This window comes from Calditrichota bacterium (genome assembly GCA_013112635.1).
Lineage (GTDB): Bacteria > Calditrichota > Calditrichia > Calditrichales > J004 > JABFGF01.
The window spans coordinates 1153427-1211097 of sequence record JABFGF010000001.1 but is presented as its reverse complement, the minus strand read 5'-3'; the positions used below and the strand labels follow the sequence as shown (position 1 = coordinate 1211097).

The following is a 57671-nucleotide window of genomic DNA, read 5'->3' as shown; positions in this document are numbered from 1 at the left end:
TTTATATCATATATTTAGTCAATCACTAAATCCGGTAATATTAGTTGCATACGAGCGGGAAGCATACCATTATAAATTTAATCCGGATCTTAGGATAACATTTGACAAAGATATAAGAAGTATTCAAACGGATAAGTATTCAAATTTATTCGAAACAGACAATTTTATAAACACCTTTAGAAATAAATTTGTTCTTGAGATGAAATTTAATAAACAATTTCCGGGATGGCTTATTTCAATGATAAAGAGTATGCATTTACAAGCACGTTCTGTTTCCAAATACACCCTATCCATTGATAAACAACTGGAGATGGTTACCGGTGTAAAACAATTAATGACAATACCAAGAATTCAAAAATATTCGCTTAAGCGGGTACTCTCAAGGACTGAATCGGATGTTAGATAATTTTAGTGGCAATTTTTTTAATAGTATTACTCTGGAACAGGTTTTAGTAAATCTTACAATAGCATTAATATCCGGTTTAATTGTATCGCATAGCTATAGACTTAGTTTTACCGGGTTGAGTTATTCTCCTTCTTATGTGCGTGCCTTGGTTATTTTATCGGTAATTACTGCATTGGTAATAATGACTATTGGAAACAATTTAGCACGTGCGTTTGGGCTGGTTGGTGCTATGACAGTTATTCGATTTAGAACAGCTGTTAAAGATATTCAGGATATTGTTTTTATAATTTTTTCTTTAGCTGTTGGAATGGCTGCAGGAGTCAATCTAAAATTTATAGCAATATTCAGTTCATTTTTTATTGGTGCAATCACGATTGTTCTTGCCAAAATTAATTATGCTTTCCCCCAAAAAAGCCAATTTCTGATTCAGTTTATAAGTAGTGTTCCTGAAGATGAACCAGCTTATATCGCTTTGTTTAAAAAATACTGCAAAAAATATAGCTTAATAGACATGCTTACATTGGATGATAAAAATGAATTTGAAATATCATTTAATGTTGAGCTGAAAAATAAAAATACAATACATATTTTTATAAAAGAACTAAACGCTATTAAAGGTATTTCTAAAACCCGGTTTTATTTTGATGATGAAACTATATAAAAAATAGCAGTTTTTTTCTTAAATATACTCCAAATAATTTTCTTTGCGCGTTTTTCTACCTCTACAATAGTTTTTTCTTATTTGCCGCTTGTGACTACCGAATGTGTGTTATTGAACAAGGATGTCAGGACTTTTAAATATAGGATGTATAAAAAGTTTATGGGCAAATTAGACAATGCTATAAATCTAGATGATCTTTCAATTGAAGATTATCAAAAGTTGGTGGAGAATTTGCGGATCCGGATTAATGTTTTAAATGCCTCAATTTTTTTATTGGAAGATAAGTTAGATTCAATCGATAACAATACAGTCAGTTACCTGGAAAAAATTAATTCTGAACTGGAAAATATTCGACGGATGATTTTACCGTATCCCATTAAAATTAACAGTGAAAATTAAACCAGCCCAGCCTTTTTAAAATAATTATGGAAGCTAAAGACTTAAAATTGCTCGTTATTGAAGATGAACCTATTATTCGTGAAAGCTATATTGATATGTTTTCAGTATTAGGTTATCAAACTGATACAGCAGTAAATGGTAAAGACGGGCTGCATAAGCTTTCCCAAAAAGACTACCATCTTGTAATTACAGATCTCAATATGCCGGTCATGGATGGCCAGGAGACATTAAGGAGAATCAAGAAAAAATACCCTAATGTGGAGGTAATTGTTGTAACGGGGTTTGCTACAATCGAAACAGCGATCAATGCAATGAAGGAAGGGGCGTTCGATTATATAACTAAGCCTGTTAGCCTGGAACACGTTCGTATTGTTTTAAACCGTTGCAGAAAACATATTTCCGCATCTCATGAAAATGAGGAATTAAAAAACCTAAACCATCAGCTTAAACATGTTAATGAAATCAAAGATAAATTTATTACAATTACCAATCATGAATTAAGAACACCGTTGGCTGTTTTAAAAGGCTATTTTGAATTAATTGATTTAAGTATAGAAGATAAATCTGAAGAAATAACCGAATATTTAGGCATTGTTTCTTCAACGCTTTATGAAATGATTGAGCTGGTTGAAAGGATGCATAACCTTTCAGATGCTGAAAAAGCATTCTCCAGGAAAGAAAATACAACATTCAATTTAAACGATTCCATTTTGTCTGTAGCAAGTGAAATGAAAATCCTGTTTAAAAAGCGTGAAATTGAGTTTGGTGCTTATACTAATAGTAAAGTTATCTTGATTAGTGCAGACAAAAATAATCTGCATAGGGCCATTAGAGAGCTTTTGCAAAATGCTTTAAAATTTACAGAAAAGGGCGGAAAAGTATCGTTAAAAGTTAAGAAGGAAGCTGCCGACCGAAAAGTATATATTTCTGTGGAAGATAATGGAATTGGAATCCCACTCGATAAACAGAATTTTGTATTTGAACCATTTTATGAAGTTCAAGATGTTATGCACCATTCCACATCACAAACAGATTTTATGGGCGGAGGAATTGGTGTTGGCCTTTCTTTAGTTAAGGAAATTCTTCAAACCTGCGATGGAAAAATTGAAGTACATAGTGAGGAAGGAAAGGGGAGCGTGTTTACAATCATACTCCCGGAAGTTGAGAAAATGGAAGAAGCATTAGTTTCATAAATTATAAAACCATCATTTCTTTGAATTCATCAAATCTGCTTTCCAATTGTTCTTTTGATAAATTTTTTAAATTAAGCAATCCAAAATCTTCAACAGTAAATGATGCTGTTGTACATCCATAAACCAAAGCATGGCGCAATGTTTCATCGTTAATTTCATTCGTTGAAGCAAGATAACCTAAAAAACCACCCGCAAAGGTATCCCCTGCTCCTGTTGGATCAACTACATTCTCCAATGGATATGCCGGCGCAAAGAAAAATTTATTGTTTGAATATAAAAGCGCGCCATATTCTCCACGTTTTATAACCAGCTTTGAAGGCCCCATAGCAACAATCTTTTTAACTGCTTTTACTAAATTTTCTTCTTCGGTAAATTGCATTAATTCTTCATCGTTAATAATTACGATGTCACTTTTTCGTACAACCTGTTCAAGCGCATCGCGGCTTATATTAATCCACAAATTCATCGTATCTAAGACTACAAGTTTTGGGTTATTAACTTGTTCTAAAACCTGTAGCTGAAGTTCAGGAGCAATATTTGCCAGAAAGATATATTCACAATTTTTGTATTGTTCAGGAATCGTTGGATTAAAATATTCGAAAACATTTAAGTCTGTAAACAAAGTGTCACGCTGATTCATATTTTTGTGATAGCGTCCGCCCCAGCGAAATGTTTTTCCTTCTTCAACGTAGAGTCCATCAAAATTTACATCACGCTGTTCTAAAAACTTAAGCTCTTCTTTTTGAAAATCAGAGCCAATAACGCCCACAACATTTATCTGTGCAAACAAGCTGGCAGCAGCTGTAAAAAACAGTGTCGACCCACCTAATGCGTCATCCATTTTTCCATTTGGTGTTTCAATAGTATCATAGGCAATCGAACCTACAACCAAAATACTCATTTTATCTCCGTTTACATTTTGTTTGGTGCACTTATTCCCAAAATATGTAGCGCGTTGGCTATTACAATTCGCGTTCCATCGATTAAGGCAAGCCTGGCCATTGATAAATTCTCGTCTTCTGTTATTACTCTGCATTCGGTATAAAATCTGTGAAAAGTAGCTGCGAGGCCAAATAGGTAATTTACCATTCGTTGTGGTTCTAAAACCTGGGAACATATTTTAACAATCTCAGGAAATTGCAGTAATTCCTTTATAAGGTTTGTTTCTTCCTTTTTGACCAGGTTTTCTAAAATATCGCGTTTATGATTTTTTGTATTTATATTTTTGGATTCTGCTAATGCAATTATGCTGCAAATACGGGCATGAGCGTATTGAATATAAAAAACAGGGTTTTCATCAGATTGTGTTTTAGCCAGACTCAAATCAAAATTGAGATGTGTATTCATTCCTCGCATTAAAAAGAAATAACGGGTTACATCAACGCCAACATCTTCGATTAGCTCATCAAGAGTTACAAAATTTGCTTTTCTGGTTGACATTTTTACTTGCTCACCTTTGTTTGTCAATGTTACAAATTGGTGAATAAGCACTTTTACTTTTTCTTCGTCATACCCCAAAACCTTTAAAGCAGCCAAAACATCCGGATAAGTATCGATATGGTCTGCACCGAAAATATCGACAATTAACTCAAATTTTCGTTTAAACTTTTCTACATGGTAAGCCATATCTGGCAATCTATAGGTTGGTTCACCACTGCTTTTAATAATAACCCGGTCCTGGTCAAATCCAAGATCGGTTGTTTTAAACCAAGTCGCGCCTTCATTTTCGTAAACAAGGTTTTTGGTTTTAAGGTCTTTTATAACCTGATCAATTTTTCCTTGTTCGTAAAGTGATTTCTCGTTAAAAAACACATCAAACTTAAAGCCCAGCTTTTTTATTGTGCCTTTAATATTTTCAAAGATGGTGTCTTCAGCTGCCTTGGTAAATTTTTCAAGATCATTGTCATTTTTTAGTGCATCGCCATGATGCTGATGTAGATCTTTGGCAATGTCGATTATATATTCACCTTGATAATGATCATCTGATAATTCAATCTCCAGGCCACATAATTGTTGATAACGGATCTTTACTGATTCCCCTAAAACGCGCATTTGGCGCCCGGCGTCGTTAAAATAATACTCACGCGTAACATCATAGCCGGCAGCTTCCAGGATGTTGGCAACTGTATCCCCCAAAACAGCCTGCCTGCCATGGCCAATTGTTAGCGGCCCGGTTGGGTTAGCACTTACAAATTCAACTTGCGCTTTAATTGGATTGCTTTGTTTTATTCTGCCAAATTCAGACTGGAGTTTTGGAATTTGTAAAAATTGATCAAGTATATTGCCGGTTGCAGCATAAAAATTAATAAATCCCGGCCCGGCAATTTCTGCTTTTGAAATGTAGGAATCATTCAGGGAAATTGTTGAAATAATTTCTTCAGCGATCTGTCTGGGATTTTTTTTTAAGTGACGTGCAAGTTGCATGGCCAGGTTTGATGCAAAATCGCCATGGTTTTCATCTTTTGGGCGTTGTAAAATTACAGGTAGTTCTATTTCATGTTTTTTTAAAAATAAGCTTAGTTCGTTTTTTATAAAGTCTTCGGCGTTCATGCTTCTTCTTCCATTACAAGTTTCATTTCTGCATCTGCCCAAAGTCTTTCTAAACCAAAATGTTCACGAGTTTCTTTTCTAAAAATATGGACCACTACATCAACATAATCTAATAAAATCCAGTTTGGGGAGTTGATTCCTTCTTTGTGATACAAATGGACTTTTTCGTCCTTGCGTATTTTCCGTTCGATGTTATCTGCAATTGCCTTAAGTTGGGCTTGTGATTCTGCTGAAACTATTACAAAGTAATCTGTTACACTGCTTAACTCACGTACATTTAAAATGGCAATTTGATGGCCTTTCTTTTCCAAGGCATAATTTGAAATGGCCTCTGCCAGCTGGTTGGATGTCAAATAAAATCTCCGTTATTGAAAAATTGATAAAAGTTTATAGTCTTTCCCGATGACAACGGTCAGGTCAGCAATGGGTGAAGGGTTGTCAAAAATTTCCACATTGGCGTAAAGGATGCCCATATGATCTGCTAAATCCCTGGCATTTTCCTGATTATTAATCTGGTCGATTATCTTTGTTTCCTGAACCTGCCAGTTTATTTTCCCTTGCTCTATATAGTTACCGCTATTAACGATGTCATACTTGGATTTTTTTAATAGATCAGCCAACTTTTTAGCGACTCCTTTTTCACCACACCCATTCAATATTTCCAATTGAATTTTTTTCTCAATGGGTGAATAATATTGAACCTCTGGTTCTTGCGTTTCCTGAACGGGAATTGAAGTTTGTTCTTCACTTCTGGTTTCTATTTCACTCTGATTAGAAATAGCTTCGCTCTGAGTTGCAGGAATCAATTCTGATAATTCTGGCCAATACAAAAAGCCAATAATTACAACGGCAACCAATCCTAAAAATAAAAACGGCAGCTTAGATTTCTTTTTTTTGGAAGGGGAGAACCGTACGTTGGTATTAGAATGGGATTTTCTTTGTATTGTTTGGCTGTTACTTCTTCTTCGGTGTCTCAAGTTTGCCTGATGCTCCGCAAATAAATGCTCAAAAAAATACCGGATTCTTATTTAAAAGGAATCCGGTTAATAATTTTATTTAATAAAAATCTGGAAATATCATTTCTCGTTAATATGTCCTATTTCCACGGTCAAAATAATTTGATCTATAGAACGGATTATAGAATTGATTACGTTGATTAAAATAACTGGCTGGTACAGATTCAAATCTCAATTGCAAATGAGAATTTTCGGAAATTTTATAATCTAACTGTGCTCCTCCAAAAAACTGAGGATTATTTAAAGAGCTGTTTTGCCCGAAAGTATGATACGGTGTTTGCATAATACCGATATCTGTTGATAAAGTCAGATTATCCGAAAACTGAAAAAACATTGTGTTTATATAAGCATTTTGAAGCATCTGCTGCCCGCCGCCCATTCCAAAAGACATATTAAATGAATGGTTCATCTGAAACTTTGAAGGATCTAAAAAGCCTAATAAAAAACTATCTGCGGGTTTAGCCAGAATATTTGTAAAATCAGGCTTTTTTGTATCTTTCTTTAATTGTCCAAAAGCTAAAAATGGGATCAAAAAAAGTACAAAAAATAAACTTTTCGAATAATTGTTTTTCATTGGTATTTTCTCCTTCTGATGCCCTAAAAATATGAAACGAATTACTATAAATCAAATACTCTAAAAAACAATATACTAACTGCGTGTATTTAAAATAGTTTCGGCTTCTTTTAACTGATCTATGGTGTTAATACCACGAGTTTCATCAAAGCTCTCAGATTTTACGGCACGGACCGTAAGTCCCTCTTCTATAAACATTGGAACAACATCCGGCAAATAATACTCGCCTTGGGAATTATCATTCTTTACAGCTTTTAATGCATCAAAAAGTTTCTTCGAATCAAATAAATAAATTCCAACATTTATCTCATTAATTTTTAGCTGGGCTTCATTGGCATCTTTATGTTCAACAATGCTTTCAACGGAGCCATCTTTATCACGCACCACGCGTCCGTATCCAAACGGATCATCCAGGTCTGCGGTTAGCAAAGTGGCAGTTGCATCACTTTTATGATGTTCGGTTATCAGGGCACGTATTGATTTTTCGGTAAGTAAAGGTACATCACCAGATAGCACAAGTACATCACCATCGTAATTATTAAAAGCAGATTCTGTCATTTGTACTGCATGGCCAGTTCCCAATTGAGGAGATTGAACAGCAAACTCAACATTTCTTTTGCTGCATTCATCTTCCAGCAATTCTTTTTTATGTCCTACAATTAAAACGATTTTATCAGAATTTATTTTTTCGGCTAAGTCAATCACATAATGGACCATTGAACGATCATTTAATTTGTGCAATACTTTTGGTAAATCAGACTTCATTCGTGTGCCTTTACCGGCAGCCATTATCGCTGTAGAAATTTTCTTCATCTGGGTTCCTTAAATAGTTATGATAGCATTATCAATTAATCTTGTTGTTCCAACAAATACGGCAATTGCCAGCAAAACTTTATCACCCTTTGCAAACTTTTTATGAAGAGTGTCTGCATTTACAAATTCCACGTAATCCACTTTACATTCGGGCAGTGTATTCACGTTTTCTGTTATTTCTTTTTCAAGATTTGTAAAATTCCTGTTTCCGGATTTTACTTTTGAATATGCCAAGTTGATACTTTGTGACAGAATTAAAGCATTTTTGCGCTGCTGCGGATTTAAATATTTGTTTCGCGAACTCATTGCCAGGCCATCTTTTTCACGGATAATCGGTTCAACTAAAATTTGAGTTCTGTAACTCAGATCGCGCACCATGTTTTTAATTATGATTGATTGTTGAGCATCTTTTTGTCCAAACACTGCAAAATCAGGATCAATTAAATTGAAAAGTTTAGCTACTACTGTATTGACACCACGGAAATGTGTTGGCCGTGAAGCGCCACAAAGTAGCTGGCCTATTTCCTGGTTAATAACATATGTCTGATGCAGGTCCGAATACATTTCATTGTTGTCTGGGATAAAAACAGCATCAACTCCCTCGGTTTGGCATTTACTTAAATCACCCTGAATATCTATCGGATATTTGTCTAAATCTTCACCTTGCGCAAATTGTGTAGGATTTACAAAAATACTGACAATAACTTTATCAGAAACTGTTTTTGCTTTGCGGATTAAACTTAAGTGACCTTCATGCAGAAAGCCCATTGTAGGTACCAGCCCGATTGAACATCCTTTTTGTTGCTCGGATCGGGACCAATCGCGGACTTCGGAAGCGGTTTTAATAACTTTCATTTTCACTTGGGAAGCTGGAATTCTTAACATCTTTGATGTATGCGCGGCATGATTTTTCTATTTCATCACCAAGTTCTGCATATCGTCGAACAAACTTGGGTTTAAACTTACGGAATATTCCAAGCATATCCTGGGTAACCAAAACCTGGCCATCACATCCGGCACCGGCACCAATACCAATTGTTGGAATGGAAATTGAGTCCGATATTTCTTTTGCCAGCTTCGCCGGTATTTTTTCCAGCACGATGCTAAATGCGCCGGCTTCTTCAAGAATTTTTGCGTCTTTAAGGAGAGACTCAGCAGATTTACTTTTTGTACCTTGTATTTTAAATCCACCTAATTGATGCATGGATTGTGGTGTTAATCCTAAATGGCCCATAACCGGAATTCCCAGGGAAACTAATCTGGAAATAGTTTCCGCCATTATTTCACCACCTTCAATCTTAACAGCTTCAGCACAGGCTTCTTGCAGAAAACGGCCTGCATTTTCAATCGCTTTTTCAGTGCTGACCTGGTATGAGAGAAAGGGCATATCCGCAACCAACAGAGCGTTTTGAACACCCCTGCTAACAGATTTTGTATAAAAAACCATCTCATCCATGGTGACGGATAATGTGTTTTCTTTTCCGCCCATAACCATTCCGCCGGAGTCTCCAACCAAAATAATATCCGTTCCGGCAACGTCAATAATTTCGGCCATCAAAGCATCATAGGCGGTAAGCATTGTAACTTTCTCACCGTTTTGCTTCATTTTAATAATTTCAGGAACGGTAATTTTTGCTTTTTTATTTTCAGCAGACATTTAGTTTCCTAATAAAAATCACAAAAGGAGTATTAATTGTTAGTTAATTATTGAACCACCGATAATACAATCATTTTCATCATAAAAAACTGCTGATTGTCCGGGAGTTACAGATTTTTGTTGCTCATCAAATACAACTTTCACGGAATCAGCATCGAGCGGGAAAATTGTTCCTTGATATCCGGCTCCATTGTAGCGGATTTTAATTAAACAATGGATTCCTTCAGCAGGAAGATTTTCAAATTTGATGAGGTTCAATGAATTTGCAGTAAACTCTTTTGAATAAAGTTCGTTCTCTTGTCCAATTGTAACTTCGTTTGTTTTTGGATTAGTCCCCAAAACATACATCGGTTGCCCAAATCCTGTACCAATTCCGCGGCGTTGCCCGATAGTAAAAAATGGATAACCTTTGTGTTTTCCTATCTTTTCACCGCTGCTGTTAATCAAATCCCCGTCGGTAACTTTTTCTTCGAGACCGGGAACAACCTGTTTAAGCAGCCTGCCATAATTATTGTCCGGCACAAAACAAATTTCCTGGCTCTCTTTTTTCTCAGCAGTCCGCATTTCCATTTTGCGGGCCATTTCCCGGATTTGAGGTTTTGTGAATTCGCCAAGTGGATATAGCGTTTCAGCTAAATTGTTTTGCTTAGTTCCCCATAAAACATAGGATTGGTCTTTGCTACTGTCGAGACCTTTATAAAGCTCGTATCTTTTACTGGATTCATTGAACTTTACACGCGCATAATGGCCGGTGGCAATAAAATCTGCACCAAGCTCACGTGCTTTTTCATGGAGTGATTTCCATTTTATTTTGATATTGCACTGAACGCATGGATTGGGAGTTCGCCCTGCGATATATTCATCAACAAAATTATCGACAACACCATCATGGAAATCGCGGCTAAAATTTAAAACGTAGTGTGGCATATCGAGTTTTGCACATACCATTCGCGCATCATTTATGGAATCAAGAGAACAGCAGCCACTTTCGTGGTTGATATTCCCGCCAATGGCTTCATAATCCCATAATTTCATTGTAATGCCGATGCAATTATAGCCTTGATCTTTTAACAACGCTGCTGCTACAGAGCTATCAACACCGCCGCTCATTGCTACAACAACTGTTTTTTTTGAACTCATTTTGATTCTAAATTTTTTGTTATGATTGCTTCGGTTCCGGTTTTCGATATTTTATATTCAACGGAGTCCATTAAAGCTTCCACAAGGTATAGCCCACGGCCACTGTCAGACATCAAGTTGTCAGGATCAAGCGGGTTTCCAATGTTTGTTGGGCTAAACCCCTCGCCTTCATCTAAAATGGAAATTGTAAGTTTTTCATCATCGCTTTTAAAAGACACGGTAACCTTTTTATCAGGATTATCTTTATTGGCATGGTGAATGGCATTGTTAACTAATTCAGTAAGTGCAATAGAAATATCATCCACTGTTGATTCATCAAAACCAATATCCAAGGCAATTTTTGAGGACATCTGCTCGATTTTTTCAAGATTATCTATAATACTTGGAAAACTAATTGTCTTTGAAATGTTTGCCATTCATTGCTCCAAAAAAGAAGGGAATTTATCGTTTGAAAAAAATAATGTCAAATAACTGATTTTGCATCTATAAATGTTCTGATGTTAAATTATTTATTATTGATATGTCATATCGAACAAAAGGTCTCTAAAATTGAACAATAATTTCTCTAAATGGGCTTTTTATTTAAACGCTCATGTTCCTTGGTTGCTGATGATGCTGCTAATCACAATTCAATCTGGTCTATCATCAGAATTGCTGAGTGTAAAAATCCCAAAAGGTGTTGACAAGATAATTCATTTTGCAATTTTTGGGCTTTTAGGCTGGTTGATGACCAGAGGCTTTTTGATGTCAGAAAAAATATTTCTTAAAAAACATTATTTATGGTTAGTTCCTCTAATTGGAGCATTGTTTGCCGTTCTTGATGAATTCCATCAGGCTCTTGTGCCTGGTCGTTATCCCGATTTTTTTGATTGGACAGCTGATTTTTTAGGCATTGTTGTTTTTATGTTGCTTTACAAAAAAAGAAATCCGGTCCCAAATTAGTTTATTATTTTGTTGTTGATATTGTAAATCCTTTAAACCGCGCCATTACCGGTAAATGATCTGAAACATCCGATGAATAGTTTGAAAGTTCTTTACGCAGATCGAGCATTTCTGTTTCGCCATCTCCAAATTCTGCCTGGCTGTTGTTAGTAATCATTATATGATCAATTGCAGTTGTAAATTTATCAGTTACAAAAGAGTATTGGTTATTTTTGTCCAGAAAAGGTAAAAAGACATTATTGGAACCGGTATCGCTTACCCTGTCATTCCAATCCCCCAGCACAATAAAATCTGCATCTGCACCATTATTTATTTCTTGCGATACAAAATCTTCTAATTTAATAATTGCTTCTCTGCGTCTTTGCTCACTGGATTCATCGCTAAAAGCTTTTAAATGTAACACGATAATTGAAAAATCATATTGAGTGCCATTTATATCTTTAATCTCTACAAATGCTGATAAAGGCGGTCGAGGAAAAGGATAGCTGTCATTTTCAAAAATGTTGTGCACAGATGAGATGCTTATAAAATCAGATTTATATAAAATCCCTGTTTTTTGATAGGAGTTGCTGCTGTATTGATCGGTTGATAAAATTCCTTTCCAGCCATCCAAAGAATCACTAAGTGTATTAAAAGAAGCCACATCAGAAATTTCCTGAACAGCAATCATATCAAGATCAAGATCCCGAATTATATCTTTTACAAGGTTAATTGTTTTTGAATTACTTTTCGGAAACCATTCGATATTCCAGGTTGCAATTTCAAAATAATTCTTTTTTCCGATTGGGTTTACCACCGGCCCACTATCATCAGTATCGGAGCTGTTAACACGGTCGTTACAGGAATAGAAGGATACAGTAATAAATAGGACAGTTATAAAGATTATCCAGGGCGATGTTTTCTTTTCTAATGAATTTCTCATAAAAATTTTTCTTTTAATTTTTAAAACGCTTACTTAAATTGCATGTTTCCGATCCCAAAAGATACATAATTATTTTCAAATTAAAAATGGATTTATATTGAGTTTAGTTCTCCCTATAGCCTCAATTAGTATAGTCGGCATAATTCTCATTTATGTATTAATTAATACTATCTTGAGAAAAATAATTTACATCCCTCATATTCCTAATACTAAAACTCCTAATGACTTTAGTATCACATTTGATGAACATTTCCTAAAAACTGAGTCAACAAAAAAAATCCAGCTATGGGATTTGAACCCAAATAGTGAAAAAACGATTATCCTTGCTGTCCATGGATGGAGCCGCTCTGCAGATTCGTTATTACCGCTGCTGGCCGGCATAAATAATGAGGCACATGTATTTGTTTTGAATACCCGAAATCATGGAAAAAGTGATAGCGAAAAAGATTTGTCTATTGCGAAATATAAAGATGATATAAAAATTGCGATCGAGTTTATAAAAAATAAAAATAAAAATGAAGATATTATTCTTCTTGGTCACTCATTTGGTGCTGCCACTGTTTTAGAAATGGGCCATTTGGATAATTCCGTAAGTGGTTTAATTTTGCTTTCCCTTTTTGCAGATGGTGAAAAACTGATCCGCAGGCAATTTGAGCAGAAAAAAATACCGAAACAACTTATCGATAGCCTTGTAAAATCTATTGAGTTTAAAAATGGCGAAAAATTATCACGGGTTGCGCCAAAGGATATTATAGGACAAGTTAAAATACCAATATTGATGATTCATGGAAAAAAAGACAAATCTGTTTCAGAGAATGATTTTAACGACTTAAAAATGCAATTGAATGAAGACAGTAAGGCGATTATTTTAGAACATGAAGACCATGTTTCTGTATTAGATAATAACAAAGCATCAAGTGAAATTAGCATATTTATTAAAGACCAATTTGAATCGGAATTTATTTTTAATCCTGCTTTTTTAAAAAAAGTTGATTAAACAAATATTAGGACACAATGAAAAATTCAAAAATTATCGGCCTTGGAAAATATATTCCAAAACGAACGGTTACAAATGCAGACCTTGAAAAAATCATGGAAACATCCGATTCGTGGATTCAGGAAAGAACAGGTATAAAAGAAAGACATTATGCAAAACCTGGTAAGGAAACAGTATCGTGGATGGGTGCAGAGGCAGCAAAACAAGCATTAAAAATGGCCGGTTTGCAAGCTTCTGAAATTGATTTTATAATCTTTGCCACATTAAGTCCGGATTTTGATTTTCCAGGTTCCGGCTGCCCGATGCAAGTTCATCTTGGTATTCCGGGAATTGGTGCTCTTGATGTGCGAAACCAATGCAGTGGTTTTGTCTACAGCATGGCTATTGCCGATCAATTTATTAAAACAGGTATGTATAAAAATATTCTTGTTGTAGGTGCAGAAGTGCAAAGCACAGGATTAAATATGACAACTGAAGGGCGCGATGTTGCAGTTATTTTTGGTGATGGAGCTGGTGCAGCAATTCTTACATCTACGGAAGAAAAGGGTAAAGGTATTTTGAGCAGTAATATGCATGCAGATGGAACATTTGCACGGGAATTGTTTTTAGAAGACCCCGGAAGTAGTAAGCCAAAAAGAATTTCTAAAGAAATGATTGATGAAGGAGGTGTTTATCCTTACATGAATGGCCGATATGTTTTTAAACATGCAGTGCAAAAATTTCCGGCAGCTATAAATGAAGCATTAAATGATGCCGGTTGTACTTTGGATGATGTCGACCTTGTCATACCTCACCAGGCAAATAAAAGAATTACCGAAGCAATTCAAATGAGACTTGAGATTCCAAAAGAAAAAGTTTTTAGCAATATTGAAAAATATGGAAATACTACAGCCGCATCAATTCCAATTGCTTTGACCGAAGCTTATGAAGAAGGCTTAATAAAAGATGGTAGCCTGGTTTGCCTTGCAGCATTTGGCAGTGGATTTACCTGGGGTGCAAACCTGATAAGGTTTTAATTAAAATTGAAAGAAATAAATTGGCGAAAAAGAAAAGTCCTTTAAATATTTTACAAAATTCCTCAATGCGCAGACCCGAATGGCTGCGAATAAAATTGGGAGATAATAACAATTTTTCTGAACTACGTTCTCTTGTAAAAGAAAGTCATTTAAATACAGTTTGCGAAAGTGCAAGATGCCCCAACCTTGGTGAATGCTGGAATCGTGGAACAGCAACTTTTATGATTCTTGGTGATGTGTGTACCCGAAGTTGCACGTTTTGTAATATAGAAGTTGGTAAACCACCTGTATATGATTTGGAAGAACCGGCCCGGGTTGCCGATTCTGTAAAAAAACTAAACTTACGACATGCAGTAATCACATCAGTTACCCGTGATGATTTAAGTGATGGTGGGGCTTCAATTTTTGCTGAAACAATCAGGAAAATAAGACAAAAAAAACCGGGTTGCACAATTGAAGTGCTTATTCCTGATATGAAGGGTGACCCTGATGATTTAGATACAATTCTTGACGCCCGTCCGGATATCCTAAACCATAACCTGGAAACAGTTGAGCATTTGCAAAAGGCTTTGCGCGTTCAGGCTACATATGATCGATCTCTTTTTGTATTGGATTATGCCAAGAAAAAAGGTTTTACCACAAAAACAGGAATTATGGTCGGTTGTGGTGAAGAAAAAGACGACATAGTTAAGTTAATGAAAGATGCCCGCGAAATTGATACAGATATTTTAACGATAGGCCAATACCTGCCACCATCGAAACAGCATTTTCCTATTCAACGTTATTACCACCCAACTGAGTTTGATGAATTAAAAAAAATAGGATTAGATCTTGGTTTTAAACATATAGAGGCGGGTCCGCTAGTCCGTAGCTCTTATCATGCTGATGCGCATGTAGTATAATCTACTGCAACAATTTTACTATAATGGCAGGAAAGACAGCCACAACAATAGATAGCAAAGAACCAATAAGAAAGTATTCTGCAAAATTCTTGTCATCCATTTCTTTAAATCGGGCAATCGATTTTAACGCTATAATAATTGCAATTGCTGCTACCTGGTTAAAAATAATCAGGAAATAAATTAAACTCCGTTCCAAAATTCCAATCAACTTACCACGATCAAATTCCTGGACATCGTTGGTTTCCGGCTCTTCTTTTTTCATTGGTACAGCACTCATGTTACGCAGTACAAGTCTTGTTATTAATGTTCCTTCTTTAATTGTGAACACAAATCCAGCCATTACTTTTAAGGTAATATTTATTTTTTCTACTTGTAATGCTGATTTAAAAAATGGGATACTTAGTTTCAATGGGGTAATCAACAGCATTAATGGGTTTAATAGATAATTTGTTGAAAAATCTATAATCCCTATTATTGCTAGTGACAGCGTCAATGCAAATAGAAGATGGATAAAATATATTTTAAATTTTTGGCTTTCATTTTTTGGTTTGATATATGTATCGAATATTACTGTCAGTGTATGCATTGAAAATAAAAATATCCCTGTCAACAGGTTTTCCAGAAGCAATGCAATTATGAATCCATAAATAATTCGTTTAACCAAGCCGCTTTCTTTTTTTCCATTTAATAAACTGGAAATATTGTAAAAAAATAGACGACCTGATAAATATGTAAAAAGCGAAATTACTTCAAATGAGGGGTTCATTTCTTTACCTGTTTTTACGTGGCTTTGAATTGTATTTGTAATTTGGTTCTGCTACCATGGAATAGGTAACGGCTTGTTTTTCTTTTAATAGAGAATTGATTTGGTCTTCTATAAGTTGTTCTGTTTGTTCTGTAAGTTGTACTGGGGTTGTTTTTAAAACTTTTGAGACAGCTGGTTGAGAAATATTTAATCTCTCTGCAATCTGCTTTTGTGTCCATCCATCTTTTTTTAGATGGATAACCTGAAACTTTTGAAAACTCCATTTTTTATTTTCTAAGCTTAACCAGCGCAAAAGAATATTAATATAATCATCGTTTCCGGAATCACTTTTAAAAGAATTCTTTAAATTGTTGGCCCTGGCTATTTCAATGCTTTTTCTGGCATTATAAAATGCCGGTCCATCCATTCCAATCGCGGCATTTTTATTTATCTTTGTTGTAATTTCCCCTACTCCTAATCCATATCTGAAGTCTATATTTTCTGTAGTTGCATGTTTAATATTATATTCAAACTCGTATAGAAATTTGAATAACCTGGTTGCAGACTTGAGCACCCCCTGGAATTCATCACCAATGGTTACTGTAAAACTTGAAACTATATTGTCATCAAAATTTATCATTTCTGATAAAGCTAAATTTGCTCCGGGTGTTATTTTTTCGTGAAAAATAGATTGGATTTTTTCTCGATCTATTATTTCCCGCGATTTAACTATATCCCCGATAATTACCAGGTATCTTTTGTTTTGCATAACATAACCCAAAAAGTTATTCTTCTGGCAATATAACTAAAAAAGTTATAAAAACAAATATATAACCATAAATGTTATAATAAATTAAAAATAACTAAAAAGGTTATTTAACTTTGCGAATTCAGTTATATGCATTCAACAGTTTCGTCATTAGTGGTATCTCTCATCAATAAATCTTCGATTTCGCCTTTATTCATCTTTATTAGTTCTACTTTTTCTGCTATTATATTTGCTTCACCGGGTAGGCGTGATTGGATCATTCCTGTTACGATGTATGGCCCATGTGTACGTACTATATGCCCGTGTTGCTCATACACATTCGGGAAAAGCACTACTTCGCACAATCCAAAACGGTCTTCAAGGGTAAGGAATTTCATATAATTGCGTGAGCGGGTTGCAACCCGGCGTGATGTGACAAGCCAGCCACAAACACGAATTCGTTTATTCAGGTGTTTGTCGAGTTGGTTGGAGGCTACAATATTTTCACAAGCGATGCGCTCTTCAAAGAGATACAGGGGATGATCACTGGCTGCAAAATCGAGTATTTCAAGTTCATTCAAAATCTTCTGGTACATATTAAATGGATCAAGATAGCTTTTTCCGGCAACATATTTTGCTATCTCGGCTTTTTTGTTGTTTTTAAAAAATAACTTTTTTAACAGCATTAGTTGGGGGGCACTTGGGTGGATTGAGGTGAGGGCACCGGCTTTAATCAGGTGCTCCAATTCTCTTTCACCGATACGTGTACGGCGGATAAAATCATATAAATCTGTAAAACCTAATGTGCTGCGCTCTTTAATTATGGCTTCAATAGTACGTTCGCTCAGTTCAAGAACAGGCGAAAGCCCGGTACGAATGGTGCCGTCTTCAGCTGTAAAATCTTTAACTGAATAATTTACATCAGGTGGCAGGATACGAATTTTCATCCTCCGGGCTTCTTCGATGTAAGCGGCTTTGGAATAAAACCCGCCATGATTATTTAGAACGGCGCACATATATTCTACCGGAAAATAATATTTGAGAAAAGCGGCCTGATAAGCAATGGTGCCATAGGTAGCCGAATGTGCCTTATTAAATCCATATCCGGTAAATTGTGCAAGATATTGCCAAAGCTTTTCCGCATCTTTTTCGGCGAGGCCTTTTTTTATGGCCCCTTTCACAAAATCCTGATGAACTGCCAAAAACTCTTTTTTCTTACGCGATTTGCTCATGGCGCGGCGCAGGCTGTCACCTTTGGCGTAGCTTAATCCGGCCACATGATGCGCAATTTGCAGCACCTGTTCCTGGTAAATGGTTACGCCATATGTATCGCCCAAAGCGGGTTCTAAAGAGGGATGCAGGTATTCGGTTTGTTCCAGGCCGGCACGCCGTTTAATGTATACTTCTTTCATGCCGCCACCACTGCCCGAAGCACCGGGCCGGATTAGGGCAACCGCCACAATTACATCATCCACATTTTCTATTAGCATTTTTTTTATAAGGCCACGCATTGCCGGGCTTTCGAGTTGGAAACAGCCAAGGGTAAGCCCGCTTCGGATAAAGTTGGTTATGGCCGGATCATTTTCAGGAATAGTTCGCAAATCCAATGGTGAGAGGGAAGCACTGTTTTTGAAAAAAAAATCGGGTACGCCTTTACCGGAAAATGAACGCCCTGTGTGTTTCTTTGCATCGCCATTAACCATACGGATGCAATCGGTGATAATGCTAAGGGAACGCACACCAAGCAGATCCATTTTTACCAGCCCGAGTTTTTCTATGGAATACATATCGTACTGGGCAATCACGATTCCTTTGCCGGCGATTTCCAGCGGTGTGTGATGGGTAAGTTTGTTGGGTGCAATAATTACCCCGCCGGGATGAATGGAAAGGTGACGGGGAAAATCGGAAATGCGGGCAGCAATACGCATTATTTCTTCGTAAAGTGAAAGGTTATGACGAAGTTCGCGAAGCTCGGGCAATGTATTTACGGCTTCTTCAATTTCTTCGATGGGGCGGTGGGGCAGGTGTTTTGTAACTTTGCCAATTTCATCTTCGGGCAAACCATATGTTTTGGCCACATCACGGATGGCCGAACGGCTTTGCAGAGTATTGAAGGTGCAAATCATGGCTGTGCGGTCGCGCCCGTATTTTTTGTACACATATTCAATAACTTTATCCCTGTTTTTCCAGCATAGGTCCAAATCAATATCCGGCGGGTCGGTACGTTCGGGATTGAGAAAACGCTCAAAATACAGATTATGTCTAATCGGATCGACCTGTGTAATTTCCAGGACATAGGAGACAAGGCTGTCGGCAGCCGAGCCACGCCCAACGCAGGGAATATGTTCATTGTGGCAGTAATCAACAATATCTTTTACGATTAGAAAGTATTCCGCAAAACCTAATTCGTGGATAATGTTGAGCTCATATTGAAGACGGGCAGTTACTTCACGGGTAAGCGGTTTATAGCGATTTGTAGCGCCTTCAAAACTTTTTTTCCACAGCCAGGAAAAGCTGCTTTCTTGCTCTGGTAAATCTATCGATGGAAAAATGGGGGAACCCAATTTAAATTCAAAATTACAATTCCCGGTGATACGTTGTGTATTGCTTATGGCAGATTTAAAACTGCTGAAAAGCTCTTTCATTTGCATGGTAGATTTCAAATACTGCTCAGAGCTTCCTGCTGTTTCCACCTTTTCCAAAACGGTGTTGGCGTCAATCGCATGCAAGGTGCGGCGCAGGCTCCAATCTTTAATAGATGTAAAATGCACATTGTTAGTGGCCACTAAGGGAATGCGGTTTTCAGCGGCCAAATCGCGTAAACGTAAATTTATTAATGTGTCATTGGGATCAAAGTGTTGTAACTCCAGGTAAAAATCGTTGCCAAAAATTTCCTGCATTCGGCGAACATATTGTGCCGCACCGTCAAGATCACGTTTGGCCAGCAAACGGTTAACCCATCCCTTTTGTCCACCGGAGAGGACTATAAGTCCGTCTTTATTTTTGAAAACATCTTTCAGGGAAAGCTTAAATTTCAGATGCCCGCCTTGAAACTGACCGGTGGAAATTAGTGTGCACAAATTACGGTAGCCGCTGTCATTTTTAACCAGCACTATAAGCCGGCTTTGGTCAATCAATGTGAGCTCGGAACCGATGATGGGCTTTATATTGTATTCCTTAGCCAGGCGGTAAAATTCAACCGCACCGTACAAAGCATTGGAATCGGTTAAAGCCAGGGCCCGCATTCCATGTTTTTTTGCAGCGATAATCAGCTCTTCAGGAGAGGCCACGGCATCGAGAAGGCTGTAATAACTGTGTGTGTGTAAATGAGTGAAAGACATATTCTGTTTAACCTTCTCTTAATTCATGGCTTTACTTTTTTCGTGTTTGCAAGATGTGGGTACAAAGCGTAAAAAAGTAATGCCGGTTATATTGTTATTTTTTTGAGTTGTAAGTAAACAATCGTACACCAAAATACGAAAAAGGTTTTAGCGGGGCAAACTATTTTTAAAAATATTGATGTAGTTTAAAAGACAAAGATTCTTTTTTAAGATTGTATTTTGGCAGGATTTTGTTTGCTCTGTTTTGTAGATTTAAAATTAATGTGCACAACAAATAATCAGGAATGGATATTATGAAACGACTATTGATTGGATTCTTTTTGTTCTCCCTATTGCTCATTTCTACATGTGTTACAACTAAGCAAACAATTAAAAGGCAAATTTCAAAAAAAGTTGAGCTGCCTCCTGTTATGCAAGAATTTCGTGCAGCCTGGGTTGCAACTGTTGCAAACATCGACTGGCCAACCAAACCAGGGCTTTCAACAGAGCAACAAAAAAAAGAAGCAATTGCCATTCTGGATACTCTTTCTGCATTAAATATGAATGCGGTAGTTTTGCAGGTAAGGCCGCAGTGTGATGCATTATATGCAAGTCCTCTTGAACCGTGGTCATATTATTTAACCGGTGAGCAGGGCACAAAACCATCTCCTTATTATGATCCGCTTGAATTCTGGATTGAAGAAGCACATAGCCGTGGGATTGAGCTGCATGCCTGGTTTAATCCATATCGTGCGCATCATCCGCAAGGTGCAGAAATTAGCAAACATTCAGTAGTTAAAACCCGCCCTCATTTGGTGCGTCAGGTAGAAGGTGGATATCATTGGCTAGATCCGAGCATTCAGGAAACGCAAGATTATTCTTTTGATGTGGTAATGGATGTAGTAAAGCGGTATGATGTAGACGGCATTCATTTTGATGACTATTTTTATCCTTATGGTGATGGTAGTTTTCCTGATGATAAATCCTGGCAGGCTTATACTTATAATGGGGGTTCCTTAAACCGAAAAGATTGGCGCAGGGATAACGTAAACATTTTTATTAAGCGCCTTTATAATGCAATCAAAAAAGAAAAAATACATGTCAAATTTGGGATAAGCCCTTTCGGGATCTGGCGACCGGGAAATCCACCATCCATTAAAGGGTTTGATCAATATGATATGCTCTATGCTGATGCACGTTTATGGCTAAATGAAGGTTGGATTGATTATTGGACGCCTCAACTTTATTGGCCGATAAATCAAATCCCGCAAAGCTTCCCGGTACTACTTGGCTGGTGGGTAAATGAAAATAAAAAGGACCGAAATATCTGGCCGGGAATGTATACAAGCAAAGTAAAAAATAAACAAGGCGTGTACGAAAATCTTAGCCAGATAATGATTTCACGAGGGTTTATGCAGGAAAGCCCGGGACACGTCCACTTTAGTATGAAAGCCTTTTTGAATGATACTTTAGGGCTCAATAAAGCTTTAAAAAATGGACCATATAAAAACCAGGCACTTGTTCCACCATCGCCTTGGCTTGGGGAAACAGCACCACAAAAACCCGGAATAAATCACCGGGTGCAAACAGACTTATTACAAATTGACTGGACCCATCCTGATGAAAAAAATGTTTTTCGTTGGGTGGTTTACGTACAAAAGGATGATAAGTGGGAAATGTTTATCCTTAATAAAGGTCAACAAAATTTTGAAATGGCTATTTTAGAGAAAAATGAAAAAGGGGAAGATATAAATGTTGTAAACCAGATTGCTGTTTGTGCTGTAGATAGGCTTGGCAATGTAGGTGAACCGGAACTGGTTCAGATAAAAAACACACAATAAATTTAATAAGCACAGTGATTAATGATGGCAGCCACTGTGCTTGTTTTTTTCGGTTCTACAATGTTATTTTGCATCCACCCAATATGCATCAAACATTTGATAATTAGATGCCGTTCCGGATGACCTGTCGATTATTTTCGGCGTGATATAATCCGCATGAGGCGAATAGTCCATCGCACTGCGTGGATGTTGTTGAAGCTTTCCTCCTGCAACATTTGCTGTATATTTTCTCACAACTTTATCGCCAGCCTTCAGAATAATCTCATATGATCCATCTGTTTGGGTAAGGTTGGCCAAAGTAAAAAAGTTTCTATAACTCGTCCCGCTTTGTCTTAGCGGTTTGCTGCATGATTGCCAGCTTTTTTTACTGATATAGAAGGCTTTACTTTCGGCAATCTCTTTGCCGGATTTTAATATGTGCACAGTCATTTTACCACCTTTTGCACCCGGCATTTCTCCAATTCGTGTCCACCAGTTAAAACTAATTGCATCATCTGGCCGGTTAGGGTTTACAGAAAAATATCCCAGTTTATTCCATGGCCCTTCTTTTGTATAAGTTGATTGCGGATTAAATGGATCGCCACTGCTTTGTACAGACATTTTAAATGGAATCCGGGTAATCTCTTTTCCGGAAACTTTAACTCGCAAGACAAAATCTCCCGTTTGTTTTAGATGGATTATTCCGGTTCCTTGTGGTCTTACACCATCAACAATGGGAAATTGCTGCCATTTATTTACATAAATTCCGGTCTTTAGTTTGCTTTGTCCATTGCTGGTTGCAATTTCAAACTCAACCTTATTCATGCCTTGTGGAGGAAAAAACATTGGGATAGTTTCTAACATAAAACCACCGCTATTCTCATAAAACCGGACATTTAACATGGCACTATAATCCATTGCCGGAGCATAGTTTTGTGCAAAACTTGAAATTGATAATACAACAAACAAAAGTACTACAGAACGTAGGTAGTTCATTGGGGCTCCTTTTTCAATTTGGAAAAGACAAAATATAATAGAGGAGCTTTTTTTAACGTGCTCTAAATCAACTGTAAAAAAGGTTGCATATTTCCAGTGACTTGCGCTTTTACTTTGGAATCGTTAATATTTCGCTCCGCTCAGTTACAATTCCCAATAAGGTTTTTTATGGAAATATTATTCCTTGTGATCACCGTATTTTTTGGTTATAAGCTCATGTATCGTTTTTATGGGCGATTTCTGGGGCAGAAAATTTTTGAACTAAATGAAAAAACAATAACACCGGCTGTTCAATTTGAAGATGGAATAGATTTCGTTCCCACAAAAAAAGAAATTATTTTCGGACATCATTTTACATCTATCGCTGGCACCGGCCCAATCGTTGGACCGGCAATAGCAGTTATCTGGGGTTGGGTTCCGGCCTTACTCTGGGTTTTTCTTGGCTCCGCTGTAATGGGTGCAGTTCATGATTTTGGCTCACTTGTTATTTCCTTGCGTAATCAGGGCAAATCAATTTCTGAAGTGACTGCAAAATATATAAATTCCCGTACCCGTGTTTTCTTTTTTATTCTTGTGTTTCTTGCACTTTGGATCGTTATCGCAATTTTCGGATTGGTAATTGCCGTCATTTTTAATATGTATCCTTCATCAGTTTGGCCGGTTTGGCTGCAAATACCAATTGCCATTGGCCTTGGGCATTTAATATACAAACGCGGTAAAAATATAACATTGTGGTCGATTGGAGCATTGATCGCTTTATATCTTTTTGTTTGGATAGGATATCTTTTCCCGTTTCAAATGCCGGAATTGTTTGGGATTCCTGCAACAGGTATTTGGACAATTATTTTATTGATTTATGCATACTTTGCATCTGTTTTGCCAGTTACCACTTTACTTCAACCAAGAGATTTTATAAACGCTTATCAACTTTTAACTACAATGATATTGCTTGTTTTAGGAATTACAGCTTCTTTAATTTGGGGCAACCTGGAAATTGTTGCGCCTGCGGTACAATTAAATCCTGAAGCAGCACCGCCAATGTGGCCATTTTTGTTTATCACAATAGCTTGCGGAGCAATATCAGGATTTCACTGTCTTGTTTGTTCAGGCACAACGGCAAAACAGTTACGAAACGAAAAGGATGCTCTATTTGTGGGTTATGGTTCAATGCTTGTGGAAGGCGGATTGGCAACATTGGTTATAATTGCGGTTACCGCTGGAATTGGTATGGGCTATGTTAATTCTTCCGGTGAAACTTTACTTGGTGTCTCAGCCTGGAATGCACACTATGCTTCATGGACAGCTGCAGCAGGTTTAGGATCAAAAATTGCAGCTTTTGTTGATGGGGCTGCAAATATGATTGCCATGACCGGACTTTCAAAAGGTATTGCAGTTGTTTTGATGGGCCTGTTTGTTGCTTCCTTTGCCGGAACAACACTTGATACCGCAACCCGAATTCAGCGCTATGTCGTTGCTGAACTGGGCACAGATTTAAAAGTAGATATTTTACGCAATCGATTTGTTGCAACTGGATTTGTTGTTGTCTCGGCAGCAATGTTAGCATTTGCCTCCGGTGCAGATGGAAAAGGAGCTTTGGCATTGTGGCCATTGTTTGGGGCAGTTAATCAAACACTTGGCGCACTTGCATTGGTTGTTGTAACAGTTTATCTGCGTAAAAAAGGTGGTTGGATATGGCTGATTGGTGGTTTACCGGCTCTTTTTATGAGCATTATGACTCTGTGGGCAAGTATTATGAATCAGGTAAGTTTCACATCTAAATCGGTTTTGTTACAAATAATAAATATAGTTGTTATTTTCATTGTAATATGGGTTGTATTCGAATCTGTTATTAAATTCTTTTCCAAAGATAGCAGCAAAGACGAAACACCCGTTTATAGTAATTAAATTTAGTTCACCAAAAAGGGATTTAGTGTGACAATTTCTAAAATGAATAAAAAGCAGTTGACTGATGAAATTAAAAAACTAAAAGACGAATTAGTTAAGGTTACCAATTCATCAAAAAAGCTTGTAAAGCAAGAAATATTAAAGCGCAAAAATATGCAGGAAGCATTATCAAAAAGCGCTGATAAGTACCATATGTTATTTAATGCAAGTGATGATTTGATTTGTGTATCAGATATTAATTTTAAAAAGATATATTCGGTTAATGATACAGCATGCAGGAATTTAAAATATTCCAGAGAGGAACTTTATAAACTTCAGTTAAAAGAGGTTATCAGGTATGATTGTGTTACAAATTCAAACCGGAAAAAAGTTGAGTTGCTAGATGAGATACATAAAGGTAACAGTATTCGTTTTGAAGTTGCGGCAATTACAAAAAGTGGTACAAACATTCCAATGGAAGTGAAATCGCATAAAATTGAGCTTGACGACTATGAAGCCGTTTTACACATAGCCAGGGATATTAAAGAACGAAAAAAAATGGAACAGGAACTCCATAAGTATACACAAAACCTTGAAAACATCGTTGATGAAAGAACAAAACGGATCTCAGAGTTAGAAAAACAAAGAACAGAAATTGAGAAAACGGCTGCAACAGGCAGAATGGCAGCACAAATCGCACATGAAATCAACAATCCTCTTGCGGGAATTAAAAACTCATTTTTACTGGTAAAAGACGCCATTTCTGAAGATCATCCATATTTTTCATATGCCGGGCGTATTGAAAAGGAGATAGACCGAATTGCTAATATTGTCCGCCAGATGTTTGATTTGTATCGCCCTGATCAAAAGGCTGCTTATAATTTTTCATTATCAGAATCGATTAATGATATTGTTTCTCTGTTGGAACCAACAAGACGAGAAAAAGAAATTAAAATAAACATAAATAACTCTGATCCTGAATTTAAAGTTTTTTTACCAGAAGGCTCTTTAAGGCAGGTTGTATTTAATGTTTTAAAAAATGCATTAGAAGTTTCCCCGCTTCAATCTTCAATTGATATTGAGATCCTTTGTAAGAAGAAATTTTTTTACATTCGTATTTCAGACCAAGGTCCTGGAATATCTGAGAAGGATTGTAAGAGAATATTTGAACCTTTTTATTCAAAAAAGAATGGCCAGAAATCACGAGGGATGGGACTGGGTTTATCAATTTCAAAAGGCATAACAGACGCCTTAAAAGGGGATTTAAGTATTAAACCTAAAAAAGGCCCTGGTACCTGTTTTAATATTAAATTTCCAAGTTATATAGAGGTTGAAAATGATGACTCTTATGAGTCGATTTTGTGATGTGCATCACATTGAAATCGCGTTAATTTGAATAATCTCATCACATTACATTTTAGCAATGTAATATCCTCTTAAGTTTTAAAACCTGATATTCGCATTCAATTAAATTAGTTCTAAAAAAAGGAAGCTACATACAAAAATGAATGAACAAGGACGAATTTTAATTGCCGATGATGAAGAGACTTTTCTATTTGCAACGGCAGAGCTGCTACGTAAAAATGGATATTTATGTGATTGTGCAACTGATGCCAATGCAGCTTCGAAACTATTGGAAAAAAATAAATATGACTTATTAATTTCCGATATTAAAATGCCGAATAACGCAGATTTGAAGCTTGTAAAAAGTATTGAAAAGCGGGAGGATAACTTACAAGTTATATTGGTTACAGGTTATCCATCTCTAGATACTGCGCTCCAATCTGTTCATCTTCCGGTATGCGCCTATTTGTTAAAGCCAATTGATTTTGATTCACTTCTTACCCATGTAAAAAAAGCAATCGGAATTAGGCAGATTCAAAATACAATTACAGATGCCAAATCCAGGTTAGCAGAAATTCACACCGTATCTTCACAAATAGATGATTCTATGAATAGCCAGAATAAAAGAAGTGCTGAATTTTCTACGGATTCATTTTTGGATTTATCATTTAAGAACATTACGGGTTCTTTGTCAGATATTGAGAAGTTATTTAATATTAGTCAGGACAAAGAAAAATTAATCAACACAAATGATAATCAATTTCATCTTTTTAAAGAAAACTCTAAAGACGTGTTAAAAAAAGCGGTTCAGGAAACTATCAGTGTTCTTGAAAAAACAAAAAGAAGTTTTAAATCCAAAGAATTGGGCGAGTTAAGAAAAAAATTAGAATCCCTTCAGGTTTAGTGTAATGAGCAAGTGAGTTTTTTGTCCACTTACTAAAAAAAAGCAAAAGATATTAATAATTACAACGACAATGTGAACTGAAAATAATAAAGTTTCGCCTTGCCGTGTAAGGGCAAAGTCTTACAAGTTGAAGGCACAATCAAGTTACTTAGTAGAGTAATGTGGTTGTGCCTTTTTTTATTTAAAAAATTCAAAATTTAGTTTGGAGAAATTTGGTGACAAAAATATTTATAATAGATGATGATAAATCTGTTGTAAGATTATTAGTTGAGTTCTTTGAACATCATAAGTTTGAAAGCAAAGGATTCTTTTTTGAAAAAGATGTTATTACCAGTATCAGGGAATTTTCACCAGACATTATTTTGTGTGACCTTAATTTGGGATCAACAAGTGGATTACAAATTTTATCAGAACTGAAACAAAATATTGATTTAGCGAACATATTATTTGTTTTCCTAACAGGGAGTCTGGATGAAACCGAATTGCAAAAAGGGTTGGAACTTGGTGCGGATGACTGTCTGATCAAACCGATAGATCTTTATCAAATCAAAAACCATATTGAACATATTATCAACAGAACGAAGAAGGAAAACTATAATCCTGTTACACTGTTAATTGACCAGAATGAAAAAAGGTTGAATACTTTGATGGACTTTTTTGTTTCAAGCGGCCGGTTAGCAATAAAAGCAGAGTCATTAAAAATAGCAAAACAAATCTTGGCAGATAATTCTATTAACACGGTAATTTCAACCAGCACATTATTGGATGGGACAGCGATAGAGTTTTACATCCAGAATAAAGAAATTCTTGAAAACAAATACTTTGTTATGTTGATAGATAGTAAAGAATATGATACGATTTCCAGTGCATGCGCAACTGGGATAAATGACTTTATTTATACCAATTATGGTAATAAGTATTTTATTGGAAAATTAAAAAATATTCTTAAGAATTATAATAATCAAAATTTAATAAATACCTATTCTCTGGAAGAAAAGAGTCCATTGCATATTTTAAAAAGTTGTGAGAAAGACGCATTTACCGGAAATATAACAGTAATATCAGAAAAAGGTAAAGGTCTTGTAAATATGCAAAAAGGTGAATACAAAAAAATATCTTTTAATAGCAAGAAAGAGCTAAGTGCTTTGGAACTGATTTCTTCATTAACAGATGGAGAAATGATAGTTGAGCAGCATCCATTTCAAATAAATTAGACACTGACTGCTATTAAGCAGGATGATGTTATTTTAATAAAAATAGACCTGTCTTTACGTGTAAGAAAAAGGCTTATAAGTAGAAGGCATATAATTTACCTGGTGTGAATTATATGCCTTTTTTTTTCAAACTAATGAATGTGTTCAATAAAGAATAAGGAGAATGTTAAATGCTTTGGGGGACACAAAACTAAATAAAACATCCTTGTCAAAACTTTGTCCCCCTATTTTTTAATAGTATAAATGAGGAAAAAAAATGCAAAAAATTTATTATCACTATAATACAAATGTAAGTTTAAGACTCTTCGTTTCACTTTTACCAATCCCTGCTATTTTTTTAACGATATTATTCATTTTTGTATAATCAAAGTTTATTTCCAATTTTTGATCATATAAAAAGTGATTAAACATACTAACCTGATAACAAAAAGGAATTCGGAAAACGTCATTAGCTAATCAAATCTTAACGGACAAGAATAGTCTTGTAAGTTGAAGGCACAATCAGATTGCTTAAAATTATAGGCAACCAGGTTGTGCCTTTTTTTTTACCAAAAAGGTATTTTAAAATATTAAAGGACCCGGATTTTGCCGGGCGTCTTTTCGTGCAGGTAATGACCTGTAAGTCGTAGGCATTATCGAATTTCCCATATGGATGTGAGAAATTTGGTCGTGCCTTTTTTTTTACTCACCATTTACAATGGATTTTTTCAGGAGAGAGTTATGAATAAGGCGTTAATAATAATGTTGATTGCATCAACGCTGGCATTTACGCAAACTTTAACTGTAACCGAGGGCACTAACAATCATGCGGCATCAAATGAAAGTGGAAGTGGGTCAGATATTCAGATGCTTCAAATGCAATTAAGTGCTGATGCTGTTGAAAACATTGTTGTAACCAGCTTAAAACTTACACCAACTTCATCAGGTTTTCGTAATGACGAAGTTATTGGCCCTGATATTCATATTTATCATGATAAAAATGATAATGGTATTCTGGAAACTGAAATAGATGAATTAATTACAACTGCCAATTATAGTGGTAGTAGTTGGAATGCGCCGGGTACAGTCACAATTTCCATTCCCGACAAAGTTATATTTGCTGGTACATCTCAAAACTGGATCATTTTAAATACTTTTAGTGGTGGCGATAATAACGATTACCTTGAGATTCAGGTTGCGGCAAACGGTGATATAGTTGCCGAAGGGCAAACCAGTGCATCTTCAGCTACAATTAGTGGAGCCCCTGTTTCTGGAAATAGAAAAACTGTAACTACTACGGCTTCAGCGGGAAATTTATTTGTTGCCACCAGCAGCCTTAATCCCATTGACAGAAATATTAATGATGGTGCCGATGATGAAGTTATGATGCAGCTTACCTTATCTGCCAGCACCCTTGAGAATATTGATGTTTCTCAAGTTAGTTTAGATATGAGCGGAAGCGGTGACGAAAGCCTGGATTTAAGTATTGTCCGTCTTTATGATGATATTGATAATGACGGCAACATTAATAAACAAATGGATATTGAGCTGGGAACGGCTATAACAAGTTTTTCTAATGATGGATCGTTAGTTTTTAGCGGCCTGGCTGAAACAATAACTGCCGGGGAATATGCAAATTGGATTGTTGTTTATGATTATGATGGATCGGAAACTTCGGCCGGAGAAGCATTTGACGTAACATTAACAAATAACTCTGATATCACAGCAACAGGCGTGAGCAGCGCATTATCTTCTACAATATCCGGGGCCTCAGTTGCAGGCGGATTAGCTACAATATCATCAACCGGAACGTTATTTGTTACAGAGGGTGTGGACAATCCTGCAGGTAAGAATATTCAATCATCTGGAAGTGGATTGGAATTTTTTCAGATTAATTTATCGGCAGGTCAAACAGAAGCTGTCGATATTTCATCGATAACTTTTACAACATCGGGAACGGCAGATGAAAGCACAGATATTGATTCTGTAAAACTGTTTTTAGATGTTGATGATAATGGAGTCTTTAATGATCAAATCGATTCACAAATAGGCAATACTGCTAGCAGTTTTACTAATAACGGTACTGTTGTTTTTTCAAGTTTATCTGAACAAATATCTGCCAGCGGATCAGAAAATTGGCTTTTAGTATATTATTTAAATGGCTCAGCATCAGCAAACGAAACCTTCCAGATTTATCTGAACCAGACCAGTGATATTTCAGCAACAGGTGCAACAAGCAGTAGCTCTATCTCTGCATCCGGCGTGCCTGCTTATGGAAATTACATGACAGTTTCAACGATTGGAGCGCTTTCGTTAAGCCTGGGTGCCAACAATCCTGCCGATGAAAACATCAATGGCGGCTCAAGCAACGTAACAATGATGCAACTTAAACTTGAGGCTAGTGCCGCTGAAGACATTCAAATAAATAGTATTTATTTTACAACAAGCGGATCGGGTTTTAGAGTTGATGAAGTTGTAAATCCAGATATAAGGATTTACCGCGATGTTAATAATAATGGAATTTATGATTCTGGAACAGATCAGGTTATAACTACACAAAGTTACTCTGGCAGCAGTTGGAATTTTCCTGGAAATACAACCGTCACTTTTACAAACGAAGTAATTTATGCAGGGAGTTCTCAGAATTGGCTTGTAATAAACAATTTTTCAGGCGGTGATGTAAATGACAACTTGCAACTTACAATTGTGAATAATAGCGATGTCAGTACAACAGGCCTCACATCTTCAGGCACTGTAAATGTTACCGGAGCAAGTTTAAGCGGCAGCAAAAAAACAGTTGTTAGTACAGCAACAGCAGGCACATTAATTCTATCATCCGGTGGAAATGATCCCGGTTACCAAAATATCACATCGGGTGCAAGCAATGAAGTTATGCTTGATTTACAACTATCCGCAAGCTCAGAAGACATACAAATTAGTGAAATTCGTTTTAGCACCTCAGGCTCAGGTAATGAAAGCAGTGATCTCGATTCGGTGCGAATTTTTGAGGATACAAATAATGATGGAAAAGTAAATCAGCTTGATTATGATCGACAGATCGGTAGCACAATTAGCAGTTTTACAGATGATGGCGATTTGATTTTTACAGGAATATCTGAAACAATCACAGATGGTGATACCGAAAACTGGCTTGTTTTGTATGATTTTGACGGCGCTCAAACCAGCAATGGTGAAACATTTCAAATTACATTAGAAGGAAATGCGTCTGTAATAGACAGCGGGCTGACAAGTAATGAAGCGGCAACTACAACCGGGGCGCCCATTCTGGGAGGAATTGGAACAATAAGCCAAACAGGTAGCTTGACCCAGGGATCGAGTAACCCTGATGCGCATAATATTTCAGCTGCCGAATCTGAATTGGTTATGCTTCAATTAAATCTGGCATCCAGCGAAACCGAAGCGATCGATGTCTCTGCAATTTCTTTTACATCCACAGGCAGTGCAAATGAGAGCACCGATATTGATTCAGTAAAACTGTTTTTAGATGATAATGACAATGGAACATATGAAAGTGGTAGTGACTCTCAGATTGGCTCAACGATTACCAGCTTTACTGATAACGGGCTTATTACTTTTTCATCCTTAAGCGAACAAATCACTTCAAGCAGTTCTGAAAACTGGATTGTGGTTTATTATTTAAATGGTTTGGCTTCCAGCACTGAAACGTTCCGTTTGTATGTTGCGGATAATACAGATCTCTCCGCTTCGGGAAATGTTAGCCTAAACACTGTTATACCAGTTGGTGCGCCTGTCCACGGAAATGAAATGACGGTGTCAAATGTTGGGGATCTCACCATTGCTTTGGGTGATAATAATCCTGGTGATGAAAATATTTCCGGCGGGGCATCCAATGTAACCATGCTGCAACTAAAGATGAGTGCATCGTCCACAGAAGACCTGCAAATCAACAGCCTCTATTTTACGACGAGCGGCTCAGGCATACGAATCGATGAAGTTGTTAATCCTGATATGCGTGTTTACCGCGATGTAAATAACAATGGTGTTTATGAATCGGGCACGGACGAGCTGATCACCACGCAGAGTTATGTGGGCAGCAGCTGGAATTTTCCGGGTAATACCACAATCACTTTTACAGATGTTTACCTGTATGCGGGCACGACTGAGAACTGGCTTTTTGTAAATAATTTTTCCGGCGGCGATACAGATGACAACATCGAGCTGTCGATCGTAAATAACAGCAATGTGTCTGTCATGGGTGTTACTTCAGCAAGCGCGGCCAATGTATCTGGTGCGACACTTGATGCGGGTGTAAAGACGGTTGTTTCCGGCAGCACGGCGGGCAGCTTAACCATGGCCGTTGGCCAAAGCGATCCCGGTTACCACAATGTGGCCGATGGCGCCAGCGATGAAATCATGTTCGATGTTCAGTTTACTGCCGGTTCAGAAAATGTTGAGATCAGCAAAGTAACCTTTGATATGAGCGGAACCGGTAATGAGAGCACAGACCTTGATTCGGTTCGTTTGTATGAAGATGTCAACGATGATGGCAAGATCAATCTTCTGGATTATGATAGACAGATCGGAGCTACTTTAACCAGTTTTACAGATGACGGCAGCCTCGTCTTTTCAGGTCTGAGTGAAGTGATCGACGCCAATAATTTTGAAAACTGGCTTGTACTTTATGATTTTAATGGCGCACAGACAACGCTTGGTGAAACCTATCAAGTTGGGATTTCCGCCAATGGTGCGGTTGTCGATACCGGCCAAACCAGTGGTGAAGCCATCACCAACAGCGGTGCACCGATAACAAGCGGCGTAGGCACAATCTCCAATGTGGGCAGTTTGACATTAAGCGCTGGTGCAGACAATCCTGCTTCAAAAAATATTGGTTCGGCAGAAACCAATCTTGTAATGACTCAGCTTAACCTTTCTGCCAGCTCTACGGAAGCGGTCGATATCAGCGCCATCACATTTACCATGGCCGGCTCTGGCGATGAAAGCACTGATATTACATCTGCCGGGCTGTACAAAGATGTAAATAATAATGCGACCTATGATAATGGTATCGATACACAAATCGGTTCCACGATTAGCAGTTTTACAAATGATGGCACACTCGTTTTTGGAAGTTTAAGCGAACAGATTTCCGCGGCCGGTGATGAAAACTGGCTGGTAGTTTACACGCTTAACGGCAACGCCACAGCGGGTGAAGGATTTCGCGCCTACCTGGCCAATAACAACGATGTGACAGCGGTTGGTGCTACCAGCTCCAGTAGTATCACGCCTTCGGGTGCGGCAGTGCATGGCAACACAATGACCGTTTCAGCAACAGGCGCATTAACCATCGCTTTGGGAGATAATAATCCCGGTGATGAAAATATAAGTGGCGGCGCATCCAATGTAACCATGCTTCAACTAAAGATGAGTGCATCGTCCACAGAAGACCTTCAAATCAACAGTCTCTATTTTACCACCAGTGGATCAGGCATACGAAACGATGAAGTTGTTAATCCTGACCTGCGTGTTTACCGTGATGTAAATAATAATGGTGTTTATGAATCGGGCACGGACGAGCTGATCACCACGCAGAGTTATGTGGGCAGCAGCTGGAATTTTCCGGGTAATACCACAATCACTTTTACAGATGTTTACCTGTATGCGGGCACGACTGAGAACTGGCTTTTTGTAAATAATTTTTCCGGCGGCGATACAGATGACAACATCGAGCTGTCGATCGTAAATAACAGCAATGTGTCTGTCACGGGTGTTACTTCAGCAAGCGCGGCCAATGTATCTGGTGCGACACTTGATGCGGGTGTAAAGACGGTTGTTTCCGGCAGCACGGCGGGCAGTTTAACCTTAAGTCTTGGTGGAAATGATCCGGGATATCGAAATATTTCATCCGGTGCTGATGATGAAGTTATGTTTCAATTGTTACTATCTGCGGGTTCAAATGAGTCAATCCAGATTAGTGATATTTCTTTTGATATGAGTGGAAGTGGAAATGAAAGCACCGATCTTGATTCAGTAAGAATTTTTGAAGATGTGGATGGAAACGGGCAGATAAACCTGTTAATGGATTCTAAAATTGGATCAACAATTACATCTTTCACGGATAATGGACAATTACAATTCTCTGGACTAAGTGAAGTTGTTTCTGCAGGGACAAGTGAAAACTGGATAATAATTTATGATTTTAATAATGCCCAAACTTCAGACGGTGAAACGTTCAAACTATCATTACCAAGTAATGGATCAATTGTGGATACGGGTATTACCAGCGGGCTCGCCATTACAAACTCCGGGGCGCCGGTTGAAAGTGGGCTCGCGACAATTTCATCTACAGGAAACCTAACTCTGTCAGAGGGAGATAATAATCCTGTTGCGCACACAATAGCAGCAGATGTGCAAAACCTGTCAATGCTGCAAATGAAACTGACCGCAAATGCGACGGAAGATATTCGTGTTACATCGGTTACTTTTAACAGTTCCGGAACAGCAAATGAATCAACAGATATTGATTCCGTCAAATTGTTTCATGATGTAAATTCAAATGCTGTTTATGATGCTGCGTTTGATGTACAAATTGGATCGACGCTGAACTCGTTTACAGATAATGGTCAACTTCTTTTTTCAGGTATCAGCGATACTTTATATGCTGACAACTCTGAAAATTGGCTTATTATTTATTATCTGAATGGGAACGCAACAGCAGGCGAGACCTTTCGCTCTGAATTAAATAATTCTACTTCCATCACTGCGACAGGTATTACCTCGACCAATAGCATTTCGCCGTCAGGAACACCTGTTAGTGGTAATGCAAAAACCGTTTCAGATATCGGGACACTTACCATGACTCTGGCTTCTGCAAATCCAGGCACAGAAAATATTAATGGCAATGCTGATAATGTTTCCATGATGGCAATGACCCTTTCTGCAAATAATGTGGAAGATATATCAATCAGCAGTTTAACAATTTCAACCTCCAGCAGTGGATTCAGGATTGATGAAATAGAAAATACCGACATAAAAATTTATGAAGATGTAAATAATAATGGAATTTATGATTCGGCTACTGACCGCTTTATAACTTCTGCAAACTATAGTGGAAGCAGCTGGAACGCACCGTCAAACAGAACTTTATCAATAAGTGGAGAAACAATTGCAGCGGGCGCTTCAGTTGACTGGCTTGTGTTGCATAGTTTTCAGGGTGGAGATGTAGATGATTACCTGGAAATATCCGTTGTGCAAAACAGTGATATTTCTGCGACAGGTGTAAATTCTTCCAGTGCAGCAAATATTAGTGGCGCCTCAATAAGCGGTGGTCGTAAAACTGTTGTAAACGGGTCTACGCCAGGTACTTTGACGATAAGCGCCGGTGCACAGAATCCTGCCTACCGTTATATTTCAAAAGGTGCGCAAAATGAAGTAATGAACCAGCTTCAACTTAATTCAAGCCCGGTTGAAGATATCACGTTGACATCATTAAAATTTGTAACATCCGGTTCAGGAGATGAAAGCGCCGATATTGATTCTGTGCGTTTATTTATTGATGGTGATGATGATGGTTCTCTGAATTTACTTAATGACACACAAATTGGAACAACTCTTACAAGCTTGACAAATAATGATACTCTTGAGTTTTCCGGTATTTCTGAAACAATCAACAGCGGATCTATGGAAAACTGGATTGTAGTTTACAATATGCTAAGCAGTGCAAATACAGCCAATGAAACATTCCAGGTAGATCTTTCCGGTAATGGAGCAATAATTGCCAGCGGTGTTACCAGCGGTCAATCCATTACGGCCGATGGCGCACCGGTAGATGGCGGAACGGCGGTGATTTCTGATAATGGTACATTGACAATTAGTGCCGGTACAAACAATCCACAAAATGGCAATATAACCAACAGTGAAACAGATTTAACCAGTTTGCAAATAAGTGTAACTGCGGGTCCCAATGAAGATATAACAGTTACATCCGTATCAATGGATTTATCCGGAACATTTAATGACACGCTCGATTTTGCAGCTCATGGATTTTGCATTTTTAAAGATGATAATAATAATGGCATTCTTGATGGCAGTGAAACTCAAATCGGAGGAGTTGAATCCTGTACAGATGACAATGGCACAGTAACATTTAATGGTTTTAGTGAAACCATTTTGGCAAGTACAACCCAAAACTGGATTGTCGTTACAAACCTTAGCGGATCAGCCTCACAAAATGAAAATTTCCGTGTCACTCTTAGTAGTAGTGTGGATGTTACAGCAACAGGCGAAACAACCGGTAATCCTATTTATCCAACCGGTGCACCGGTGCAGGGCGGGTTATTTACTGTCTCATCAACGGGCAGTTTAAACCTGGCACTTGGTTCAAACAATCCTTCTGCAGGATCGGAACTTACTTCTGCGCAGGAGTTAGAAATGCTGCAAATGACATTGTCAGCCAGTTCGGTTGAAAATATAAATGTTGCAAGCATTACTTTTACTGCCGATGGCACAGCTGATGATTTGGCTGACTTGAACGGAACGAACAATGGTGTTTCTTTATATATTGATGTTGATAATGATGGCATTCTGGATGGTGGCGATACTCAAATTGACGTTGAAAGGACCTTCTCAGCCAATGATGGGACTTTAACTTTTACAACCACCGGAGAAGTAATCAATGCCGGGCAAAGTGAAAACTGGCTTTTAGTTTATGATTTGGATGGAAGTGCCTCTGTAAGTGAAACATTCAGGGTTGGTTTTTATAATCCTACAGATATTTCAGCAACAGGTGCAACGTCATCACAATCCATTACTCCTGGTGGAGCACCAGTAGTAGGAAATTATAAAACAATTGCAACATCCGGAAGTATGGCGCTTTTTGAAGGGCAAAATAATCCATCTACAAATAGCTTTGACACAGTTGATATTTTGGATTATGAGATGATGCAGTTCCGTTTAACTGCAAGTTCAATCGAAGGTATTGATGTAACCGGTTTAACAATTACACACCAGGGAAGTGGGAACCCGGCGACCGATGTGGTTACTAATGGTGTACAACTTGTCCGTGATGTGAATAATAATGGTGTATATGACAGTGGCACAGATAATATTCTTACATCAACAAGCTTTTCCGGCACAACAGCGACGTTCAGCCTTTCAGGAATTACTGTCCCGGTAGACAGCTCGGAAAACTGGATAATAATGTATGATTTTTCCGGCTCTCTCGTAACCGGAGATACGTATCAGGCAAGGCTTGTAAATTTAACAGATATAAGTATTGATGGGGCGACTTCTGCTAATTCCATAACACCTTCCGGCAGTGTACCTTTAGCAGGTGGAACAATGACAGCTTCCGGTGATTTTTCTCTTCCTGTTGAGCTGACATCATTTGAAGCAAAAGGAGATTATGGTTTTATTGAACTGAATTGGATCACAGCCAGTGAAATAAATAACCTTGGTTTTACACTGGAAAGAAAACGGGCCAATGATTCATTGTTTACAGAGATTTCTTCTTTCCGGCTTTCGGAAGATTTGCAGGGGCAGGGAACAGTTTCCTATCAAACAGATTACATTTTCAAGGATTCAACAGTTGTTCCAGGTCAGGAATATGCTTATCGTTTATTGCAGCATGATCTTGGAGGCCAGCTAACTGTTGAAACAATTATTCCCAGCGCCATAGCAAAAGAAGCGTTACCTAAAACTTTTCAATTGTCACAAAATTATCCAAACCCATTTAATCCTGAAACCACTATTAAAATTGGTTTACCGGAGCAAAGTGATTTGAAATTGGTAATTTATAACATTCTTGGTCAGAAAGTTAAAACCTTAAAAAACAAGATTATGGATGCAGGTTTCTATAAAGTTACTTGGGATGGACAAAATGACCTTGGAAACAAAATTGGTTCAGGCCAATATTTTTATGTATTACATGTAAAAGGCAAGGTAACCCAAAGAACTTCCCAAATAACGAAGAAAATGTTGCTGATTAGATAAGTTATTTTGAACGAGAATGTGTAAACTAAAATATCGATTCCAATTTTAATTGTAGTGGAATCGATATTTTTTCCTTTTCATACCTAAAACTACCCTCCTCAATTTTTAGCAAATTTATTTAACCTTTTAATAGATTGTGTCCAATTGCTGTCCACGTAATATAGGAAACCTAAAAATATCATTTTATATATCGAAAACCCAAGAAGCACGAAAATTACGGATGAAAGAATCTTAACGGGCAAGAAAAGTCTTGCAAGTTGAAGGCAAAACCAGGTTACTTCTAATAAGGAGTAATGGGGCTTTGCCTTTTTTTTTATCTAAAACTGAATTATGTAAAAACCCATTAATCAGAATGGGCCACCTTTACGGATAAGCAAAGGCTTATAAGTAGAAGGCGTTATAAATCATCTTTTAAATAGGGATGTTTTTGTAGCGCCTTTTTTTTTGAAGGAATAAGAACAAGAAGATACATATTTACGGGGGTACGTCATGTTAAAGATCCGCATAATAAACATTATAATAATATTAGCACTAGTTGCTAGTGCAATTTCTGCTCAGGATGAGCCTGCAGGTTTTCAAAAGGAAGTTATTCCAATACAGCAGGATTTCATTGAGGAAGCTGTAATCGAACCAGATTTCAGCGTTGATGATAGCCTTAATGCAGAAAAAGAATTGATGGTTTTAGAGCAGGATATCGCTAAAACAATTTCTGCAAATGAAACAGTTTTTCCATATGATTCTACTTTAAACGGCAATATTCAGCCGCCTATCGTGGAAGGTGTTGCTGCAAGTGTATCATGGGATGGTGGCGCTGCAACTAACAGCTGGAATGATGCATTAAACTGGAGTAACGATATCGTCCCCACGTCCTCAGACGATATAACGCTTGCTTCCGGTGATGATGTTCATTTAATAGATGGCAGTAACGGTGTTTGTAATAGTCTAGTTGTTCAAAGCGGAGCATCTTTAACTATCGGAGCAAAAACTTTAACAGTAACGGGAGCAGTTACGGTTGATGCCGGCGGTTCACTTTCTCTTTCCGGTTCTTTATACCTTGGAGGAAACTGGACAAACAATGGTACATTTACTCCAAACAGCGGATCTTATGTTTATTTAAATGGATCAGGAAGCCAAAATATAAGCGCCTCCAATTTCTTCAATCTATATCTTCAAAACAGCGCAACAAAAACAGCTACAGGCGATCTGGATATTGATGGCGCCTTTCGTATTTATAATGGGGTTACATTCGATCCTTCAACTTTTGATCATTCCATTTCTGATGCATTTGAAAATGATGGGACATTAAGTTTAGGAACGGGTACAATCACCCTTGATGGAACTGCCTGGCAAAGTGTTTATAGTAATCACAGCGGAAATGCACCTGGTGTCTGGAATTTCAACAATCTAATTATATCCGGTAATGCAGGTAGCGTTGGTGTTTATGATTCAATTAGTGTTAATGGTGATTTGACTGTAAACGGTGGCGAAAGTTTGTACCTATTACATTATAACATAACAAATCCGAGTGAAGGGATTGTGACTGGAAACGGCGGTACATTTACTTTAGAGCCGGATGCCGGTTTGTTAATTCGTACACAACGGACGAATGGCACGGGCGGCGCTGATGACAATTTCCCAAGTTCATTTAATACAGTAGATTTGGCGTTTGGGTCAACTTCGTCAGTAGTTTATTATCAGTCTAATTCAAATCAAATTGTTCGAAGCCTTGATGGAGATGGTGATCAAATTCAGTATGGGCGAATTCTTTTCAGGGAGTTAAACACAGGAAATTTCCCCACAAAACAGCCTGATGGAAATCTTGATATTAACGGTTATTTTAATATTGGGGCAAACGTTACTTTTGATGTTACATCAAATAATTATTCAATAAATGTAGATGGCTCCTGGTATAATTATGGTACATTTACTGCGCGCGGCGGTACAGTTGTTTTAGATGGAAATTGGCAAAGTATTACAGGTAACAATTCAACAACATTCAATAACCTTACTTTTTCCGGGACGGATGGCAAAACGTTATATCGCAATACAACAGTAAACTCTTCCTGCATTATCTCGCAAAGCGTTTCTTATGTAAACTTACAAAGCTACATACTAAGTGGCGGCGGTAGTTCTTCAATTACCTTACAGGCAAATGCGCGATTATATGTTCGTGGTTCAAATAACTTCCCAAGTTTTAATTCTTACTCTTTAGACGCTGCATCGGCTGTACGCTATGATTTAGCTGGTGCGCAGACAGTAAAAACAGGTATTTCTTATGGTGATTTGACGTTGGCCAGTGGAAACACAAAATCGGTTGATGGAAGCCAGCCAGATTTAACGGTAAACGGCACGTTGACTATTGGCGGAAGTACAACTTTTGATTTTGACAATGAAGCATTTGTATTAAACCTGTATGGAGATTACACAAATTCGGGTACGATTAATGCCACTGCGAACCCAACGACTATTAATTTGCTTGGATCAAATGACGTTACTTTCAATGCCGGTGGCAGCACATCCGGAAGAGAAGTGTATAACCTGACTGTAAATAAAAGTGGCGGCGAAGCAATCCTTGGATCATATCTTAAAATTGATAATGATTTTAATCTTACATCCGGCACATTTGGAATGGAATCATATAACCGGTTGATTTATATCGATGGCGATTGGACAAAAAGCGGTGGAACAACATTTCAACACGGAACAGCAACAGTATATTTCCAGGGTACTTCTCAAACAATCTCTGGTTCCGGCAGCGATGACTTTTATAATGTTGATATTTCCGGCGGTACAAAAACATTGGGTAGCGCAGTTGATTTTAATAACAACGTTACCATACAGAGCGATGGTGTTTTAGATGCTTCGGCCAGTAATTATACAATTTATGTTGGTGGAAATTTTAATAATAATAACGGAGGTTCTTTTAACAGCCGCAATGGAACGGTCACTTTTGACGGATCAAACAATGCAAACTTTTATATTGGATCGACTGATAGCCTTTATAATTTCACACTTTCAAAAAGTGCAGGCGCATACCTTCATTATGATGACAATGATTTAAAAGTGGCAAACGATGTTTTAGTACAAAATGGCCAACTATATCCGGGATATAACAATTCAACCAGTCAGTATACAGATTTATTTGTCTATGGTGATTATACAAATAACGGCAGCTTCCGTGCAGATCGAGCCGATACGGTATTTTTTGTGGGAACAACACAAGCAATATCTGCCAGCGGGACTGATGATTTTAACAATATCTCATTTAATGGAAGCGGCACAAAAACAATTTCATCAAATGTGGATGTAAACAGAAGTTTAAACATCTCATCGGGTGTGACACTTGCAGTGAGTGGCAGTAATATTTTAAAAATTGGGCGTGACTTTGTAAATGGCGGAACATTTACTTGTAATTCATCAACTCTGGAATTTGATGAGTATGCTGGCTGGAATCCAATCCGCTTAACAACAAATGGCTCAGATTTGTATAACCTAACTTTAAAAGCCTACAATGAAAACTACGATTTAGATCTACAGGATAATTTGGTTGTTCTTAATGATTTAACTGTCACAAAAGGTGATCTGGATGTTACTAGCAATGATTATTCCATAACAGTTGGTGGATCATGGACAATTGAGAGTGAGGGTGAATTTCAACAAAACAGTGGTACAGTAACTTTTGATGGCGCTGGCAGTGGAACATCCGAAACTATTTCAAGCAATAGCGAAACATTCAATAATATAGTTTTTAACGCCAGCGGGGTTACATATTCAATACAAGATCAAATGGCTGTTAATAGCGATTTAACTATTACAAATGGCGGGCTTCATTTAAACGGTAATGATTTATTGATGGGGAATGGATCAGGTGATAGCCTCTCTGTGAGTGATTCATTAGTCGTTGATGCAGGATCACGTTTGCGTTTGGCATCTGGTTCAGTTTTGGTTGCAAATAGCGGAGGCCATATAAAAGTTTTAGGCGCTGATGGCAATCCTGCAACTGTTACAAACCAGGGTAGCGGAACCTATAGTTTTGATATATTAAGTGGGGCAAGTATTGGAGCACAGTATTACACATTTGAATCAATGGACTCAGATGGAATTTACGTTCATGACGGTGCTACAATAAATTCTACAAATGATTTTTCTAATGGTACTTTTACAAATGGTACAAGCGGAGGTACTTTTTTACGCGTTGATAATAATCAGACATTGAGTACTATTTCAGGAACCTCTTTTCCTAGTGATCCCGGTGGTGGCGCTTCAAATGTCATGAAATCACTAAACCAGGGCAGTTTGACTTTTGTTGACGCATTTGGTGCTTTTAATGGTGAGAGTAATGATGACGACACAAATGCTTTAATAGCGTGGACATATAGTTCGGTCCTTCGCACATGGGATGGTTCTGAATCCACAGATTGGGATGATCCGGATAACTGGACACCAAACACCGTCCCAACAGCCGTAAACCGTGTAACAATTCCATCCGGAATGCCAAATAACCCGCTTATTACTTCCACGGGTGACAGCACATTTCATTTAACAATTGAAAGCGGTGCAACGCTGACTCTTGGCGATGGTTCAAATGCCGGGAAACTCTATGTAACAGGTGATGTGAATATTGCCGGAACGTTTGTTTTCTCTAATGCGGCAGATACACTTTACGCTGAAGGAAACTGGTCAAATACAGGTACTTTTACAACTAATAGCCAGGGTGCAATTATTTTAAAAGGAACAAGTGACCAGAATATTATTTCCGGAGGTACCGGAGCTGGTAAAACATTTTATGATTTTAGCATAGAAAAAACGGGTGGCAAAGCTGTTCTTGCTGAAGCTGTTAAAATTGATAATAACTTTTCAATTGTTGACGGTACATTTGATGTGGGCAGTGGAAATTACGCTGTCGAAGTTTTGGGTAATTGGTTAAAGGCAGATACAGCTGCTTTTACATATCAGCAGGGAACAGTTACAATGTCTGGCGCAAGTTCTTCAATCACTGGGGCGGGATTAGATGATTTTTATAATCTCACAATTAATGCAGCAGGAATTTCACTGGCCCGCGCTATCGATGTTACCAATAATTTTACAATAAACAGCAGCAGTGCTCTTGATGTATCTGCAAGCAATTATGGAATTACAGTTTATGGAAACTGGACCAACAGCGGAACTTTTACACCACAAAGTGGCAATGTTGTTTTTAATGGGGTTAATCAGACTATAAGTGGATCTTCGACTACCTCGTTTAACAATGTCACCTTTGAAAACAGTGGTACAAAAACTGTTAGCTCAAGCTTTAATGTAAATGGCAGTATCTCGATCAATTCCTGCACTATGGATATGAATGCTAATTCAATTACAGGTGTTGGTGGTGGTAACTTGTTTAGTTTAGGTGATGCAGCAACTCTTTATGTTGAAGGAACTGCAAACTTTCCTTCGGGATTTGAAAGCTTTTCAATTTCAGTTGATACGTATGTGCGCTACAATTTTGGTGGTGCTCAAACAGTTGTAGGTTCCGATGCCGATGGTGACATAATTGAATATGGCTATTTGTATCTTCAAAACAGTGGTACAAAAACAGCCAATGCTGCAATCGATGTAAACAGCAGTTTGTATGTAGCAAATGGCGTTACATTTGATCTTAATTCTCAAGATATGAATGTTGGTCTTTACTGGGATAATAATCAGGGAGGTACTTTTACAGCAGGTACAGGAAATACTGTAACATTTGACCGGGATGGCACTCAATATATTTATCCAAATAGCTCCGGCGATACTTTTCCAAATTTAGTGTTTGGTGGAACAGGGGCAAAAATATTAACAGATGATATTACTGTTAGTGGTGATTTAACTCTTAATTCGGGTATTAGCTACCTAAACCTTCAGACATATACATTGGATGGTTCTGGTGTCAGCAATACTTTAAATGTAAGTTCGGATGTTACTTTATATGTTCGTGGTGCAGATAATTTCCCAACCGGTTTTGAAACAGTTAACCTGGCCATTAACAGCATAGTTCGTTTTGATGGAAATCTTGCCCAGAACATCAGGACTCAAGATTCAGACAGCGATCAAATCCAATATGGCGATATTTATTTCCGTTATGATACAAAAACGCTTGATGGTGATTTAAACCTTCGCGGGCGCTTTTATATTTATGGTTCTACAGTTGTGGATGTTGACGTCGCAAATAATTATGATATAAATGTTGGTGAAAACTGGTATAACCTTGGTACAACAAATCTTTATAATAATACGGTTACTTTTGATGGTAGTGAAGATCAGTTACTTTACAGTTACGGTACTACGGCTGCAAAGAAATTTCACCATCTTATTATTAATAAACCCGTTGATAGTGAACTAAGAATAAATACCTATGATGTACAGGTTGACAGCAACGTTACTTTTACATCCGGTGCGTTATACAATACGCGTACATTAACTGTAAACGGCAATTGGAATTCTTCCGGATCAGGGACAATGACTGGTACAGCCACAGTTGTTTTTGGAGGAGCTGACCAAACGATAACCGGATTAGGAAGTGCAGATTTTTATGATGTTACTTTTGGCGGAAGCGGCACGAAAACACTTGGTGGCCCAATTTCTGTAAATGATGATCTTATAATTAGCAGCGGCGTTACTTTAGATGTTTCTGCGAGTAATTATGCTTTGACCATTTTGGGTGATTTCACAAACTCCGGTACATTTACACCACAACAGGGTACTGTAGAGTTTACGGGGACTGCAACTCAATATGTGTACACGAACGGTACCGCAGCCGGAAAACACTTCTACAATTTTAAAGCAAATAAAACTACCGGAAGTGTTTATTTAAGAGGGCATATGCAGGTGGATAATGCTGTTCTGCTAGAAGGCAGCTCAACCGGTTATTTCCGCTCCGATGGTTATAATATTACAGTAACAGGATCGTGGCTTAACTCTCAGGCTTTACGCTATCTTTCTGGTGATAGCCGTGTTACATTCAACAATACATCCAAAGATACAATTCAAACCGGTTATACGGTTTCTTATCCAAACCAGTTTTATGATTTTGTAGCTGACAATTCAGATACTCTGATTCACCTGGATAATATTCGGGTTGATAACAGTTATGATTTAAGGCAGGGTACAGTTCTACTTAATGGAAAAGAATTTCAGTTTGGAGCAACAAACAATTCTGGTGATGTATTCAATATATCAGCTTCAAATGGCAATGCCAATTTTGAAGTGGGAACAAATGGGCAGTTAAAAGTAAGACGCGGCAATACTGTAAATGTATCCAGTGTTGGAAATACTAGCACACTAAAAGTAGTCGGAACTGAAAATAATATAGCCGAAGTTACGTATCATGGTAGTTCGGGATATACTTTCAATGTTGGAACAAATGGCAGATTATATGCTCGTCATTATCAGTTTTCTTACATGGATACAGCAGGGATAAAAATTGATGGTGGTCAACTTGCCGGAGCTGGTGCAGATACGACTGAAGACCTGAGTAATGGTGTTTTTACAAATGGTGTTTCCGGCGGGCGTTTTCTTTATATTAATAATAATCAGGATTTGCAAATTGACAGCGTGGACTTTTCAACAAGCCTGGGTGCTGGCGAAAATGTTAAGAAGCCAAATGATGCCGGAAATATTCTATTCTTTAATGCATCTGGTATTTTTAGTGATTCTACCTATGAAAATGATCCTTTTGACCGAATTGCATGGTCTTCCGTAACAACAGATAATACCTGGGAAGGTGATGTAAGCAGTGACTGGCATACGGCAGGTAACTGGAGCAGTAACTCTGTCCCAACATCTACAGATAATGTTCTTATCCCCAATGTAACAACTGATCCTTTAATAAGTAATAATGATGCAGCATGTGCTACCATGCGAATAGAATCAGGCGGATTGGTTCAGCTTGGGAATTCGAAAGATTTAACCATTAGCGGCGATCTCAGCATCTATGGTACTTTAACCTCCTTTGGCACAGATACAATTACTGTGGCGGGGGATTATGAAAACAACGGTGTTTTAAATCCTTCAACCGGTACATTTATTTTTAACGGCGTGGATCAAAGTCTCAACTCAGGTGGAACATCCAGTACAAAACGCTTTAATAACCTTGTTATTACCGGAAATTCCTCTGTGGTACTCTCAGCACAGAATTTACAAGTAAACAAAAACATCACAATTGATAGTGGTTCTTCACTTGATGTCAGCTCATCAAACCGTACAGTTTTTGTGGGCGGTGCCTGGGCTAATTCCGGTACATTTACATATAGAGCCGGTACTGTTGAATTTAATAGTAATTCTGCACAATCGGTAAGTGGTTCCGGTACAAATGACTTTTATAATATTGAATTTTCAGGTACCGGTACAAAAACATTGAGTGGTTCTATTGATGTAAACGGGAGCATAACTATCAATTCCGGCGCAACGGTAAATGGTGGAAATGCAATTGTTACACTTGAAATTAATTTTACAAACAATGGTTCTTTTACAGGCGGAACCGGTACTATTACTTTTGACAGAAACGGAGCCCAGTCAATCAGTGGAAATTCCACACCTACATTTAACAATATTTATTTTGGTGGCAATAATGGTAAAACTCTTTATGTAAATATCAATGTTACCGGTGAACTGCGTGTAAATAATGGAGTAACCAGTCTGAACCAGCAAACCTATACAATAGATGGAACAGGAGGTAGTGATACTTTTACACTTCAAAGCGCTGTTCGTTTATATGTACGTGGTGCTGATAATTTTCCATCAAACTTTAGCACTATAAGCCTGGCAACAGACAGTTATGTTCGTTACGATGGTAATATGACTCAAACTGTACGGACAAAAGAAGCCGACAATGATACAATAAGTTATGGTTGGTTGGAAATTTCACACCAAAGTGAAAATACTGGCCGTCGTGTTCTCGAAAACAGCGATGTGATTGTAGCCGGTCGTTTAACCGTTTCCGCAGGAGATACTTTAGATGTTTCTGCAAATAACTACAATATTACTGTAGGCGACAGGTATTATAATTATGGATATCTGCTTGCAAACGGGGCAGGTGTTCAAAATACTTTAACCATGAATGGAAGTGTGACAACACAATACTTACTGGCCCCGGGAAGTGGTACGGGAAAAGAGTTTTATAACCTTGTTATAAACAAAACAGCAGGTTCGTGTACTTTTAGCGGTGTTGAAGATATTTATGTAAATAATGATTTGACTATTCAATCCGGCACATTAAATGCCAGCGGAAACCGCAATATTTATGTAACAGGAAATTGGACAAACTCCGGCGGTACTTTTACTGCCAGCAACTCTAAAGTGCATTTTGATGCAAGCACTGCGTCAAAAACAATCCAATCAAATAATTCTTCTTTTTATAATGTCGTTTTCGATGGTACTTCATCCAGTTACAGTTTGATAGATAAAATGACATTGACTGAAGATTTAACAATCAATGCTACCGATACTTTGGACCTGAATGGCCAGATACTTGATGCCGGAAATGGAAGCGATCAGGTGATTGTAAATGGTTTATTAGATGTTGATGCCGGTGCCCAACTTAGGCTTTATAATACAGCTTCATTAACAGTTGCAAGCGGCGGTCACATAAATGTAGTTGGTACAGCCGGCAATATTGCACGGGTTGGCAGAAGTTCAGCAACAGGAAGTTATAGTTTTGAAGTTCAAAGTGGGGCAGGGATTTCAGCGCAGCATTATTTGTTTGAGTACATGAACCAAAATGGGATTTATGTAAATGGCGCTACGATTGATCTTACAAATAATTTCAGCAACGGGACTTTTAGCAATGGCGTAACAAATGGTAAATTTTTAAATCTTAATAGTAATTCTCAAACTTTGACAGGCGCAAATAAAATTAGTGATGTTCAATTTCCATCAAATCCAGGAGGAACCTCATACAATGTTTATGCAACTAATTGTACTGGCAGTTACAATTTTGAAGATGCTTCCGGAAGTTTTGAAGGCTCTGCTTACGAATATGATCCGGACTCTAAAATAACCTGGGCATATACAACTGTAACACGTACATGGGCAGGAACAGTTAGTTCAGACTGGCATACAGCAAATAACTGGTCACCTCAAGCTGTACCGGCAGATTCTGAAAAAGTTATTATTACTACGAAGAGTAATTTGCCAACTATAAGCAGTAGCGATGCTTCTTGTAAAACCTTAACCATTAGTAGCGGAAGCTTAACACTTAATAGCGGAAATAATTTAACAGTTTCCGGTAATTTTGAGATAGCGTCCGGGGCATCATTTACTGTAAACTCAAATCTTGATACAGTTTTGCTTTCCGGAGATTGGTCAAACAGCGGGACTTTTTCTCATGGAAACTCAACAGTTATTTTCCAGGGAAACAATGTTCAAAACTTATCTTCCGGTGGAACAGGATCAGGGAAAAGGTTTTACAATTTACTTATAAATAAAGGCGCTACAGCCCAGGTTTCAATAACTGATACTGATACCCGAATTGAAAAAGACGTCAGTATAATTTCCGGTAGTCTGGTTTTTGGTAACCACAATGTTTTTACCGATGGTAATTTTCTAAACAGCAGCGGGCTTTTTGATAGTGGCACTGGAACGTTGACATTTCTTGGCAGCGAAACAGATACTTTGCAAACCAATGGTTCCGATTTATACAATCTCACAATCAATACCTCGGGAGGCGGGATTTATGCCTTGGATAATGTGCGCATTCTGAATGATTTACTGATTACAGCCGGTACATTTTACACAAATGCAAAAGAAATATCAGCCGGAAATGGAACCTCAAATCAAATCTCGATACAGGGTGTATTAGATGTTAACACAGATGCCATCGTAAAAGTAAAAGGTGGGTCCAGCGGTATAAGTGTTGAAAGCGGGGGAGAGTTGAAAGCCATAGGCACAAATTCATCTTCACTTGCTGAAATAACACGCTATGGATCATCAGGTTATTATCCAATTATTGTAAATAGTGGATCTACATTAAATGCAAAGTATGCTAAGTTTGCTTATACAAATGGATCAGGTGTTAACGTAAAAAGCGGAGCAACTATTAACACAAGCAATAAGCTGGAAGGATGTGTTTTTGAAAATGGAACTGAAAACAGCTATCTGAGAATTTCAAACAACCAGGTTTTAGGAAATGTAAACTCGGTTATTTTTAATGGTGGAGGGTCTGCACCGACAAATAATATTAATTATGATGGAACAGGCAGCATGACTTTTAATAATTATGATGGAACATTAGCAGGTGCCCGATACGAAAGTGATAATGGTGCAACCACTCCTGGTAATGTTAGGTGGTTATTTAATGAAAGTCAGAATGTTTCAGCAGGTAATACATATACTTTTAACAATGCTGTGGAAATAACTGTTAATACTCTTGGTAACTTAACCTCGATTTCAGTTGAGCTTATTGACAGCAGCTATGTGAATTATAATGCCTATGAACGCTATTATAATGTTTCAACCGTTCCGGTTGGCGCAACAGGTTATGACCTTGATATAAAAGCATATTATTCAGATGGTACAAATAACTCCAATGATGAAGTACCAAGTGGTGAAAATGATTCAGCACCTTATTTATGGGTTGATACAGGAAGTCAAAACCTTGGACCTTACAACACTTCTAACAATTCTTCTGAAAACTGGATATCATATTCAAATATTACTTCCAATATTTCCGGATCATGGTATTTATCAAATGATACTGAAGACCAATCGTTACCTGTTGAACTTGCTTCTTATAATGTTGTAGCAGCAAAAGAAGGAATTCAGATTGCGTGGAGTAGTGAAAGTGAATTGAACAATCTTAAATGGATAATTTCCCGCACGAATATTGATACCGAAAATGAGATTGTAGTTACCGAGATTGATGGGATGGGAACGGTTTCCTCTCAGACAAACTACAGTTATGTGGATACTAAAATAAAACCTGGTGTGAGTTATGAATATACCTTGACATCAGTTTCTTATAGCGGTGTTTACCAGGTTGAAGGGAAAATAACTGTTACCGCTTTGTTACCTAAGAAAATAGAACTTAGCCAGAACTATCCTAATCCATTCAATGGTGAAACAACTATTCAGTTTACTGTTCCCAAAAGCGCTGAAATAGAAATCAGTATATACAACAGCCTGGGACAAAAAGTAAAAACTCTTGCAAACGAAAAGTTTGATTTAGGTTTTTATACTTTAAAATGGGATGGAAGAAACGAGCTTGGTGTTACATCTGCATCTGGTATTTACTTTTATGTGCTGCAAAGTAAAAATGCCCACATTGTAAAAAAACTTGTTTATCTCAAATAATCTCAAGAGCCCGGTTAACAAATCTAAATGAACCGGGCTTTAATTTTTAGATATTGAAAATGTTAAATGTACGGGGGTACACAAATGAAATATTTTAAAACAATTATGTCTTGGTATATTCTTTTTACTTCAATTTTATATGCCCAGATGGGAACAACATCTCTATTATTACCGGTTAATAATTCGCAAAATAATTCAGTAGACTCTGCTTATTTTGAATGGAGCCCGGTTGACAGTGCTGAGTTTTATGAAATATATATTGATGACCATTCCGATTTTACAACATTGGTCCATGAAGAAATTGTTTATGGTTTTTCAAAAGAAGTGAATGGGCTTTTTAGTAATTGGAATTTTTATTGGAAAGTTAGGGCCGGTAAAGAAAATGAGAGTGGCGAACAGGAATTTGGTGAGTGGTCAGAAACAAACACATTTATTTCCAAGTTTGAACAAGCTGAAAATTACTCACCGCTAGATGGAAGTATTGATGAGGAGTATTTGAATTTAGAATTAGAATGGGAGCTGCTTCTTGATCCCACGGTGGAAGAGGGCAATAATTATTATTTAGTTCAGGTTAGTACGGACGCTCAATTTACGAATGTTGTTTTTGGAGAAAATATTGAAAATGCAAAAACGACAGTGTTAAAAGACCTGGATCAAGATTCTGATTATTTTTGGCGTGTTAAATATTCTAATGATTTTGGGGAAAGTGATTGGTCTGAAGTAACACAGTTTAAAACAAAACAAGCAAGCCTCGATCAAGTAAATCTTCAATCACCGGAAAATGTAACAACTGATTTATCTCCAATTAGCATTGATTTTGTTTGGCAATCGGTAATTGGAGCAGAAGGCTATGTTTTTGAGATAGCAACGGACAGTTCATTTAATAATGTTGTTGAGTCTGCATCAGTAGTAGAAACACAGTATTCAACAAGCCTGCTTCATTTTAATGAGACTTTGTATTGGCATGTTCAGGCAGAGCGTGGTACAGAAAAAAGTCTATGGTCTAAGAAATGGAAGTTTACAACTTCGAAAGCAGCACCTCAAACACCTCCAGGACTTATTTCACCAGTAGATTCTTTAAATTATTTAGACTTACAAAATCTAAATTTTAGATGGTCAAACGTCTATGGAGCAGAAAACTATTTGCTGCAAATTGCACATGACAATCATTTTGTAGATGTAATTTTTGATAGTACACTCATCGACACAGAGTTTGTTGTGATTGACTTATTTGAGGATAATAAAAAATATTATTGGCGAGTAATGGGCTTAAACGATCAGGGTGATGGCCCCTGGAGTAATAAGCAAAACTTTTCTTTTGGAAATGTAACTCATATAAATGATAAGGCCATAACCAGGGATTCCTATCAATTATTAAAAAATTATCCAAACCCTTTTAATCCTTCCACAACAATTGAGTTTACTGTTCAAGAACACTCTCATGTAATTTTAAGTATTTACGATTTGCTAGGCCAGAAAATAAAGACATTAGAAAATACATATTTTAAAAATGGGACATATAAAAGCTTATGGGATGGTACAAATAATTTTGGAGACCAGACATCCAGCGGAGTATTCTTTTACAGAATAGAAATATCAGGCTTGCAAAGTGAAGAGAAAGTTGTGATTACTAAAAGGATGCTGAAAATTAAATAATTGCTTTATCTACATAATGCTTGTATAAACAATACGTTAAGCTGCTTATCTCATACCACATTTATAGATTTATCCCGTTTCCAATAAGCAGTGTACCCCCACATGGAAGAGAATTGGAAGCGGGATTTTTTTATTTTTATTTTCAAAAATATATACATTGGTCAGAAACTGATCAGTTTTAAATTGCTTTAAAAAAAGATTAAAGACGATATCAACCCAGACGAATATTTGTACTGCGACAGAAAATAAGGTTAGGCTTAAGAGTTGCTTAAGTCAGTCCTTGTCGGACAAACAAACGGTTTGTCAGTCGAAGGCACAATTGAATTTCTCATTATCTGAGAAGTACAGTTGTGCCTTTTTTTTTGCACAAAAACAATTAAGGATACAAATGAAAGAGGTAGCAGAGGTACTTAGCTTGAAAACGGTGATAAAAAGAACGCTTCAAAACGTTGCTGTTATCTGTGTTCAGATTGCATTTCTTGCCGTCCCTTTTTTACTTATTAATTTTTCTTTTTCAACTTTTTTAGGCCAGAATAATGAAAGCACTTTGGATCCTAAACAAGTTAATGAGAAGAGCGTGCAAAAGCCGGAACTGGAATCTTCTAATGCACAAATTGATAACGATATTGAAGAATTAATAGTCGACGTCAATTCTAATGTTCTACTCGTAAATAACGAAAGGCCATAGATTTTAAATTTGATTCATCTTTTTTAAAGAGGTTATGTAATGATCTTCCCAAAAAGTCCATCATTTTTCGCTTATCCAAACTTGTTTGGAAAGGCCATAACCCCACTCAGATTTCGGATGTTAGCTTAGTCGGCTAGTCCGGGAGTTGAGATAACAACACTCCTTATTGCCAAACCGGATTATGTTATTACATGGCTTCTTTAAGGAAGATGAATGATCGAAAAATATACAAAAAGAAGTCGCTCTAAGTAATAATTCAAAGGCCAAATTACTTAGGGCGTTTTTTAGTTTCTGATTGGAAACTGATCAAAGAAATAATGTATTTCGATATTCACTAAAGAAATGGTTCTATGTAGGCGAAGGTAGGATTTGGATAACCTCTTTTTGGGGTGCCTTGCCGGGTAAGAAATTGTCTTACAAGTCGAAGGCACAATCGAGTTCCTCAGCCAATTTTAATATTGATGAGTGATTACGGTTGTGCCTTTTTTTTTGCCTAAAATATTATTGCAATATCTTACTGATTTCATCAAAGGATAATCTGTGGCAACCATATCAGAAATTTTAGAACCCAAAGCAAAGAAATCCGATCTAAGCAAATACAATCATTTGTTGAAATCTATTGTGGGCAACTCGCCTGATGTAATTTATCTTTTGGATAAAAATGGAAAGATTGAGTTTATAAGTGAGGCAATTTCGACTTATGGTTATAAATCTACAGAGTTAATTGGCAAAAATATTTTTGATCTTGTCCATCCGGATGACAGGAAAAAAGCACTTTATAAAATAAATGAGCGCCGGACAGGTAAAAGAAGTACAAAAACCCTTGAAATCAGGCTCATAACAAAAGGCAATAAAACAATTCCATTCGAAACAAATATTACAGGGTTTAAAACAGATGCTGTTTTTTCTATAAATGCTGAAGGAGTGTACAACGATGACAAAACAGTAACAGAAAACTTTAGTGGCACACAAGGAATGGCCCGTGATATTACGGTACGGAAAAAATTAGAAAGCATTTTAAAAATAGCTTATGAGAATCTTGAAGATGAAGTACAAAATAGAACCAAGGATTTAACAGAAACAAATAAAAGCCTTATTGCAGAGAATTCTAAAAGAAGAAAAGCTGAAAAAAAACTAGCTCAAAGCAACGATAGTTATAAGCTTCTTTTTAATAGTATTAACGAAGCAATGTTTGTTTGTGACCTGGAAACAAACACAATTCTTGAAGTAAATAAAGCTGTTTGTGACCACCTTAGTTTTTCTAAGGATGAGCTTGTCGGTCATTCACTTTTTGAATTGATAGATCCGGAATCGTTGCTGGATGTTCCTTTCTTTGATCAACATAAGTTGGAAAAATTTGTTGATGAAAAACATACAACATTTCAAACAACCTACATTTCTAAACATGGAGATAAAATACCATTTGAAGTAAATGCATATGTTTTTGAACAAAAAGGAAAGATGCGGGTTCTTGCTGTTTCTCAAAGTATGAACGATAAATTAACGACTGAGCAACATTTAAGGCGCTATTCAAATAAACTGGAAAAAGAAGTATCTACGCGGACAGAACGTATTAAATATCTGGAAAATCAAAGAAACGAAATTAAAAAAATTACAGCACTTGGAAGAATGGCAGCCCAGGTTGCACATGAAATTAATAATCCGCTTGCCGGGATTAAAAATTCTTTTCTACTTATAAAAGAAGCAATTAATCCAAATCATAGATATTCCAAATATTCAGAAAAGATAGAAAAGGAAATTGAACGGATTGCAAATATTGTTCGGCAGATGTTTGATCTTTACAGGCCGGGTGAAACCCCAGTAAAAGAATACAATATTAATAGCCCTATCAATGATGTGATTACTTTGCTTGGCCCAAAATGCCTCGATGCTAATATTAAAGTTAATTACAAGCCAAAATCTAAATTCAAGGTTAGGGTTCCGGAAGGATTGATTCGACAGGTATTATTTAATCTTATAAAAAATGCAATTGAAGCTTCTCCGCAAAATGGAAGTGTGGATTGTCATTTATCAAAAACAGATCGAGAATTTACAATTTCTGTAATAGACTATGGCCAGGGTATTTCTGAAGAAGACAAGGAAAAAGTATTTGAGCCTTTTTACTCAAAAAAGACAGGAAATAAAACAGAGGGTATGGGTTTAGGTTTAGCTATTTCTAAAGAAATTGTAGAAGCATTTAATGGGACATTAAATTTTAAAGCAAATAAAGAAAAAGGAACAGTCTTCGAGGTAACCTTACCGTTGCAGACTGAATCTTAATACACTTAAGGGGAAAGTATGGAGAATGGATACAAGGAAAGAATCCTTTTAGCTGATGATGAAGAAACATTTCTTTACTCAACAGCGGAATTGCTAAGGAAAGAGGGTTTTATTTGTGATACTGCCTATAACACTAAAATTGCAACAAAATTACTTACAAAAAATAAATATGATCTATTAATATCAGATATTAAAATGCCTGATAATCCAAATTTGGCATTTATTAAAAAAGCAAATGAATTAACTGATAGTATGTCAATCATTCTGGTTACCGGGTATCCAACTTTAGATACCGCCATGCAATCAATCCATTTACCAATTAGCGCGTACCTGGTTAAACCCCTCGATTTTCCAGAATTGTTAAATCACGTTAAAGAAGCATTTGAAAAGAAAAAAATATATAAGAAAATTTCTAAAACAAAAGAACGCTTAAATGAACTTTGTGAATCTTTTGAAAAAATTAACTCCGGAATGTTTGATAGTGAAACGAATGCGGCAAATGAATCGGCACAGTCTTATTTGAACCTGACTTTGCAAAATATTTCTGGCTCAATAAAGGATATTCAATATTTGTTTAATAATTCTAAAAATGACATTACCGAACAAAATGCGAGCCATTTATTTAATTCTCCAAAAACATTGCAATTAAAATCTGCTTTACACGATGCAATTAATGTTTTGGAAAAAACAAAGAGTAGTTTTAAGTCCAAAGAACTTGGAAGTTTGAGAAAGCGCTTAGAGGAGTTGGATATAATAAATAACTAGCAAGAGGAATTTCTTGGCTAATAAAGTATAAGCTTTAGCTACCTTAACGGATAAGAAAAAAGTTTTATAAGTTGAAGGTGCAAATTTGTCTACATATATATGTAGCTGAATTTGCACCTTTTTTTTGATGGAGTTTTTAACAGGGATTTCGTAATGGGAAAACAAAGACAAGTTGGGACGTCACAAATCACCGGGGGAAATATTATGAGCAAGTTGGCACATTTTTTTGGATTTAAAAATAAGCCGCAAAAGAATATACTACCTGAAAATTGGGCAAAATGCTATGCCATGTTTTCCTCATTGGGAGAGGCAGTTATCCTTAATAAAATTGTTTATGACAAATGGCGTAAACCTATCGATTATTTAATTTTAGATGTGAACCATCCATCTTATGAAACATTGATGGACATAAAAAGAGAGGACGCAGTTGGGGTGCTTGCCTCTAAAGTATATGGTCAAAATAAGGCACCATTCTTAGAAGAAATATCACAATCTTTAAATAAAAATAAATCTCATTCTATTGATACTTTTTTCCCTGAAATAAATAAATATGTTTCCCTTTCAATTTTTAACCTGAGCGACGGACAATTTGTAACAGTTTTTTCAGATATCTCTGAAAGAAAACAAAAAGAAATTGAACTGGCAAAATCTCAACATCTTTTAGAATCAATTATTAGCCAGTCCCCGGATATTATCTATCGCCTGGATCAGGAAGGAAAAATCACATTTATAAGCGAGGCAATTCGAAATTATGGTTATTCTCCTGAAGAACTAATTGGAAGTAACCTTTTAGATATGGTCCATCCGGATGACAAAACTGACGCTCATTACAAAGTAAAAGAGAGAAGAACTGGTGAACGCAGTACAAAAACTCATGAACTTCGATTACTTACTTTAGCAGAAAGCCCAATCCCTTTTGAGAATGTTTTTGTTGATGTTGAAAAGGAGCCTTCTTTTGTACTTGATGCAGAAGGTCAATATGTGCAGTTAGACAACGATAAAGCAGAGTTTACCGGTACTCAAGGTATAATGCGGGATGTAACATCTAGGAAAATGGCCTTAAAAGTACTGGAACGGGCAAATGAAGAGCTTGATGAATTGGTTAGTGCCAGAACTGAACAGTTGGAAAAAGCACTAGATAAATTGGTTTATGAAAATGCAATAAAACAACAAACTGAAGAAAAATTACGCCTTGCACAACTTGAGTTAGAAAAAACAGTTGATATAAGGACTAAGGAATTAGAAGCTGTTAATAAAAAACTTGAACTGGAACTTAGCAATCATGAAGAATTAGATTGGGAGTTGAAAAAGTATTTAAATATTGTTGAACAAATGGGTGACAGTATTATTATCACAGACAAAACCGGGAAGATTGAATATGTAAATGATGCTTTTGAAGATTACACCGGCTATTCAAAAAAAGATGTGCTAGGAAAAAAACCATCAATTTTGAAATCTGGCAAACATGATGCTTCATTTTATAAAAATCTTTGGAGCACAATTACAAAAGGGGAAATTTTTAGAGGAACAGTAATCAACAAGAAAAAGAATGGTGAAGTTTACTTTAAACAGGAAACGATCTCCCCTCTAAAAAATAAAAATGGTGAAATTACTCATTTTGTTTCAACAGGTAAAGATATCACCAAACACAAAAAAATTGAAAAATCACTGAGAGAGAGTGAAGACAATTACAAAGCTTTATATGATAATAATCCGTCTGTTGTTTTTCGGTTAAGTACCAAAGGCAAAATATTGTCTATAAATAGTTATGGTGCTAATAAACTTGGTTATACTGTAGAGGAGCTAATTGGCAAATCACTAAACGAATTATATCATAAAGAAGATCAAAAACTTCAAAAATCCAG

The 57671-nt window shown here is 37.1% G+C and carries 35 protein-coding genes (2 of these 35 running past the window's edge); 20 read left to right on the top strand and 15 right to left on the bottom strand.

All coding sequences use genetic code 11. The features are described from left to right. The 4 genes from HND50_04920 to HND50_04905 all read left to right on the top strand — a co-directional run. Window positions 1-406: the 3' portion of a polyphosphate polymerase domain-containing protein gene (locus tag HND50_04920; protein NOG44548.1), read on the top strand. Its footprint begins 392 nt before the window's first position; 406 of the gene's 798 nt are visible here — the last part of the coding sequence; its start codon lies beyond the left edge, outside the window; it ends in the stop codon at window positions 404-406. Further along, entirely contained in the window at window positions 396-1067 is a 672-nt protein-coding gene (locus HND50_04915) for a DUF4956 domain-containing protein (GenBank protein NOG44547.1), read from the top strand. The genes HND50_04920 and HND50_04915 overlap by 11 nt, the downstream gene beginning before the upstream one ends. Before the next feature lie 159 nt (window positions 1068-1226). Further along, the gene (locus HND50_04910; GenBank protein ID NOG44546.1) at window positions 1227-1466 is read left to right on the top strand and encodes a hypothetical protein; all 240 of its coding nucleotides are present in this window, start codon (window positions 1227-1229) and stop codon (window positions 1464-1466) included. Window positions 1467-1492: 26 nt separating this feature from the next. Beyond that, on the top strand, window positions 1493-2659 hold the full coding sequence (locus HND50_04905) for a response regulator (GenBank protein ID NOG44545.1): 1167 nt from the start codon (window positions 1493-1495) through the stop codon (window positions 2657-2659). A 1-nt stretch (window position 2660) separates the two neighbouring features. Here HND50_04905 and HND50_04900 read toward each other — a convergent pair whose 3' ends face one another. The 10 genes from HND50_04900 to HND50_04855 form a co-directional block, all read right to left on the bottom strand. Then, window positions 2661-3560 carry a sugar kinase gene (locus tag HND50_04900; protein NOG44544.1) on the bottom strand — a complete coding sequence of 300 codons (900 nt, stop codon included), beginning with the start codon at window positions 3558-3560 and terminating at the stop codon, window positions 2661-2663. 11 nt (window positions 3561-3571) lie between these two features. Further along, window positions 3572-5209 (bottom strand): arginine--tRNA ligase, encoded by a 1638-nt coding sequence (locus HND50_04895; GenBank protein ID NOG44543.1) that lies wholly within the window; start codon window positions 5207-5209, stop codon window positions 3572-3574. Next, the gene (rsfS, locus tag HND50_04890; protein NOG44542.1) at window positions 5206-5562 is read right to left on the bottom strand and encodes a ribosome silencing factor; all 357 of its coding nucleotides are present in this window, start codon (window positions 5560-5562) and stop codon (window positions 5206-5208) included. Before rsfS ends, HND50_04895 begins: the two co-directional genes overlap by 4 nt. Before the next feature lie 12 nt (window positions 5563-5574). Then, window positions 5575-6186, bottom strand: coding sequence for a LytR C-terminal domain-containing protein (locus HND50_04885; protein NOG44541.1), 612 nt, complete (start codon window positions 6184-6186; stop codon window positions 5575-5577). A gap of 109 nt (window positions 6187-6295) precedes the next feature. Further along, complete coding sequence (locus HND50_04880) at window positions 6296-6799, bottom strand: hypothetical protein (protein ID NOG44540.1); 504 nt, start codon at window positions 6797-6799, stop codon at window positions 6296-6298. Between the two features lie 75 nt (window positions 6800-6874). Further along, window positions 6875-7612 (bottom strand): NTP transferase domain-containing protein, encoded by a 738-nt coding sequence (locus HND50_04875; protein NOG44539.1) that lies wholly within the window; start codon window positions 7610-7612, stop codon window positions 6875-6877. Between the two features lie 9 nt (window positions 7613-7621). Continuing rightward, entirely contained in the window at window positions 7622-8467 is an 846-nt protein-coding gene (locus HND50_04870; GenBank protein NOG44538.1) for a pantoate--beta-alanine ligase, read from the bottom strand. After that, window positions 8454-9269 carry a 3-methyl-2-oxobutanoate hydroxymethyltransferase gene (gene panB / locus HND50_04865; GenBank protein ID NOG44537.1) on the bottom strand — a complete coding sequence of 272 codons (816 nt, stop codon included), beginning with the start codon at window positions 9267-9269 and terminating at the stop codon, window positions 8454-8456. Before panB ends, HND50_04870 begins: the two co-directional genes overlap by 14 nt. Before the next feature lie 39 nt (window positions 9270-9308). Then, a complete protein-coding gene (gene mnmA / locus HND50_04860; GenBank protein NOG44536.1) occupies window positions 9309-10409 on the bottom strand; it encodes a tRNA 2-thiouridine(34) synthase MnmA in 1101 nt (366 codons plus the stop codon). After that, window positions 10406-10825 carry an ATP-binding protein gene (locus tag HND50_04855; protein ID NOG44535.1) on the bottom strand — a complete coding sequence of 140 codons (420 nt, stop codon included), beginning with the start codon at window positions 10823-10825 and terminating at the stop codon, window positions 10406-10408. The genes mnmA and HND50_04855 overlap by 4 nt, the downstream gene beginning before the upstream one ends. Window positions 10826-10958: 133 nt before the next feature. On the opposite strand from HND50_04855, the gene HND50_04850 reads away from it, so the two are divergent. Next, window positions 10959-11351, top strand: a complete 393-nt coding sequence (locus HND50_04850) for a VanZ family protein (protein NOG44534.1) — start codon at window positions 10959-10961, stop codon at window positions 11349-11351. A 4-nt stretch (window positions 11352-11355) separates the two neighbouring features. On the opposite strand, the gene HND50_04845 is transcribed toward HND50_04850, so the two are convergent. Beyond that, window positions 11356-12273 carry a hypothetical protein gene (locus HND50_04845; protein ID NOG44533.1) on the bottom strand — a complete coding sequence of 306 codons (918 nt, stop codon included), beginning with the start codon at window positions 12271-12273 and terminating at the stop codon, window positions 11356-11358. Between the two features lie 97 nt (window positions 12274-12370). Between HND50_04845 and HND50_04840 the strand changes: the two genes are divergently transcribed. The 3 genes from HND50_04840 to lipA all read left to right on the top strand — a co-directional run bounded on the left by HND50_04840 (window position 12371) and on the right by lipA (window position 15188). Next, window positions 12371-13270: an alpha/beta fold hydrolase gene (locus tag HND50_04840; GenBank protein ID NOG44532.1), complete on the top strand. Its 900-nt coding sequence runs from the start codon at window positions 12371-12373 to the stop codon at window positions 13268-13270. 17 nt (window positions 13271-13287) lie between these two features. Then, complete coding sequence (locus tag HND50_04835) at window positions 13288-14286, top strand: ketoacyl-ACP synthase III (GenBank protein ID NOG44531.1); 999 nt, start codon at window positions 13288-13290, stop codon at window positions 14284-14286. A gap of 65 nt (window positions 14287-14351) precedes the next feature. Further along, window positions 14352-15188, top strand: coding sequence for a lipoyl synthase (lipA, locus tag HND50_04830; protein NOG44530.1), 837 nt, complete (start codon window positions 14352-14354; stop codon window positions 15186-15188). 1 nt (window position 15189) lies between these two features. Here the strand turns inward: lipA and HND50_04825 are convergent, their stop codons facing one another. The 3 genes from HND50_04825 to HND50_04815 form a co-directional block, all read right to left on the bottom strand. Then, window positions 15190-15954 (bottom strand): hypothetical protein, encoded by a 765-nt coding sequence (locus HND50_04825; GenBank protein ID NOG44529.1) that lies wholly within the window; start codon window positions 15952-15954, stop codon window positions 15190-15192. Between the two features lie 4 nt (window positions 15955-15958). After that, a complete protein-coding gene (locus HND50_04820; GenBank protein NOG44528.1) occupies window positions 15959-16702 on the bottom strand; it encodes a hypothetical protein in 744 nt (247 codons plus the stop codon). 125 nt (window positions 16703-16827) lie between these two features. Beyond that, window positions 16828-20022 (bottom strand): DNA polymerase III subunit alpha, encoded by a 3195-nt coding sequence (locus HND50_04815; GenBank protein NOG44527.1) that lies wholly within the window; start codon window positions 20020-20022, stop codon window positions 16828-16830. Between the two features lie 293 nt (window positions 20023-20315). On the opposite strand from HND50_04815, the gene HND50_04810 reads away from it, so the two are divergent. Next, a complete protein-coding gene (locus HND50_04810; GenBank protein ID NOG44526.1) occupies window positions 20316-21842 on the top strand; it encodes a family 10 glycosylhydrolase in 1527 nt (508 codons plus the stop codon). A gap of 63 nt (window positions 21843-21905) precedes the next feature. Here HND50_04810 and HND50_04805 read toward each other — a convergent pair whose 3' ends face one another. Then, window positions 21906-22817: a hypothetical protein gene (locus HND50_04805; GenBank protein ID NOG44525.1), complete on the bottom strand. Its 912-nt coding sequence runs from the start codon at window positions 22815-22817 to the stop codon at window positions 21906-21908. 168 nt (window positions 22818-22985) lie between these two features. Between HND50_04805 and HND50_04800 the strand changes: the two genes are divergently transcribed. From HND50_04800 to HND50_04750, 11 genes are all read left to right on the top strand, one after another. Then, entirely contained in the window at window positions 22986-24722 is a 1737-nt protein-coding gene (locus tag HND50_04800; protein ID NOG44524.1) for a carbon starvation protein A, read from the top strand. A gap of 27 nt (window positions 24723-24749) precedes the next feature. Next, on the top strand, window positions 24750-26066 hold the full coding sequence (locus HND50_04795; GenBank protein NOG44523.1) for a PAS domain-containing sensor histidine kinase: 1317 nt from the start codon (window positions 24750-24752) through the stop codon (window positions 26064-26066). A gap of 139 nt (window positions 26067-26205) precedes the next feature. Further along, window positions 26206-26949, top strand: coding sequence for a response regulator (locus HND50_04790; GenBank protein ID NOG44522.1), 744 nt, complete (start codon window positions 26206-26208; stop codon window positions 26947-26949). 215 nt (window positions 26950-27164) lie between these two features. Then, window positions 27165-28163, top strand: coding sequence for a response regulator (locus HND50_04785; protein ID NOG44521.1), 999 nt, complete (start codon window positions 27165-27167; stop codon window positions 28161-28163). A 720-nt stretch (window positions 28164-28883) separates the two neighbouring features. Next, window positions 28884-38111, top strand: coding sequence for a T9SS type A sorting domain-containing protein (locus HND50_04780; protein ID NOG44520.1), 9228 nt, complete (start codon window positions 28884-28886; stop codon window positions 38109-38111). 489 nt (window positions 38112-38600) lie between these two features. Next, entirely contained in the window at window positions 38601-50417 is an 11817-nt protein-coding gene (locus HND50_04775) for a T9SS type A sorting domain-containing protein (protein ID NOG44519.1), read from the top strand. 84 nt (window positions 50418-50501) lie between these two features. Then, complete coding sequence (locus HND50_04770; protein NOG44518.1) at window positions 50502-52073, top strand: T9SS type A sorting domain-containing protein; 1572 nt, start codon at window positions 50502-50504, stop codon at window positions 52071-52073. 388 nt (window positions 52074-52461) lie between these two features. Continuing rightward, entirely contained in the window at window positions 52462-52761 is a 300-nt protein-coding gene (locus tag HND50_04765) for a hypothetical protein (protein ID NOG44517.1), read from the top strand. A 540-nt stretch (window positions 52762-53301) separates the two neighbouring features. Then, entirely contained in the window at window positions 53302-55041 is a 1740-nt protein-coding gene (locus HND50_04760) for a PAS domain-containing sensor histidine kinase (GenBank protein NOG44516.1), read from the top strand. Window positions 55042-55059: 18 nt separating this feature from the next. Continuing rightward, window positions 55060-55806: a response regulator gene (locus HND50_04755; protein ID NOG44515.1), complete on the top strand. Its 747-nt coding sequence runs from the start codon at window positions 55060-55062 to the stop codon at window positions 55804-55806. A 153-nt stretch (window positions 55807-55959) separates the two neighbouring features. After that, on the top strand, window positions 55960-57671 hold the 5' portion of the coding sequence (locus tag HND50_04750; GenBank protein ID NOG44514.1) for a PAS domain S-box protein. 1372 nt of this gene lie beyond the right edge of the window; 1712 of the gene's 3084 nt are visible here — the first part of the coding sequence; its start codon is at window positions 55960-55962; its stop codon lies off the right edge, out of view.

Bases quoted from the DNA above. Each gene is read 5' to 3' on its own strand.
- HND50_04915 (NOG44547.1), top strand. From the start codon at position 396: ATGTTAGATAATTTTAGTGGCAATTTTTTTAATAGTATTACTCTGGAA.
- HND50_04910 (NOG44546.1), top strand. From the start codon at position 1,227: ATGGGCAAATTAGACAATGCTATAAATCTAGATGATCTTTCAATTGAA.
- HND50_04905 (NOG44545.1), top strand. From the start codon at position 1,493: ATGGAAGCTAAAGACTTAAAATTGCTCGTTATTGAAGATGAACCTATT.
- HND50_04900 (NOG44544.1), bottom strand. From the start codon at position 3,560: ATGAGTATTTTGGTTGTAGGTTCGATTGCCTATGATACTATTGAAACA.
- HND50_04895 (NOG44543.1), bottom strand. From the start codon at position 5,209: ATGAACGCCGAAGACTTTATAAAAAACGAACTAAGCTTATTTTTAAAA.
- HND50_04880 (NOG44540.1), bottom strand. From the start codon at position 6,799: ATGAAAAACAATTATTCGAAAAGTTTATTTTTTGTACTTTTTTTGATC.
- HND50_04875 (NOG44539.1), bottom strand. From the start codon at position 7,612: ATGAAGAAAATTTCTACAGCGATAATGGCTGCCGGTAAAGGCACACGA.
- HND50_04870 (NOG44538.1), bottom strand. From the start codon at position 8,467: ATGAAAGTTATTAAAACCGCTTCCGAAGTCCGCGATTGGTCCCGATCC.
- panB (NOG44537.1), bottom strand. From the start codon at position 9,269: ATGTCTGCTGAAAATAAAAAAGCAAAAATTACCGTTCCTGAAATTATT.
- mnmA (NOG44536.1), bottom strand. From the start codon at position 10,409: ATGAGTTCAAAAAAAACAGTTGTTGTAGCAATGAGCGGCGGTGTTGAT.
- HND50_04855 (NOG44535.1), bottom strand. From the start codon at position 10,825: ATGGCAAACATTTCAAAGACAATTAGTTTTCCAAGTATTATAGATAAT.
- HND50_04845 (NOG44533.1), bottom strand. From the start codon at position 12,273: ATGAGAAATTCATTAGAAAAGAAAACATCGCCCTGGATAATCTTTATA.
- HND50_04835 (NOG44531.1), top strand. From the start codon at position 13,288: ATGAAAAATTCAAAAATTATCGGCCTTGGAAAATATATTCCAAAACGA.
- lipA (NOG44530.1), top strand. From the start codon at position 14,352: ATGCGCAGACCCGAATGGCTGCGAATAAAATTGGGAGATAATAACAAT.
- HND50_04825 (NOG44529.1), bottom strand. From the start codon at position 15,954: ATGAACCCCTCATTTGAAGTAATTTCGCTTTTTACATATTTATCAGGT.
- HND50_04820 (NOG44528.1), bottom strand. From the start codon at position 16,702: ATGCAAAACAAAAGATACCTGGTAATTATCGGGGATATAGTTAAATCG.
- HND50_04815 (NOG44527.1), bottom strand. From the start codon at position 20,022: ATGTCTTTCACTCATTTACACACACACAGTTATTACAGCCTTCTCGAT.
- HND50_04810 (NOG44526.1), top strand. From the start codon at position 20,316: ATGAAACGACTATTGATTGGATTCTTTTTGTTCTCCCTATTGCTCATT.
- HND50_04805 (NOG44525.1), bottom strand. From the start codon at position 22,817: ATGAACTACCTACGTTCTGTAGTACTTTTGTTTGTTGTATTATCAATT.
- HND50_04800 (NOG44524.1), top strand. From the start codon at position 22,986: ATGGAAATATTATTCCTTGTGATCACCGTATTTTTTGGTTATAAGCTC.
- HND50_04790 (NOG44522.1), top strand. From the start codon at position 26,206: ATGAATGAACAAGGACGAATTTTAATTGCCGATGATGAAGAGACTTTT.
- HND50_04780 (NOG44520.1), top strand. From the start codon at position 28,884: ATGAATAAGGCGTTAATAATAATGTTGATTGCATCAACGCTGGCATTT.
- HND50_04775 (NOG44519.1), top strand. From the start codon at position 38,601: ATGTTAAAGATCCGCATAATAAACATTATAATAATATTAGCACTAGTT.
- HND50_04770 (NOG44518.1), top strand. From the start codon at position 50,502: ATGAAATATTTTAAAACAATTATGTCTTGGTATATTCTTTTTACTTCA.
- HND50_04765 (NOG44517.1), top strand. From the start codon at position 52,462: ATGAAAGAGGTAGCAGAGGTACTTAGCTTGAAAACGGTGATAAAAAGA.
- HND50_04755 (NOG44515.1), top strand. From the start codon at position 55,060: ATGGAGAATGGATACAAGGAAAGAATCCTTTTAGCTGATGATGAAGAA.